Source organism: Pseudomonas sp. NPDC088890, assembly GCF_044900155.1.
In the GTDB taxonomy this organism is placed as follows: Bacteria; Pseudomonadota; Gammaproteobacteria; order Pseudomonadales; family Pseudomonadaceae; genus Aquipseudomonas; species Aquipseudomonas urmiensis.
Genome location: NZ_JBJDNG010000004.1, coordinates 197,910 through 253,606, shown reverse-complemented (window position 1 = coordinate 253,606; position 55,697 = coordinate 197,910). Strand labels below are relative to the sequence as shown.

Here is a 55,697-nt window from a genome sequence, read left to right as displayed (position 1 = left end):
ACGGCGCAAGCTCGACGACAAGAAGCACCCGCCGTTCTGGAACCGTCTGGTGCTGGTGATCTCGGCCATGGGCGTCAGCTTCGTGCACGGCTCCAACGATGGCCAGAAAGGCATCGGCCTGATCATGCTGGTGCTGATCGGGATCGTTCCGGCCAAGTTCGTCCTCGACCTGAACAGCACCACTTACCAGATCGAGCGCACCCGCGACGCTACCCTGCACCTGAGCCAGTTCTACCAGCGCAACGAAGCGACCCTGGGCGAGTACCTGGCCCTGGGCAAAGCCAAGTCCAGCGACCTGCCGGAGCAGTTCAGCTGCAACCCGCAGCAGACCGAGCCGACCATTGCCGCATTGCAGTCTTCGCTTAAAGGCGTCACCGACTACCGTGACCTGAACGCCGAGAAACGCGTGGAAGTGCGTCGTTACCTGTTGTGCCTGGACGACACGGCGAAAAAGGTTGGCAAACTGCCGGGCCTTGAGCCGCGTGAGAAGGCCGACCTGGAAAAACTGCGCAAAGACCTGACCGCCACCACCGAATATGCACCGTTCTGGGTAATCGTGGCCGTCGCCCTGGCCTTGGGCCTGGGTACCATGGTCGGCTGGAAGCGCGTGGTACTGACCGTTGGCGAGAAGATCGGCAAGCAAGGCATGACCTATGCCCAAGGCATGTCGGCGCAGATCACGGCGGCGTGCGCCATCGGCATGGCCAACGTGTTCAGCCTGCCGGTATCGACCACTCACGTGTTGTCGTCGGGTGTCGCCGGTACCATGGTGGCGAACAAGAGCGGCCTGCAAGGCGGCACCGTCAGGACCATTCTGCTGGCCTGGGTACTGACCCTGCCAGCCACCGTGGGCCTGTCTGCCGGGTTGTTCTGGCTGGCGACCAAGGCGATTAGCTGAATCGTTGTGCAGTAACGTGAAAAAGGCGCCTTCGGGCGCCTTTTTTCGTACTACCTGCCTGGCAAACGTGGGAGCGGGCTTGCCCCGCGATAGCCTCAGCAAGCCCCCCACGCTTGTACGAGCAGCACGCTGACATCGTCAGCGCCGCTTGCCACCCAGCAACGAGCCCATCAACCCTCGCACCAACTGCCGGCCCAGCTGATTCGCCGCCTGGCGCACCGCCGACTTGATCGCCTGCCCCGCCGCGCCCTGCAAGAACTCACCCGCCTTGTCGGCAAAGCTGTCTTGCTCGACTTTAGGTTGCGGCGCCGGCTCCACCGGCTCGCCCTTGCGCTGGGTGAGCATCTCGTACGCCGACTCGCGATCGATCGCTTTGTCATAGCGGCCAATCAACGACGAAGAGGCCACCAGCGCACTGCGCTCGGCCGCAGTCAACGGTCCGATGCGCGACTGCGGTGGCGCGATCAAGACGCGCTGGACCATCGCCGGCGTACCTTTGTCTTCGAGCGTGCCGACCAACGCCTCGCCAATCCCAAGTTCAGTGAGCACGGCCAGCGAATCGAACGCAGGGTTAGGCCGAAAGCCATCAGCCACAGCCTTGAGCGACTTCTGCTCCTTGGCGGTGAACGCCCGCAACCCATGCTGAATGCGCAAGCCCAACTGGGCCAGTACCGCATCGGGCAAATCACCTGGCGACTGGGTAACGAAGTACACCCCTACGCCTTTGGAGCGAATCAAGCGCACCACTTGCTCCAAGCGATCCTGCAGGGCCTTGGGGGTGTCGTTGAACAACAAATGCGCTTCATCAAAGAACAGCGCCAGCACCGGTTTGTCAGCATCGCCACGTTCTGGCAGTTGCTCGAACAATTCGGCCAGCAACCACAGCAAGAAGGTCGCGTAGACCTTCGGCGCTTCGTGCACCAAGCGGCTGGCATCGAGCAGGTGTATTCGCCCGCGCCCTTGAGCATCAGGCTGCAACAGGTCCTCAAGTTGCAGCGCCGGCTCACCGAACAGCGCTTCAGCGCCCTGCTGCTCCAGGGTCGCCAGACGCCGCAATAGCGCCTGGGTCGAGCCACTGGTCATCAACGCGCTGTCTTCGCCAAGCATCTGCGGGTTGTCTTTGAGATGGTTGAGCAGGGCCTTGAGGTCTTTCAGATCGAGCAGCAACAGGCCATCGCGATCGGCCACCTTGAACGCCGCGTACAGTGCAGCCTGTTGGCTGTCAGTCAGCTCGAGCAGGTTGCCCAGCAGCAACGGCCCCATCTCGCTCAGCGTAGTGCGCAATGGATGGCCCGACTGTCCGGCGATGTCCCACAAGGTCACCGGATACGCTTTGGGGGTATGGCCCAACCACGGCATGCCAGCGATTCGCTCGGCGACCTTGCCCTGCGGCGCGCCTGCCGCGCCCAAGCCGCACAAGTCGCCCTTTACATCGGCGGCAAAGACCGCCACCCCGGCATCACTGAACACCTCGGCCAGGTGCTGCAAGGTCACGGTCTTGCCGGTCCCCGTCGCGCCTGCCACCAAGCCATGACGGTTGGCCAGGCGCATGGCTTGGCTGACAGGCTGGCCATCAGGGCCTGCTCCTACAACTATTTGCGAAGAATCCGACATCTTGTTTCATCCTCTGCTCAAGCTTTGCCCGATAACGGCCGATATCTCTGGGTGATATTCACCCTTAAGACAGGAACATCCCAAAAAAGGACTAGCGGGACTTGTTGCACTGTTTACCAGCTCTTTGTGCGAACGACCCGATAAATACCTTAGCGGAACCGATTACGCCATGAACAAAAGCCTACGTTTCAGCCATAAGATCCTCTTGGCCGCCTCACTGATCGTGATGCTCGCCTTCAGCCTCTTCACTCTCTACAACGATTACCTCCAGCGTAATGCGATTCGCCAGGACCTGGAGAATTATCTGGCTGAAATGGGTAAGTCCACTTCGACCAACATCCGCAACCTGTTCGATGGTCGCATCAAGTTGGTCGAGAACCTGGCGCAGAACATCGCCCAGCAGCCGAGCAACGCTGAAACCCTGATGGGCCAGAACGCGCTGATCTCAAGCTTCCTCACTGTTTATCTGGGTAAGGTCGACGGTGGCTTCAGCGTCCGTCCGGACTCGCAGATGCCCGATGGCTACGATCCGCGCACCCGCCCCTGGTACAAGGACGGCATGAATGCCAGCGGTGCGATTCTTACCGAACCCTACATCGACCTGACCACCAACAAGATGGTCATCGGCATTCTCAGCAAGGTGTCCAACTCGGTTGGCGTGGTCGGTGGCGACCTGGCCCTCGACGGCCTGGTCGAAATCATCAACTCGCTGAACTTTGGCGGCATGGGCTACGCCTTCCTGGTCAATGACCAAGGCAAGATCCTGGTCCACCCGGACAAAGACCTGGTGATGAAATCGCTGGCCGACCAGTTCCCGCACAATACGCCGAAACTCTCCGGTGAGCTGACCGAAGTGCAAGCCGACGGCCAGACGCGCCTGTTGACCTTCACCCCGATCAAGGGCCTGCCTTCGGCCAACTGGTACATCGGCCTGTCGGTAGACAAAGACAAAGCCTTCTCGATGCTCAGTACCTTCCGCACCTCGGCGGTGATCGCCACGGTGGTGGCGGTGGTGATCATCATCGGCCTGCTGGGCCTGCTGATCCGGGTCTTGATGCAACCGCTGCTGACCATGACCCGCGCCATGGAAAACATCGCCCAAGGCGAAGGCGACCTGACCAAGCGCCTGACCATCCATAGCCAGGATGAATTCGGCATCCTCGGCAGCGCTTTCAACCGGTTCGTCGAGCGTATCCACGGCTCGATCCGCGAAGTGTCCTCGGCCACCGAGCAGGTCAACGAGGTGGCCTTGCGGGTGATCAGCGCCTCCAACTCGTCGATGAGCAACTCCGACGAGCAATCCAACCGCACCAACAGCGTCGCTGCGGCCATCAACGAGCTCGGCGCCGCCGCTCAGGAGATTGCCGGTAACGCCGCCCAGGCCTCGCAACACGCCAGCTCCGCGCGCTTGCTCGCCGAAGAAGGCCAGCAGGTCGTGGATCGCAACATCGAGGCGATGAATCGTCTGTCGGACCTGATCGTTACCTCCAGCGCCCATATCGAGACGCTCAACAGCAAGACGGTCAACATCGGCCAGATTCTGGAAGTGATCACCAGCATTTCGCAACAGACCAACCTGCTGGCGTTGAACGCCGCGATCGAAGCGGCGCGTGCTGGCGAGGCCGGTCGTGGTTTCGCGGTGGTCGCCGATGAGGTCCGTAACCTGGCCCACCGCACCCAGGAATCGGCGCAACAGGTACAGACCATGATCGAGGAGCTGCAAGTCGGCGCGCGGGAATCGGTCGAGACCATGGGCCAGAGCCAGCGTCACAGCCAGGACAGCATGCAGATCGCCAACCAGGCCGGCGAGCGCTTGGAAAGCGTCACCGTGCGCATTGGCGAAATCGACGGCATGAACCAGTCGGTGGCGACGGCGACCGAGGAGCAGACGGCGGTGGTCGAGTCGATCAACATGGACATCAGCGAGATCAACATGCTCAACCAGGAGGGCGTGGAGAACTTGCAGGCTACCCTGCGGGCATGTTCGGACCTGGAGCAGCAGGCGGGTCGACTGAAGCAGTTGGTAGGCAGTTTCCGTATCTAAATTGAGCTACCGCCTCGCCCGTTTCGCGGGCAAGCCCGCTCCTACAAGGACCGTACCGGCTTCACGGCCTGCGCAGTCTACATAGGAAGCGGGCCTGCCCGCGAAACGGGCGACTCTGTTTCCAGCACCTCCCTCCAAACCTCGATCGAACAAACTATTCTTCTGAGAGGTCAACCTTTAGGCGCGTCATCGCCGGCTGCTTCAGCCGGATGACAGACCCGAAGACGATCCCGGAGGGATGCTGATCGTGCACATTGCTGACATCACCATGTTCTACGCCCCGGCCAGCGGCGGCGTACGTACCTATCTTGATGCCAAACACCGCCGCCTCGATGCCATGCCCGGCGTACGCCACAGCCTGTTGATCCCCGGCGCCAGCGCCAGCCATACCGATGGCGTGTACCAAGTCCCCGCCCCGCCCCTGCCGTTTGGCAAAGGCTACCGCTTTCCGGTCCGCCTGGCGCCCTGGTGCAACGTACTGCGCGAACTGCAACCCGACTTGATTGAAGTGGGCGACCCCTATCTGACCGCTTGGGCGGCGCTGGAAGCGCGGCGCAAGCTTGAAGTGCCGGTGATCGGCTTCTACCACTCCGACCTGCCGCTGCTGGTCGGCAACCGCATGGGCAACTGGTTCACGCCCAATGTCGAAGCCTACGTCAGCAAGCTCTACGGCAACTTCGACCGGGTCCTGGCGCCAAGCCAGGTAATGGCCGACAAACTGCGCAGGCTCGGCGTCAAGGAGGTGCACGTACAGCGCCTGGGCGTCGACCTCACGACCTTCAACCCCGAGCATCGCGACAGTCGCCTGCGCGCTGAACTAGGCATCGCCGACACCACCCGGCTGTTGGTGTTCGCCGGGCGCGGGTCGCGCGAGAAGAACCTGCCGGTCCTGCTCGACTGCATGCGCCAGCTGGGCCGCCACTATCACCTGCTGCTGGTGGGCTCAGGGATGCCGGCCAACGTGCCGGACAACGTCAGTGTGATCAATCAGTTCTGCGCCCCACAGGAAGTCGCCCGGCTGATCGCCAGCGCCGACCTGCTGGTGCACGCCGGCGACCAGGAAACCTTCGGTCTGGTCATCCTTGAGGCCATGGCCAGCGCCACCCCAGTGGTGGCAGTGCGTGCCGGCGCGTTTAGCGAGATCGTCAACGAGCAATGTGGCCGCCTCTGCGCGCCGAACGACAGCCTGGCAATGGCGGCGACCGTACGCGAAGTCTTCGAAGACGGCGTGCGCAAACTGGGCCTGCAGGCGCGCCGGCATGTCGAGCAGCATTATTCCTGGGACAACGTGGTCAACGGCCTGCTGCAGCACTACCAGGCGGTTCTCGGCCACCAGCCACAGGTCCGCGCCCATGCCTGAACCGGCCAATCCAAGCCCACGCAGCCTGATGCTGGTGTTGCACGATGTTTCCCCCGAGACCTGGCCCGACTACCAGCCCTTCGTCGAGGCCGTCGACCAACTGGGCGATGTGCCCATGACGTGGCTGGTGGTCCCGGACTTTCATCGTCGCAACCCCCTGAGCCGTTCACCCAGCTTCTGCCAACTGCTCGAACGACGCTTGCGCCAAGGTGACGAGCTGGCCCTGCATGGCTATTACCATGCCGATGACGGCCCGCCGCCACGCAGCAGCTGCGACTATTTCATGCGCCGGATCTACACCCATGAAGGCGAGTTCTACGGGCTCGATCAAGCCCAGGCGATGCAACGCCTGCAAGCTGGGCTTGAGCTGTTCAATAACCAGGGCTGGCCGGTGGCAGGCTTCGTTGCCCCGGCCTGGTTGATGAGCGAAGGCACGCGCCAGGCGCTGCGCCAGTTGCCGTTGCGCTACACCAGCACACCACAGCACCTGTACCGCTTGCCTGAGTTCACCGCGATCGAAGCCCCTGGATTGGTCTGGAGCGCCCGCAGCGCCTGGCGCCGAGGCCTGTCACGGGTGGTTTGCGACTGGCAGCGGCGACGTTGGCATGAAGCGTCGACCGTGCGCCTGGGCCTGCATCCTGTCGACATGCGCCACCCCAGCTCTCGAAACTATTGGCTAAACGCACTGCAAACGCTGATGGCGCAAGGTCGCCAACCCTTGACCAAGTCGGCCTGGCTCGAACGCCAGATCGCAGCATGAATCGCCTCGGCTGGTTGGCCCTGGCGCTGCTGTTCGCCGTGCTGGTGCCAGCCCTGCTGGGGGGCAGCGAGTTGCTGCCAAGACTGAAAACCTTCGCCCCTGGGCTGATGCTGACGCTGCTGGGGATGATCCTGCTGTGCTGGATTATCAATGCCCTGCGCCTGCGCCTGCTACTCGGCCAGCAAGGCGCTCAATTAGGCCGGGTGCGCAGCCTTGGGGTAATCATGGCCACCGAGTTCGCCATCTGCACCACCCCCGCAGGCAGCGGCGGCCCCTTGACCTTGATGGCCCTGCTGGCACGTGAACGGATCGGCCCAGCGCGCAGTGGCGCGGTGTTCGCCATGGATCAGTTGAACGATTTGCTGTTCTTCTTCTGCGCCATGCTGGCCATCGCCGGTTATGCGCTGTTCCACAGCCTGGGACACAGTCAAGAAAGCATGCTGCTGGGCAGCGCGCTGATGCTGTGTATCGCCTTGGGGTGTGTGGTGGGCCTGCTGCGCTATCGGCGCGCCGTCATGCGCTTCAATGGCCGGCTTTTGCGGCGACTCGGCATGGCCGTGCATCGACGCCGGCGCTGGGCGCGCAAGGTGCTGCATTTCGTGCATGCCCTGGCCGAAACCTGGCGGCTACCCAAACGGACCTTGGCGCTGGTGTTCAGCCTGACCTGTGTGCATTGGAGCCTGCGCTACAGCGTGCTGTACCTGGTATTGCGCGGATTGGGCGTGGAGCTGTCGTGGATACCGAGCTTCCTGGTGCAGATGCTCTCGCTCAGCGCCGGCCAGTTCAGCCTGCTGCCAGGTGGCGCAGGTGCCGCCGAGCTGACCTCGGCGAGCCTGTTGACGCCGTTGGTGGGCAGCTCGACCGCGGCCGCCGCGATCCTGATCTGGCGCGCGGTTACCTACTACTTTTATCTGCTGGCGGGCGGCCCGGTGTTCGTTTGCCTGCTGGCGCGTCCGCTGCTGGAGCGCTGGCGGCGCCATCAGGCGGGTTGAGCTGGCGCCACAGGGCGGCGGCGCCGGGGAATTCGGTGCCATCCTCGGCGCTTAGCGCCTCGGGGTCGAAGCGGGCCAGGCAACCTTCGCCCAAGGTGGGTGGCGCCTTGGCGCCGGCCTTGTCGCGTGGATCAGCCATCGGCCCGCCCTCTTCCTTAATCGAACACCACGGTCTTGTTGCCATGCACCAGGACGCGGTCTTCCAGGTGATAACGCAGGCCGCGCGCCAACACCATCTTCTCGACGTCACGCCCGAAGCGGACCATGTCTTCGATGCTGTCGGCATGGTTAACGCGAACCACGTCCTGCTCGATGATCGGGCCGGCATCCAGCTCTTCGGTAACGTAGTGGCAAGTCGCGCCGATCAGCTTGACGCCACGCAGTGCCGCCTGGTGATAAGGCTTTGCGCCGACGAAGGACGGCAGGAAGCTGTGGTGGATGTTGATCACCCGCTCAGCAAACTGCTCGCACAACTGCGGCGGCAGGATTTGCATGTAACGCGCCAGCACCACCACATCGGCGCCATGCTCTTCGACCAGGCGCGACACTTCGGCGAACGCCGGCTGTTTATCCTTTGGATCGACTGGAACGTGGAAGAACGGAATACCGTGCCACTCGACCATGCTGCGCAGGTCATTGTGGTTGGAAATCACGCAGGGGATATCGCAATCCAACTCATCGGTGTGCCAGCGGTGCAACAGGTCCGCCAGGCAATGCGACTCGCGGCTGGCCATCAGCACCACGCGTTTTTTCTGCGCAGAGTCAGTCACTCGCCAGATCATCGAAAACTCTTCGGCGATTGGCGCAAAGGCTTCACGGAACGCCTCGATGCCGAATGGCAGCGACTCGGCACGGATCTCATGACGCATGAAGAACCAACCGCTCTGCTCGTCTGAGTGGTGGCTGGCTTCGTTGATCCAGCCATTGTACAAGGCCAGGAAATTACTGACTTTCGCCACGATGCCGACACGGTCGGGGCAGGCAATCACCAGTCGATAGGTGCGCATGAGGGAGACTCCAAGAACTTCGCAAAGGCGCATATTCTAACGAGCTGCCAGGAAAAACGCAGTAATCATCGGCGCCTACCCGGGCCGGGCCAACCCTCCGGCTGCCGCTGCGACAATTAGAGCTTAAGCACATCGGTTCTGATGAGACCGGCAAATCATATGTAAATTTTTCTTAACCAAAGAATCTTGTTATTGCCGAGCCGATTACAGTTTATTACCTGATTAATTGTTTACTTGCGAGTATCGCCTGTCTATTATTGGCCCACACTGTCTCTCTGAACATGCATTAAGGAACACGCCATGTCCCTGATCAACGAATACCGCGCTACCGAAGAAGCCATCAAAGAACTGCAAGCGCGCCTGGCCAACCTGTCGCAAGATGACAAGCTGAAAAAAGAGCTGGAATTCGAAGGCAAGCTGCGCACCCTGATGGGCGAATACTCCAAGTCGCTGCGTGACGTAATTGCCCTGCTCGACCCAGAAGCCAAACTGAGCAAAGCCCCACGTGGCGCCGCCAAGACCACCAGCACCAAGCGTGCGCGTAAGGTCAAGCAATACAAAAACCCGCACAATGGTGAAGTGATCGAAACCAAAGGCGGCAACCACAAAACCCTGAAAGAGTGGAAAGCCAAATGGGGTGGCGATGTGGTTGAAAGCTGGGCGACCCTGCTGGACTAATATGTCCGCGACCTGCTTTGCAAAAAACGCCGGCTGATGCCGGCGTTTTTATTTGCTCGATCACATTACAGCTGCAACTGCGTCTTCAAGTGTTGGACATGCACCTGCCAGGCCTCCAGCACACGGCGCCCCGCCTCGTCGGCCGTGGCCCAACTGCTCTGGCAAGCCTGCTCGAAGTCACCCAGGGTGTTGGGCGCGCCCCAGCGCGGATCGCTCAACCGTTGCTGGCAAAATAGCAGCCAGCGTTGCTGCTCCTGCTCATTCAATGTTTCAAAGAAGTTTCGCGCGCGGTAGCGGAACAACAACTCAGGTAGCCGCGGGTCATCGAACATCCACTGCGAACGACCCAGTTGCGCTGGGTCGACCACCCGCACCTGTTCGCACAGGCGCCGATCGCGCTCACCGATAAAGCCGTCATACAACTGTTGTTCGGGATCTTCGCACGGCGGGAATTCTTCCCCGCTGTAAATGTGTTCGAGCTTATCGTGCCAACTGCTCTGTTGACTGGCCAAGGCGTCACCACGCGATTGCAACATTGCCAGGTCGATACCCAGCCGCGCTTGATCGACCGGTCGCAACACCTTCAATGGCGCCAGTACTGGGCAGCGATTGATATGCACCAACTTCAGTGGCACCGGTAATTGCCCTGCGCTTAGATCATCGCGCCGGGTGTATAACCGCTCACGTAATGTTTCGGCGCTTTCCCGTATTAAAGGTAAGGTTTCCAAGTGCAGGTCGCACACAATCAGTGCATTGCGGTTGCGCGGGTGCCAGGCCAATGGCAAGACCACACCAATATAATTGCGCTCGGCGGAAAAGCGCCCCGAGATATGCACCAACGGCTGCAACAGGCGAATGTGCTCCATGACTTTGTGCTTGCTGCGCAACGCAAACAGCCAGTCATACAGCTTGGGCTGTTTGTCACGGATCAGTCGCGCCAACGCAATGGTTGCCCGCACGTCGGAAAGCGCCTCGTGCGCATGGCCGTGATCGATGCCATTGGCCTTGCTGAGCAATTCCAGGCGCAAGCTGGTGCGACCGTCCTGCTGCGGCCAGACAATCCCTTCAGGGCGCAGGGCATAGGCGGTGCGCACGATGTCGATCAGATCCCAGCGGCTGTTGCCGCCCTGCCATTCACGGGCATAGGGGTCGAAAAAGTTGCGGTAGAGGCTATAGCGGGTGACCTCGTCATCGAAACGCAAGGTGTTGTAGCCCGCGCCGCAGGTGCCCGGGCGCACCAGCTGCTCATGCACGCGGGTCATGAACTCCGCTTCGCACAGCCCTTTGCTGGCCAGTTCCGCCGGGGTGATACCGGTGACCAGGCACGCCGCCGGGTGCGGCAGGATATCGTCCGAGGGGCGGCAATAGAGGTTGACCGGCGCGTCGATTTCGTTGAGTTCAAAATCAGTGCGCACACCCGCCATCTGCAACGGGCGGTCGCAGCGCGGATTGATTCCGGTGGTTTCGTAGTCGTGCCAGAAGATGCTGGAGGTCACGGGGTCTTCCTGTAGCTAGGTCGACCGTGAGTCTAGCGGCCGACGCCGCTAAATCGAATCCCCAATCCTGGCACGATGTGTCCACAGGCCTCAGGCCGAGGCGTTGGCAGGGCGAAAACTGAAGAAGTCACGAAGAGAATGCACGAAGTCGTCGTACTCGCGCGGCGCCTGCAACAGCATGAAGCCCGAGTCGTAATGCCCTGGCGTCTGGTCTTCACGGCACCACAGGCAACTGGCGGTGAGATTGATGAACTGATGCCCACCGCCCGCCAACGGTACCCGCAGCTGCAATTCGAAGTCCGGCCCGACCAAGACCGGTAAAGAGCTGATCAACATCAGTCCGTCTTCCGAGGCATTGCCCAGGTAGCCGATCTCTTGATCGGTAAAGCGGTTGTACACCTTGAGCACACAGGGCAGCTGGTGACGTTGGATGTGGCGCTGAATGAACATGATCGCAATGGTTGTCCGTACCCGGGCCAGGAATACGAGGTACTGGCGGTTGCTGTTACATCTAAGAGACAGATTAGCCCAGCACGCAGTGCAAATCTCGTGAAATCAAGGACACATTGGTGTTAACGCCAAGGGCTAGTCCTGACCGGGTTGGCCACCGCCGCCTCGCCAATGCGGTAATGCCCCAGCTTTTCAAGGGTCTGCAAGCGTGCACGGGCACGGTAGGCGTACTCGTTTTGTGGGTAACGCTGGATCAGGTATTCATAGGTCTGGGCAGCATCGACGTAGAGCTTTTGCCGCTCAAGGCACTGCCCCCGCAGCAGCGATACTTCCGGGTGGATGAACGGCCGGGCGCGACTGGTGCGATCGACCTGGGACAGCTCCAGCATGACCCGCTGGCAGTCGCCGCGATCATAGGCACGGTAGGCATTGTTCAGATGATGGTCCATCGACCACCGGGTGCAGCCGACGACACTGGCCGCGACAGCTAAAACGATCAGGGCTCGCATGGGGAATCTCCTTTGCTAGGCAGTGTATCGGCCAGATACGGTAAATCTTCACAGGCATTTGCAAGGATGCCCCACCGTTCAAATGCCACCCGTGCAGGATGCAAGGTAGTGCAACGGAACAATGACTACAGCGCAATTGAGGAGTAGCCTTTCGCTGCGCTTCACTATAGGAGTCTGTGCATGACCATCCGCCGTACCAAAATCGTCGCCACCCTTGGCCCCGCCAGCAACTCGCCGGAAGTGATCGAGCAATTGATCCTGGCCGGCCTGGACGTGGCACGCCTGAACTTCTCCCACGGCACTCCGGACGAGCACAAGGCCCGCGCTCGCCTGATCCGCGAGATCGCTGCCAAGAATGGTCGCCATGTCGCACTGCTGGGCGACCTGCAGGGTCCGAAGATCCGCATCGCCAAGTTCAGCAACAAGCGCATTGAACTGAAGATCGGTGACACCTTCACCTTCTCCACCGTCCACCCGCTGACCGAAGGCAACCAGGACATCGTCGGTATCGACTATCCCGACCTGGTCAAGGACTGCGGCGTCGGTGACGAACTGCTGCTCGATGACGGCCGCGTGGTCATGCGCGTCGAGACCGCCACTGCCGATGCCCTGCACTGCGTGGTGATCGTCGGTGGCCCGCTGTCGGACCACAAAGGCATCAACCGCAAAGGTGGCGGCCTGACCGCACCGGCCCTGACCGAAAAAGACAAGGCCGACATCAAGCTGGCCGCAGAAATGGACCTGGACTACCTGGCCGTGTCCTTCCCGCGCGATGCCAAGGACATGGAATACGCCCGCAAGCTGCGTGACGAAGCCGGCGGCAGCGCCTGGCTGGTAGCCAAGATCGAGCGCGCCGAAGCCGTAGCCGACGACGAGACCCTCGACGCCCTGATCGCCGCCTCCGACGCCGTCATGGTCGCCCGGGGTGACCTGGGTGTGGAAATCGGCGACGCCGAACTGATCGGTATCCAGAAGAAGATCATCCAGCACGCCCGCCGCAACAACAAAGCAGTGATCGTCGCGACCCAGATGATGGAGTCGATGATCCAGAACCCGATGCCGACCCGCGCAGAAGTGTCCGACGTGGCCAACGCCGTGCTCGACAACACCGACGCGGTCATGCTCTCGGCCGAAAGCGCCGCCGGTGCTTACCCGATCGAAGCGGTCCAGGCCATGGCGCGGATCTGCCAGGGTGCCGAGAAGCACCCGACCAACCAGAAATCCAGCCACCGCCTGCACACCACCTTCGAGCGCTGCGACGAAAGCATCGCGCTGGCCGCGATGTACACCGCCAACCACTTCCCCGGCGTCAAGGCGATCATCGCCCTTACCGAAAGTGGCTACACCCCGCTGATCATGTCGCGCCTGCGTTCGCACGTACCGATCTTCGCCCTGTCGCCGCACCGCGCTACCCAAGCGCGCGCGTCGATGTTCCGCGGCGTCTACCCGATCGCGTTCGACCCGGCTTCGCTGCCGGCCGACAAGGTCAGCCAAGCGGCGGTCGATGAGCTGCTCAAGCGCGGTCTGGTCGAGCAAGGTGACTGGGTCATCCTGACCAAAGGCGACAGCTACCACACCATTGGTGGCACCAACGGCATGAAGATCCTGCATGTCGGTGATCCGCTGGTCGGTTGATAGCCTTCGAAGGGGCCGCTCTGCGGCCCTTTCGCGGGACCAGCCCGCTCCCACAGGCCCACTGAACTCAAGGGCAGCAGGTTTTCTGTGGGAGCGGGCTTGCCCCGCGAAGAGGCCAGCATGAACACCGCAAAAAATCAGGCATGCTCGACAAACACATCGGCAAACACCTGATTCCTCGGCACCCCCGCAATAAACAGCCGCCGCGCAAACCGCTCCACACTCCCCGGCGAGCCGCACACCAGCGCCACGGTCTGCCGTGACGACGGCCGCAATGCCGCCAGTGCTTCATCCAGCTGCTGCGCCAGCACCCGCTCGACAGCCACCCCTTCAATAGCCTCCAGCGTCTCGGCAAGGTAATGCCCTGCGTGGTCACGCGCCACATGCATCACCCTGATTTCACCCCGATGCCCCTGCCGCAAAGCCTCACGCAGGATGCCCCACAATGGCGCAAGCCCTGTACCCGCCGCCAGCAACCAGAGCGGTCGCGCCTGCCAATCGGGGTCGTAATGCAGCGCCCCGCCTCTGAGCTCGCCCAGGCGCAACACATTACCCACTTGCAGCCCACGGGCCTTGTCGCAAAAAGCCCCTGGCCGCTGGCAGTCGATATGAAACTCGAGAAAATCATCTTCACCCGGCAGGCTTGCCAGCGAATAAGGCCGCGCGACCGAACCGTTCCACAGCACCACATGCTGGCCGGCCTGGTAACGCAGCACCCGCTCGGGCCGCAGGCGCAAGCGCAACACATCACCTAACCAGTCCATCGCGCAGACCTGCGCGGGAATACCATCCTGCAGCGGGTCGAACACCGCCACGCGCAAGTAGCCCACTACTCGGCACTGGCAGGCCAGGCGCCAACCCTGTGCATGTTTTTCCAGTGCCAGGGCTTCGGGCAAGGCATCCGCCGGTTGCCCCTCCAGGCAATGCACCAGGCAAGCGTGACAACTGCCGGCGCGGCAGCTGTAGGGCACATTCAACCCCGCCTCGTTCAAGGCATCGAGCAGGTTGCTGCCAGAAGGCACCGTCCAGCGGCGCTCGCCGACACTGAGTTCAGCCATGGTCATCATTTCTCCGGGTCTACAGCGCCACTCTAAGGCAAGCGGGCAGCGCCAGCAAAAAGGGTGCCCGTCGCTTGCCGACCATGGTCCAGACCACCCGCAGGTGTTTCGCCCACCGATGCGCGCTATACTGCCGCGCCTTTTTTGCGTCGGCCTGACCTGCCGACGCCTTGCCAGGCGTTTCGACGCGCAGGTGTGCAGCGTCGGAAAGCCTTTACGAATGTTCCCGTCTTTAAGAGGAGCGCGCTGCATGACCGTGATCAAGCAAGACGACCTGATTCAGAGCGTTGCCGACGCCCTGCAATTCATCTCGTACTACCACCCCGTCGACTTCATCCAGGCGATGCACGAGGCCTACCTGCGTGAAGAGTCGCCTGCTGCGCGCGATTCGATCGCCCAGATCCTGATCAACTCGCGCATGTGCGCCACAGGCCACCGCCCGATCTGCCAGGACACCGGTATCGTCACCGTGTTCGTGCGCGTCGGCATGGACGTGCGTTGGGACGGCGCCACCCTGAGCGTCGACGACATGATCAACGAAGGTGTGCGTCGCGCCTACAACCTGCCTGAAAACGTCCTGCGCGCCTCGATCCTGGCCGACCCGGCCGGTGCTCGCAAGAACACCAAGGACAACACCCCGGCCGTCATCCACTACTCGATCGTCCCTGGCGACAAGGTCGAAGTCGATGTCGCAGCCAAAGGCGGCGGCTCGGAAAACAAGTCGAAAATGGCCATGCTCAACCCATCCGACTCGATCGTCGACTGGGTCCTGAAGACCGTGCCGACCATGGGCGCTGGCTGGTGCCCGCCTGGGATGCTCGGCATCGGCATCGGCGGCACCGCCGAGAAAGCCGCGGTCATGGCCAAGGAAGTGTTGATGGAATCCATCGACATCCATGAGCTCAAGGCCCGTGGCCCACAGAACCGCATCGAAGAGATCCGCCTGGAGCTGTTCGACAAGGTCAACCAACTGGGCATCGGCGCCCAGGGCCTGGGCGGCCTTACCACCGTGCTCGACGTCAAGATCATGGACTACCCAACCCACGCCGCCTCGTTGCCGGTGTGCATGATCCCTAACTGCGCCGCCACCCGTCACGCTCACTTCGTGCTCGACGGTTCTGGCCCTGCCGAGCTGGAAGCGCCGTCGCTGGACGCCTACCCGGAAATCGTCTGGGAAGCCGGTCCAAGCGCCCGCCGGGTCAACCTGGACAACATCACCCCAGAAGAAGTCGCCAGCTGGAAGCCGGGCGAGACCATCCTGCTCAACGGCAAGATGCTCACTGGCCGCGATGCGGCGCACAAGCGCATGGTCGAAATGCTCAACCGTGGCGAAGAGCTGCCGGTCGACCTGAAAGGCCGCTTCATCTACTACGTCGGCCCAGTCGATCCGGTCGGTGACGAAGTGGTTGGCCCAGCCGGCCCGACCACCGCAACGCGGATGGACAAGTTCACTCGCCAGATCCTTGAGCAAACTGGCCTGCTGGGCATGATCGGCAAGTCCGAGCGCGGCCCGACCGCGATCGAAGCGATCAAGGACAACAAGGCCGTGTACTTGATGGCCGTTGGCGGCGCTGCCTACCTGGTAGCTCAAGCGATCCGTAAATCGCAAGTGCTGGCCTTTGCCGAACTGGGCATGGAAGCGATCTACGAGTTCGAGGTCAAGGACATGCCGGTCACCGTCGCGGTGGACAGCAACGGTGAGTCGGTGCACATCACCGGTCCCGCACTGTGGCAGAGCAAGATCGCTGAAAGCCTGGCGGTAGAAGTTAAGTAACTCCACTTCGCTGGGTATAGAAGAACCGCCCTACATGGGCGGTTTTTTTTTGATCGCGATCTGCCGGCCAGTCAGGAAATCCTGGTCCCGAGCACCTTGAGAAACGCCGCCAACCAAGCAGGATGTGCCGGCCAGGCGGGCGCCGTAACCAGATTGCCCTCGACATGGGCCTGATCCACCGCGATATCGATGAACGTGCCGCCAGCCAATTTCACCTCAGGCGCGCAGGCAGGATAGGCACTGCACTCCCGGCCCTCCAGCACACCGGCAGCAGCTAGAAGCTGGGCACCGTGACAGACCGCTGCAATCGGTTTGTTAGCCTGATCGAACGCCTTGACCAAAGCCAGCACCTGTTCATTCAGCCGCAGGTACTCAGGCGCACGCCCACCGGGGATCACCACGGCATCGTAGCTTTCTGCTCGCACCTGAACGAAATCAAAGTTCAGGGCAAAGTTGTGCCCAGGTTTTTCGCTGTAGGTCTGCTCACCTTCAAAGTCATGGATCGCCGTGCGTACGGTCTGCCCGGCGATTTTTTCCGGGCAGACTGCGTGCACGGTATGGCCGACCATGGTCAGGGCCTGGAACGGCACCATTACCTCGTAATCCTCGACGTAGTCGCCCACCAGCATGAGAATTTTCTTTGCCGTCATTGCAAGCACCTCTCTGTTTGGGGTGTCTGTGCCGGCCTCATTGCGGGGCAAGCCCGCTCCCACAGGCCCCGCGAAGAGGCTGGTGCAGACACATTAAATAAGCCAGCAGGAACGCCAACGATAGCTGGTAAAACCGCGCTCAGCTGCGCCGATCGAGCAACAACACCACCAACCGATCCAGCCATCCCCACACCCGTTGCTTGACCCGGCGCCAGAGCGGGCGCGCATTCCAGTGATCCAGGTCGACCTCCTGGCTCAGGAGGAAATCCCGCTCGAAGCTGGCCGCCACCGCCGCCGTCAAGGGCGGGTCGAGCGCCTCGACATTGGCCTCCAGATTGAAGCGCAGGTTCCAATGGTCAAAGTTGCACGAGCCGACGCTGACCCAATCGTCGATCAGCACCATCTTCAGGTGCAAAAAGCACGGCTGATACTCAAAGATGCGCACCCCCGAGCGGAGCAAGCGCGGATAGTAGCGATGACCGGCATAGCGCACCGACGGGTGATCGGTGCGCGGGCCGGTCAGCAGCAGACGCACATCGATCCCGCGTGACGCCGCCCGGCGCAGGGAGCGACGCACGCTCCAGGTCGGCAGGAAATACGGCGTCGCCAGCCAGATCCGGCGCTGGCCGCTGTTCAGCGCACGTACCAGCGAATGGAGGATGTCGCGGTGCTGGCGGGCATCGGCGTAGGCCACCCGGCCCATGCCCTGACCCTGCGCCGGCACTTTCGGCAAGCGCGGCAGACCGAAGCCCTCAGGCGGGCGCCAGGCCGTGCGGCGGTTGTTGGCGTGCCATTGGCGATCGAACAACAGTTGCCAGTCACTGACGATCGGCCCCTGCATCTGCACCATCACTTCGTGCCATTCGCTGGCATCGGCGTCCGGGGTCCAGAACTCATCGGTGACCCCGGTCCCGCCCACCACCGCCCAGCGCTCATCGACCAGCAGTAGCTTGCGGTGGTCGCGATAAAGATTGCGAAAACCGCGACGCCAGTTCAGCCGGTTGTACCAGCGCAGCAGCACCCCAGCGCTGAGCAAGCGCTCGCGCAGTGCCGAGGTAAACGCCAATGAGCCATAGTCATCGAACAGGCAGCGCACCCGCACGCCTCGCCGTGCTGCCTGCTCCAGCGCGTCGACTACCGCCTCGGCACAGGCACCGGCCTCAACCAGGTACAACTCCAGGTCAACCTGGTGCTGGGCGCGCACGATCGCCGTGAGCATGCGCGGAAAAAACGCGGGGCCGTCGATCAGCAGTTCGAACTGGTTGCCATCGCGCCAGGGAAAGACCGGCCCCGGCATGTCAGCGGGCGGTGAAGATCAGCACCGCATTGACCGGCACCGACGGGTTGATCGAGTTGAGCTTGGCAAATTTGCGCAGGCTCTCAAGGCCCGGCAGCAGACCATAATCACTGGCGCGCAGGATCAGCGGTTCGAGGGTGACCACCTGGAAACGCCGCTCATCCAGACGGGTGGCCAGCAGCAGGGCGTTGTAGCTGTGCGACTGGCCGTGCAGGGTGACGGTGACCGGCAAGCGCAACTCGATCTGCGCACCGTCAGCCAGGTCGTTGATCGGGCGTAGATCGATCTGCGCCTTGACCGTGGCCTCGGGGAAGCGCTCGAACTCGAACAAGCCATCGCGCATACGCTCGTCGCGCAGTGGAATGCCGCTGCTCACCGAATCCATCTCGATGCTCAGCCCTGCCGTGCCCTTGCGGTCGACCTTGCCATGCAGCACCAGGAAGCGATGCACCTCGATGGTGTCGCCATTCTTGCCTGTGACAAATGACAAGCGCGACGACTCGCCGTCGAGGTGCCAGTTGGCGTGAGCGGGCAGGCACAAAGCCAGCAGCAGGGCAGGCAGGAGGCGGGCAAACTTGAACATGGAAAATCCTGTGAAACAAAGCGTTCAACCTTACTCGCCCGCCTTCACGGCAGCAAGCGGCAGCCCTCACGCGGGCCCTGCCAAGCGGCTTGATTGCTGCGGCCAAGGCCCTCGGCGATAACCAAACGGGTGGCGCCGTCCTCTTGCAGGCGAGTGAGCGGCAGGTACTGCTGCACATAAACTCGACAGTAGTGCTCGTCCAAGCCCATGACGAAGCGGCACGAGCAGTACTCCTTGGCCGAGTAGGCTGAGAGAATCCCCGGGAAGTCCGCTAGCGCTTGCCGCTCATGCCAGGCCCACGCCAGCAGCAGGGCAACTAACAGCCACAGCACGCGCCTCATCTACCCTCCCCAGTCACCGCCGCCAGGACCCGCTTGAGCAACGCGTTGTGGCTGTAGCTGCGATCGCGATCATCGCCATAGCGCACCACCACCAGTTTCTGGCTCGGCAGTACATACAGCGCCTGCCCCCAGTGGCCGAGCGCGGCGTACACATCTTGCGGGGCGTCTGGCCAGGGTGGCGGATGGCCCGGCACTGGTCGGTTGAGCCACCAGTGGCCGCCCGGGTTGGCCTCACCCTCGATAGCTTGCGCATGAGCAAACAGTGCTCGATTGAAGGCGACCCAATCGACGGGTAGCAATTGCCGATCTTGCCACCGACCTTCCCGGAGCATCAGCAAACCGATGCGTCCCAGGTCGCGGGCGCTCAGGTACAGATAGGAGGAGCCGACAAAGGTCCCGGCGCGATCGCGTTCCCACACGGCACTGTCGATGCCCAGCGGGATGAACAGCGCTTGCCAGGGATAACTGGCGTACTGCTGCGGGTCGAGCATCCCGCGCAAGGCAGCGGCCAGCAGGTTGCTGTCGCCGCTGGAATAGCGACTGCGTTGGCCTGGCGCCTGGTCAGCAGCCATTGCCGCCGTGTAGGCCGCCATATCCTGGCGACCGCGGGTATAGAGCATGGCCACCACCGAAGATTTCAGCGGGGCGTATTCGTAATCCTCCTGCCAGGCCAGGCCGCTTGCCCAGTGCAAAAGATCGACCAGGCGCAGCTCAGGGTGCTTGGCCAAAGGTGGGTAAAAGCGCGCTGCCTGATCTTCTAGCCGGAACCGCTGTTGGCCATAAGCTACGCCGAGCAGCGTGGCCAGCACGCTTTTGCTCACCGACCAAGTCAAGTGCGAGGTATTGGCTGCAGTCGGCGCGTAGTAGCGCTCATACAGGATGCGGCCATCACGAATGATCAGCAGTGCATCGCTACGCACGCCACTGCGCTCGGTCTCGTTGCGTTCGGGGAAGGCATAGTCGTCGACGGGCCGCCAGTCGATGGCAGTAGGTTGGCTTTGCCAGTCAGGTACAGGCCAGTCCTGCGCTGGCGCCGCACAGGCCAGCAGCGACAGCAGCCACAGCCCACCGCGAAACACGCGCATGCCCCGCCCTCTCATCTACGATCAGGCGAGCCTGGCAGCGTTTCATGACAGTCCGACGGCGGCCCAGGCCTTGGCCAAGCGCTTATCCCGTGCGGCAGTGGCCAGGGCCAGCACGCCCTGGTCGCGCTGCCACAACTGCGCCCACTGCTCAGGCCCTGCGGCCAAGGCTTGGTCGAGCTCGCCATGCAAGGCGTGGAACTGGGCGAACAGGCCGCCTAACAACAGATGGCAGCCCACACTGTCGGCGCACTGCCGGCTACCTTCAGCGCAGCCGCCGAGCAGGCCCAGCAGACGCAGTTGCAACGCCTGGGGCCAGGCACTTTCCTGGCCGACGCCATACAACCAGGCCACCAGGGCGGCCAGTACATACAGATCTTCCAGAGAACGGAACGGCTTGACGTAGGCGTCCCAGCCATCGCCCGCCAGCAGCTCGCAGGCGGCGTGCTGCAACGTCAGGCGAGCATGGCCGACTTCGGGCATCAGCGGCAGGGTCGGCAACGCCTCCAGGGTCACCCCCGGCTCACCTGGGTAAACCACCGCCAGCTTCAACTGAGCAGACTCGCCTGCAGCTTCGCAACGCGCCGCCACCAGCAGCCATTCAGCTTCGAGCCCGGCGGTGACGAAGTCCTTGCGCCCGGTCACACGCAAGCCCTCCAGGCGGCTGTGCATATCTGCCGGACGCACGCTGCGCCGCTCGGTGGCGCACAACGCGCCGAGCGCGGCCGGGGCGCTGGGCCAGAGCACGCGCAAGGCCGCCTGATAGCCGATCAGGAACGCCAGCCCCGGGGTGGCCATGGCCCGCCCGCCGAGCACCGCCAATTCGAACGGCGCAACGGTGCCCAGGCGTTCGATCTGCGCGGCATAGGTTTGCCCAAGGCTGGCGGCCAGGGGTTGGCGTAATGGGTCGTTAAGTCGTTGCAACCAGGCCATCAGACGCTCCTTAAAAGGCTGTCACGCAAGCATCACCAAAGATTCACCGAGGTGACACCAGGCGTACCTAGGCTGACTTTGCACAACAAAGCCGACCGGCCGCAACCCTTAATGGCTGGCTTATGGAGACTCGTAATGACTCGGATCGCTCGCTCTGGCGACAACAGCACTGAACGCCGTCTGCAAGCCGAACGCCTGGTCGGCGCTGCGGCCCTGCAGGAAGCACAAGCCCTGCGTTTCAAGGTGTTCAGCGCCGAATTCAAGGCCAAGCTCAAAGGCGCCGAACAGGGCCTGGACATGGATGACTACGATATCCACTGCCGCCACATTGGCGTACGCGACCTGACTACGGGCGAATTGGTCGCCACCACCCGCCTGCTCGACCACCAGGCCGCCAGCAGCCTGGGTCGCTTCTACAGCGAAGAAGAATTCAGCCTACATGGCCTGCTGCAGCTGCAAGGCCCGATTCTCGAACTGGGCCGCACCTGCGTCGCCGCCGAGTACCGCAACGGCGGCACCATTGCGGTACTCTGGGGCGAGCTGGCCGAAGTCCTCAACGAAGGCCATTACAGCTACCTGATGGGCTGCGCCAGCATTCCCATGCAGGACGGCGGCGTGCAGGCCCACGCCATCATGCAGCGCCTGCGTGAGCGCTACCTGTGCACCGAACACTTGCGCGCCGAGCCGAAGAAACCGCTGCCAAGCCTGGCCCTGCCGAACAATGTCATCGCCGAGATGCCGCCATTGCTCAAGGCCTACATGCGCCTGGGCGCGAAGATCTGCGGCGAGCCCTGCTGGGACGAAGACTTCCAAGTCGCCGACGTGTTCATCCTGCTCAAGCGCGACGATCTCTGCCCGCGCTACGCCCGCCACTTCAAGGCAGCGGTCTGATGCTGCGGCTGCGGGTGATCGCCCGCCTGGCCCGGTTGCTGATGGTGCTGTTGCTCGGCGCTGGCATGGCTAGCGTGGTGGCTGTACGCGAACGCCTGGGGCTGGAGATGTCGATCGAGCGACGCCAGCGCTGGAGCCGGTTTTTCATGCAACGGCTGGTCGCCGCCCTGCCCTTTGAGGTGCAGGTGATCGGCGAGTTACCGCAACGCCCCATGTTGTGGATCGGCAACCACGTGTCCTGGACTGACATTCCGCTGCTGGGCATGCTCACTCCGCTGTCATTTCTGTCCAAGGCCGAGGTGCGTCACTGGCCATTGGCGGGCTGGCTGGCAGAGAAAGCCGGGACGTTGTTCATCCGCCGCGGCGGTGGTGATGGCCAACGCCTGCGTGAGCAGATCAGCGCGCAATTGGCTGAGCAGCGGCCTTTACTGATTTTCCCCGAAGGCACCACCACCGATGGGCGCAGCTTGCGCACCTTCCATGGCCGCCTGCTGGCGGGTGCGATTGACCAGGGGACGCCGGTGCAGCCGGTGGCGATTCAGTACTTGCGTGAAGGTGAGGTCGACTCGATCGCGCCGTTCATTGGCGATGATGACCTGCTGTCGCACTTGATGCGTTTGCTTGCTCAGCCGCGTGGGCAGGTGCAGATTCACCTGTTGCCACCGATCGACAGCCTGGAAAAAGAACGTGCGGTCCTGGCCTTACAGGCGCAGCAGGCCATTCATATGGCGCTGTTCGGTGCTGAAGAAATCGAGGTGGCGCCTCGTCGACAGGCACGTGCGGCCTGATGGTCTGTTGAAATCAGTACCGGCCTCTTCGCGGCGGTTCGGCGCCCCGACAAGCCCGCTCCCACAGGGTCCTGCGGCGACCCCAGGAGCATCGCCGTACCTGTGGGCTCCAACAAGGACCGCTCTGAACCCGAGGGCAACGCCGTACCTGTGGGAGCGGGCTTGCCCGCGAAGAGGCGGGGTCTGCTGACACATCATCAACGGCCAGCCGCAAATGCCTGCAACTGCGGATAAAACTCACGAAAGTCCGCCAGTAACGGCTCATACAACTCGTCCAATTCGCCCATCACCCCCGCCATCCCCTCAGGCCGCGACAAGCGCCGGGCGATACCCTTGAACACCTGCTCCAGCGTCGCGAAATCCCCATACGCCCCCAGCCAATCATCCGCCGCCATCAACGGCGCAATCTGCGCCAAGCGCCCCGGCAGCTCAGGCTCGGCCAGCAACACCTGATAGAACCCGTGGGTGAACTGCGCCAATGGCTGCTCGGCATAGTCCTGCCAATGCCGCGCCAGGCAATGATCGAAAAACACATCCAGGACGATCCCGGCGTAACGCCGCCGCTCACGCGGAAAACGCGCCAGCGACGCCAGCACCAGCGGGTGGCTGTCGGTAAAACTGTCGATCTGCCGGTGCAGCCGAATCGCCGCCTCAAGCATCGGTGGAAAGCGCCCTTGCAAGCCGCCTTTGACGAAATCGCCATACAGGCTGCCGAGCAATTGCTGCGGCTGCTGGCCGCCCAGGTGCAAGTGTGCGAGGTAGTTCATGGCGCCCAGTCTAGCACTGGCCGCAGGCATATCGTTATAACGCGATATAGCGATTGGCGCTGAGCTCAGAACCTCTTCATATTTGTATATCGCTAAATACCGATTTATATTTCGCCCCATCGCGATATACCGCTACACATCCCGAGCCCCTCTCATGCCTCTCGATCTCGACGAAATAATAAAAGCCCTGTCCCACCCGGTACGGCGAGACATCCTTAGCTGGCTGAAAGACCCGGCGGCGCAATTCCCCGACCAGCACCACAGCACCGAACACGGTGTCTGTGCCGGGCAGATCGACCAACGCTGCGGCCTGTCGCAGTCGACCGTCTCTGCGCACCTGGCGACGTTGCAGCGTGCCGGCCTGATCAGCAGCCAGAAGATCGGTCAGTGGCACTTCTTCAAACGCAACGAGGACACCATCCAGGCGTTTCTCAAGCAAATGAGCCAAGAGCTCTGAAAAGGACCTTGCAATGCCGCTTCCTCTCTTGATCCTGGCGCTCAGCGCCTTCGCCATCGGCACCACCGAATTCGTCATCATGGGCCTGCTGCCCGAGGTCGCGCTGGATTTGGGTGTGTCGATCCCTGGTGCCGGCTGGCTGGTGACCGGCTACGCCCTGGGCGTGGCCATCGGCGCGCCGTTCATGGCCCTGGCCACCGCCCGCCTGCCGCGTAAAGCCGCACTGGTGACGCTGATGGGCGTGTTCATCGTCGGCAACCTGCTGTGTGCGGTGGCCAGCGACTACAACCTGCTGATGTTCGCCCGTGTGGTCACCGCGCTGTGTCACGGTGCGTTCTTCGGTATCGGCTCTGTGGTCGCCGCCAGCCTGGTGCCAGCCAATCGCCGCGCCTCGGCCGTGGCGTTGATGTTCACCGGCCTGACCTTGGCCAACGTGCTTGGTGTGCCGCTGGGCACGGCGCTGGGGCAGGTGGCGGGTTGGCGTTCGACCTTCTGGGCAGTCACCGGTATCGGCGTGATCGCGCTGATCGGCCTGGTGCGCTTCCTACCGCTGCAACGTCAGCAAGAAGCGGTGGACATGCGCGCTGAGCTTGCCGCCCTCAAGGGTATCGGCATCTGGCTGTCGCTGAGCATGACCGTGCTGTTCGCCGCCTCGATGTTCGCCCTGTTCACCTATGTCGCGCCGCTGCTCGGTGATGTCACCGGCGTCTCGCCACGCGGGGTGACCTGGACCCTGCTGCTGATCGGCCTGGGCCTGACCCTGGGCAACATCCTCGGTGGCAAGCTGGCTGACCGCCGCCTAGGCGCCACCCTGGTCGGCGTGTTCGCCGCCATGGCCGTGGTGTCCACCGCGCTGAGCTGGACCAGCAGCGCCCTGGTGCCGGCCGAGATCACCCTGTTCCTCTGGGCTACTGCCGCGTTTGCCGCAGTGCCGGCCTTGCAGGTCAACGTGGTCAGCTACGGCAAGGCCGCACCGAATCTGGTCTCGACCCTGAATATCGGCGCGTTCAACCTGGGCAATGCCTTGGGCGCCTGGGTCGGTGGCAGCGTCATCGCCCATGGCCTGGGCCTGACCCGCGTGCCGCTGGCCGCAGCGGCCCTGGCGCTGCTGGCGTTGATCGTCACCCTGATCGCTTTCAGCCAGCGCGGTGGCGACGCCGAACTGGCCACTGCTTCCCATTGATCCTTGCGAGGTAACACCGATGACCACGCTGTTCGATCCGTTGACCTTGGGCGAGCTGCAACTGCCCAACCGCATCATCATGGCGCCGCTGACCCGTTGCCGCGCCGACGCCGGCCGGGTGCCCAACGCCCTGATGGCCGAGTACTACGTACAGCGCGCCAGCGCCGGGCTGATCATCAGCGAGGCGACCTCTGTCACGCCAATGGGCGTCGGTTATCCGGACACCCCAGGGATCTGGTCCAACGACCAGGTGCGCGGCTGGAACAACGTGACCAAGGCGGTGCATGGGGCTGGCGGGCGAATCGTCCTGCAGCTGTGGCATGTTGGCCGCATCTCCCATCCCAGCTACCTCAATGGCGAATTACCGGTCGCACCGAGTGCGATCCAGCCCAAAGGCCATGTCAGCCTGGTCCGGCCGCTGGCCGAATACCCCACACCACGGGCCCTGGAAAGCGAAGAGATCGCCGATATCGTCGATGCCTATCGGGTTGGTGCGGAAAATGCCAAGGCGGCGGGTTTCGATGGCGTGGAGATTCATGGCGCCAACGGTTACCTGCTCGATCAGTTTTTGCAAAGCAGCACCAACCAGCGCAACGACAACTACGGTGGTTCGCTGGAGAACCGCGCACGACTGCTGCTGGAAGTGACCGATGCGGTGATCGAGGTATGGGGCGCGGGCCGCGTTGGCGTGCACCTGGCGCCGCGGGCCGATGCCCATGATATGGGCGATGCCGATCGGGTCGAGACCTTTACCTACGTTGCCCGCGAATTGGGCAAGCGTGGTATTGCGTTTATCTGCTCGCGGGAAAAACAGGCCGATGACAGCATTGGGCCGCTGATCAAGCAAGCCTTTGGCGGGCCGTATATCGTCAATGAGCGGTTCGACAAGGCCAGTGCCAATGCGGCGTTGGCCAGCGGTACGGCGGACGCGGTGGCGTTTGGTATTGCCTTTATCGCCAATCCGGACTTGCCGGCGCGGTTGGCTGCCGATGCGCCGCTCAATGAGCCGCGTCCGGAGACCTTCTATGGCAAGGGGGCGGTGGGGTATATCGATTATCCGCGGTTGTAAGTGACATCCCGGGGCCGCTGTGCGCCCCTTCGCGGGCAAGCCCGCTCCCACAGCGATAGCGTCAATCTTAGGTCCGGCGCGGTACCTGTGAGAGCGGGCTTGCCCGCGAAAGGCCGCAAAGCGGCCTCACGATCTCTAGGGCCGGGCGTTGATCTGCTGCTGCAAGTTCTGAATCTGGCTCTGCAGGGTGTTGATGCTGCGGGTGGTCTGCCCGCGGAACGCATCGAACTCCTGCACCGAAGCCCCACCAGCTGCGGCCGCTGGCTTGTTGTCGACCTGGCTCTTGAGCACCAGCACATCCTGCTCCAGGCTCTCGATCGCCGCGCTCGGATTGCCCTGCTTCTTCAACGCTGCAACTTCACTGCTCAAGCTCTTGAGCTCGCTGTCCAGCTTGCCACCGTCCAACTGCCCCGACTTGAGGGCCGCCAGCTCAGCGTTGACCGCTTTCAGTTGCGCCTGCAACTGGCTCTGCAACTCGGTCACCGCTTTTTGCTGCTCGCGGGTATCGGCCAGCACCTGCTCCAGGCGCTTGCCCAAATCCCCGGCTTGCCCCGCCACCCCCTGCTGCTGCTTGCCCTGTTCGGCCAAGCTTGCCTGCAACTGGCGAATCTGCAACTTCAACGCCTCGCTCCCGGTGCTGACGCTGGCATCGCTGGCATCGACCTTGCCGCTGATCGCCTGCAAGCGACCGGCAGCTTCTTCGCTGATGCGGGCGAAGCTTTCCTGGGTGGCCACCAGTTGCTGCTCCATCAGCGAGATCTGCTGAAAACTCCACCAGCCCAACCCGGCCAAGGCGATGAACGACGCGCCCAGCAGTGCCCACAGCGGGCCATTGCTGGCCGGCCGCGCGGCCTTCTGCCGCGTGCGTGCGACATGCGCAGGGAGCAGTTCATCATCATCGGGGGTGCCGGCGCGCAGGGTGGGCACGTCGTCGAAATCGTCTCGAGCATCGTTACGCATGGGTGGATTCAACCGCGGTGGTGGCAAAGAGGCATTTGGGTTTGTACGAAAAGTCGCCGAGCGGCGATCAGGCAAGGCGAAAACAGGCGAGGAACGGTCGGAGTCGCGCCCGACTTTACTGATTGTAAATGAGCATTCCGAGCCTGTTTTCAACGCAGCATGATCGTCGCGCAGGCACTTTTCGAACAAAGCCTAGTATAAACCGCGCAAACGGCGGCGCACTGATGACCATCATACCTGCGCCAGGTTCACTGGTTGCCTGGGACGTTCTTCCACCACGCGCAGAATTCATCCAGCGCGCTCCACAAGCTGACCTGCGGGCGGTAGTCCAGATACTGGCGAGCGCGGCTGATGTCGAGGGTGAAGTCCTTGCTCATCACCTGCATGCCTAAGCGCGACAAGGTCGGCTGCGGGCGACCGGGCCAGAGCATGCAGGCGGCTTCGTTCAGGGCCGCCATGCTGTAGGCCAGGCCGTAGGAGCGGTAGCGGGTGACCTGCGGCAGATGCATCTGGCGCATCACGTAGTTGACCACATCCCACAGCGGCAACGGCTGGCCATTGCTGATGTTGTAGGCCTGGCCCAAGGCCTGGTCATCGGCGAACAGCGCGCTGAGCAGCGCCTCGTTGAGGTTGTGCACACTGGTGAAGTCGACCTTGTTCAGGCCGTTGCCGATGATCGCCAGGCGACGTTTGCGCTGCATCTGCATCAGCCGGGGGAAAATGCTCGCGTCGCCTGCGCCGGTGACGAAACGCGGCCGCAATGCCAGCACCTCAAGACCAAACTCCTGGGCACCAAAGACCTTCTGCTCGGCGAGATACTTGGTGGTCGCGTAATGATCGTGCAAGCGCCGCGGCACCTGGTCTTCACGGATATCCAGGCGCGAGCGGCCATTGAAGTAGATCGACGGCGACGACAGGTGCACCAAGCGACGCACGTGCTCCTTGATGCAGCCTTCGACCACGTTCTCGGTGACCACCACGTTAGCCTGATGGAAATCCTGGTAGCGGCCCCAGTTACCCACCGCCCCAGCACAGTGCACCACCGCATCGACGCCCTGGCACAGGCGCCGGGCCAGTTCGGCATCGCCCAGATCGCCGGGGATGAACTGCGCGCCACGCTTGACCAGGTGCTCCACGCCTTCGGCACGCCGGCCATTGACGCGCACGTCCAGGCCCTGCTCCAGGGCAAAACGCGCAAAGCGCCCGCCAATGAAGCCGCTCGCGCCGGTGACCAGAATTCGCATGTAACACTCCGCCTTGCCAGATTTCAGATGCAGTTGACGTCGCCAGCCCCTACAAGGGCACCAGCCAGCCCGGCGCCATCTGGCGCAGGTGCTCGGTCAATTGCGCGAGCAGTTGCCCGCCGTTGCGCCAATGATGCCAGTACAGCGGCACATCGATAGGGGTATCGGCGCAGATTTCCACTAATTCACCTCCCTGCAGCTGCGCGGCGACCTGGCGCTCCGGCACCAGCCCCCAGCCCAGGCCTGCTTCGGTCAGGCGCAAAAAGCCTTCGGAAGACGGGCACAGGTGATGCAGGAAGCCTTCCTGAATGCCCAGTGAAGCCAGGTAACGATGCTGGAGAAAATCATCCGGGCCGAACACGATCGCCGGGGTGCGCGCCAGCCGCTTGGGGTCAAAGCCATGGGGGAAGTAGCGAGCCATGAACGCCGGGCTTGCCAGGGCTCGATAGCGCATCGCCCCCAGCAGCAGGCTGCGCGCCCCGGCCACCGGCCGTTCGCTGCCACACAGGCACGCCGCCACTTCGCCGGCGCGCATGCGTTTAAGGCCCACTTCCTGATCCTCCACCACCAGGTCCAGCAACACCTGCTGCTCGGCGCAGAAGGTGCCCACGGCGCCTGCCCACCAGGTCGCCAGGCTATCGGCGTTGAGGGCAATCCGCAGACGCTCGGGCATGCCCTCCTCGTCCAGCGCCGGCACTTGGCGCTGCAAGTCGCGCTCAAGTAAACGCACCTGCTGCACATGGTTGAGCAACTGCCGGCCGACTTCGGTAGGGCTGGGCGGGGTAGCCCGCACCAGCACCGGCTGGCCGACCCGCGCCTCGAGCAACTTGATGCGCTGAGAGATCGCCGACTGCGACAGCCCCAGGACCTGCGCCGCACGCTCGAAACCGCCCTGTTCGATCACCGCAGCGAGGGCGGCAAGCAGTTTGTAATCGAACATCGATTTTCCTAATGACTGATCAGCTTTATTTGTTTTTCTTATACAGCGGGATTATCCACAATGACAGCATTCAATCAGCAAAACAGCGTCGACCTGGCGGTCGGCGTCAGTGGAGTGTTCGCGCTATGTGGCAAAGCTATCTAAACGGCATGTTGGTCGCCTTTGGCCTGATCATGGCCATCGGCACGCAGAACGCCTTTGTCCTGGCCCAGAGCCTGCGCCGCGAGCACCACCTGCCGGTGGCCTTGTTGTGCATCGTGTGTGACGCCATTCTGGTCGCTGCCGGGGTGTTTGGCCTGGCCACGGTACTGGCGCATAACCCGATGCTGCTGGCGGCAGCGCGCTGGGGCGGCGCGGTGTTTCTCATCTGGTATGGCGCCAAGGCGCTGCAACGGGCGTGCTCCAAGCAGAGCCTGCAACAACAGGAAGGCCAGGGCATGCGCTCACGTCGCGCGGTACTGCTCAGCGCCTTGGCCGTGACCTTGCTCAACCCGCACGTGTATCTCGATACGGTGCTGCTGATCGGCTCGCTGGGCGCCCAGCAAAGCGTACCCGGAGCCTATGTGGCGGGGGCTGCCAGCGCCTCGCTGGTGTGGTTCTTCACCCTCGCCCTGGGCGCCGCTTGGCTGGCCCCGTGGCTGGCGCGACCCACCACCTGGCGCCTGCTCGACCTGATGGTGGCAGTGATGATGTTCGCCGTGGCTGCGCAGTTGATCTTCAATTGACGGCCATAGGTCAGCGGCCATGTAACCGCTCTGGAACCTCTATTCCCTATAGTTGTTGCGTGGTTATGCGCCGGGGCTGGTGATATGATCCAGAGCTTGCGTCGCAAAGAGTACAAACTCGCCGACGTTTACCGGGCCGCCCGTGATCGGCCTTGCGCAAACCGCGAACTAGACCTGAATCAGGAGATCCACCATGGCTTTTGAATTGCCGCCGCTGCCCTACGCCCACGATGCCCTGCAGCCGCACATCTCCAAGGAAACCCTGGAGTATCACCACGACAAGCACCACAACACCTACGTCGTGAACCTGAACAACCTGGTCCCAGGCACTGAATTCGAAGGCAAGACCCTGGAAGAGATCGTCAAGACCTCTTCGGGCGGCATCTTCAACAACGCCGCTCAGGTCTGGAACCACACCTTCTACTGGAACTGCCTGGCGCCAAACGCTGGCGGTCAGCCGACCGGTGCTCTGGCCGACGCCATCAACAGCGCTTTCGGTTCCTTCGACAAGTTCAAGGAAGAGTTCACCAAGACTTCGGTTGGCACTTTCGGTTCCGGCTGGGGCTGGCTGGTGAAGAAGGCTGACGGTTCCCTGGCGCTGGCCAGCACCATCGGCGCTGGCAACCCGCTGACCAACGGCGACACCCCGCTGCTGACCTGCGACGTCTGGGAGCACGCCTACTACATCGACTACCGCAACGTCCGTCCGAAGTACGTCGAGGCGTTCTGGAACCTGGTCAACTGGAAGTTCGTTGCCGAGCAGTTCGAAGGCAAGACCTTCACTGCCTGAGTGGCTTCTGGCTTGTAGAAAAAACCCGGCACTTGCCGGGTTTTTTTGTGGCTGCGCTATGGCTTGGCGCTAGAGAAGCCTGGGGCATGCACAGCGAGGCCAAGGGCAGCCCCGATCAGTGCCAGCCACTACAATTTTTCACCGTCTGGCGCCCTTCTCCCTCTTGCTCCCCTGGCATAGCGCGCTAACATCAAACGTCTGGAAAGTTGACGCAACGCACTCAAGTCGCAGGGGCGCGCAACCGATACAGTACCGAAGGCAGCAAGGTCGATAGTCTATTGCCGAAGCTAATGGCAAAATAGTGGCATGCGCATGGATTAAGGAAACCCCATTGAAGCTGGAATTTCGCAACAGCTTATCGGTCAAGTTGCTCAGGGTCGTGCTGCTTTGCGCACTGGCGGTCGGCGTGGTTCTGAGCTGTGCGCAGATCGTCTACGACACCTACAAGACCCGCCAGGCCGTGAACAATGATGCCCAGCGCATCCTCGACATGTTCCGCGACCCGTCGACCCAGGCTGTGTATAGCCTCGACCGGGAAATGGGCATGCAGGTCATGGAAGGCCTGTTCCAGGACGAGTCGGTGCGCATGGCCTCTATCGGCCACCCCAACGAAACCATGCTGGCGGAAAAATCCCGGCCGCTGCAGGACATGTCCATGCGCTGGCTGACCGACCTGTTTCTCGGCCAGGAACGCACCTACACCACTCAACTGGTCGGCCGCGGCCCCTATAGCGAATACTACGGCGACCTGAGCATTACCCTCGACACCGCCGCCTATGGCGAAGATTTTCTGATCAACGCAGTGATCATCTTCATCTCCGGGGTGCTGCGCGCGCTGGCCATGGGCCTGGTGCTGTACCTGGTCTATCACTGGCTGCTGACCAAGCCGTTGTCGAAAATCATCGAACACCTCACCCAGATCAACCCCGACCGCCCCAGCCAGCATCAGATTCCATTGATCAAGGGTCATGAACGCAACGAACTGGGGCTGTGGGTCAATACTGCCAACCAGCTGCTGGCGTCGATCGAACGCAACACGCATCTGCGCCACGAAGCCGAAAACAGCCTGCAACGCATGGCCCAGTACGACTTCCTCACCGGTCTGCCCAACCGCCAGCAGTTGCAACAGCAGCTCGACCAGATCCTCGTCGATGGCGGCCGCCTGCAACGGCGCGTGGCGGTACTGTGCGTGGGCCTGGACGACTTCAAAAGCATCAACGAGCAATTCAACTACCAGGTCGGCGACCAGTTGCTGCTGGCCCTGGCCGACCGTCTGCGCGCCCACAGCGGCCGCCTTGGCGCCCTGGCGCGCTTGGGTGGCGATCAATTCGCCCTGGTCCAGGCCAATATCGAGCAGCCCTATGAAGCGGCCGAGCTGGCCCAGAGCATCCTCGATGATCTGGAAGCGCCGTTCGCCGTCGACCTGCAGGAAATCCGCCTGCGCGCGACCATCGGCATCACCCTGTTCCCGGAAGACGGTGACAGCACCGAGAAGCTGCTGCAAAAAGCCGAGCAGACCATGACCCTGGCCAAGGCCCGCTCGCGCAACCGCTACCAGTTCTACATCGCCAGCGTCGACAGCGAGATGCGTCGGCGCCGCGAGCTGGAAAAAGACCTGCGTGAAGCGCTGCCGCGCAACCAGCTGTACCTGGTCTACCAGCCGCAGATCAGCTATCGCGATCATCGCGTGGTCGGCGTCGAAGCGCTGCTGCGCTGGCAGCACCCGGAACTGGGCATGGTCCCGCCGGATCAGTTCATCCCACTGGCCGAGCAGAACGGCAACATCATCAGCATCGGCGAATGGGTGCTCGACCAAGCCTGCCGGCAGCTGCGTGAATGGCACGACCTGGGCTTCAGCGAATTGCGCATGGCGGTCAACCTGTCGACCGTGCAGCTGCACCACAATGAGCTGCCGCGGGTGGTCAACAACCTGCTGCAGGCCTACCGCCTGCCACCGCGCAGCCTGGAGCTGGAAGTCACCGAGACCGGCCTGATGGAAGACATCAGCACCGCCGCCCAGCACCTGCTGAGCCTGCGCCGCTCCGGCGCGCTGATCGCCATCGACGACTTCGGTACGGGTTATTCCTCGCTCAGCTATTTGAAATCGCTGCCGCTGGACAAGATCAAGATCGACAAGAGCTTCGTCCAGGACCTGCTCGATGACGATGACGACGCGACCATCGTTCGCGCCATCATCCAGCTGGGCAAGAGCCTGGGCATGCAGGTGATCGCCGAAGGCGTGGAGACCGCCGAACAAGAGACCTACATCATTGCCCAGGGTTGTCATGAAGGTCAGGGCTATCACTACAGCAAACCGTTGTCGGCCCGGGAGCTCACCGCCTTCCTGCGCCAGGCGCAACGCAATCAGGTGTCGGCGCTGTAACCCTTGCCACTGCTGAGAATGCCCTGGCAACGGGCATTTGCATGAATTGCGTGCCCACCCCTTTACAGCAAATGCAAATCTTTCGCATGATGTTGCGGTTTCGCGTGCCACGCCGCGCAGTCCAACCACACGACGCAGGGAAACCAATAATGATTCGAATGCCTCTGGCCTCCGCCAGTCTGCTGGCCATCGCCATCGCTCTCGCCGGTTGCGGCGAAGGCAAGGACGACAAGGCTGCCGCACCGCAAGCCCAGGCACCTGCTGCCGCCAGCACCGCTGCTGCGGCGCCTGGGGCGATCGACGAAGCCGCCGGCAAGGCCGTGGTCAAGCACTACGCCGAGCTGGTCCATGCCGTGTACAGCGACTCGCTGAGCACCGCCAAGACCCTGCATAGCGCCATCGACGCGTTCCTGGCCAAGCCTAACGATGAAACCCTGAAAGCGGCCAAAGACGCCTGGGCCGCCTCGCGCGTGCCTTACCTGCAGAGCGAGGCGTTCCGCTTTGGCAACACCATCATCGACGACTGGGAAGGCCAAGTTAACGCCTGGCCGCTGGACGAAGGCCTGATCGACTACGTCGACAAGAGCTACGAGCACGCCCTGGGTAACCCAGCCGCCAGCGCCAACATCATCGCCAACACCGAGATCCAGGTCGGCGAAGACAAGATCGACGTCAAGGACATCACCCCCGAGAAGCTCGCCAGCCTCAATGAGCTGGGCGGTTCGGAAGCCAACGTCGCCACCGGCTACCACGCCATCGAATTCCTGCTCTGGGGCCAGGATCTCAACGGCACCGGCCCAGGCGCGGGCAACCGCCCAGCGACCGACTACCTGGAAGGCAAAGGCGCCACTGGCGGTCACAACGAGCGTCGCCGTGCCTACCTCAAAGCGGTCACCGACCTGCTGGTCAAAGACCTCGAAGAGATGGTTGGCAACTGGGCACCGAACGTCGCCGACAACTACCGCGCCAAGCTTGAAGCCGAGCCGGTCAACGACGGCGTGCGCAAGATGCTGTTCGGCATGGGCAGCCTGTCGCTGGGTGAACTGGCCGGCGAGCGCATGAAGGTCTCCCTGGAAGCCAACTCGCCTGAAGACGAGCACGACTGCTTCAGCGACAACACCCACTACTCGCACTTCTACGACGCCAAGGGTATCCGCAACGTCTACCTGGGCGAGTACACCCGAGTCGATGGCAGCAAGCTGACCGGCCCGAGCCTGTCGTCGCTGGTGGCCAAGGTCGACCCGGCCGCTGACGCCACCCTCAAGGCTGACCTGGAGGCCACCGAGGCCAAGATCCAGGTCATCGTTGACCACGCGCTCAAGGGCGAGCACTACGATCAGCTGATCGCCGCCGACAACGCTGCCGGCAACCAGATCGTGCGTGACGCCATCGCCTCGCTGGTCAAGCAGACCGGCGCGATCGAGCAGGCTGCCGGCAAGCTGGGCATTGCCAACCTGAACCCGGATACCGCTGATCACGAATTCTGATCGGCTGATCCTGGCTCATCAAAATGGCGGCCTTCGGGCCGACCAGTCAATTAAGAATCGGGGCTGCTTTGCAGCCCTTCGCGGGCAAGCCCGCTCCCACAGAGGAAGCGTTTACCTGAAGGTCGACGCAATCCCTGTGGGAGCGGGCTTGCCCGCGAAGGGCCGCAAAGCGGCCCCAATTCGTATATACCGGGCGTTGTCGTTTGGTGGCCCTAGCGCATCCCGTTGTAGGGATCGACAATGCTGTCAGCCATCTCCGCCACGGCATCGTCGATCGCCTCGCGGGTTGCAGCTGAAATCCGCTGCTTATCGAGCCCCAGAAGAAATTCCCACCCCCCCCCAAGCCCAGTCGAGACACTATCGACAACAGGTTCTCGGTGATCTCAAGATCATCCCGCCAGCGACTGATGAGCAACTGTTCCAGCCGCCCCTTCAGCGCCTCATCGAGCAAGCTGTAGGTATGCCATTGCCGATCAGCCAGCTCGTATAGCGCCTCGGTAAGTGGCAGTGTGGCCATGTCATCCGGCGCCAGCAGGATGGCTTCGAACTCATCACGAATACTCTGCGGCGGCTGGCTTTCCAAGGCATCGATCGCCTTGGAGCCCATGTCGATCTCGGCCCGGATCGCCGCGCAAGTCCTTCGCGAATTTAAGAACCGTCCCACAAACCGGCGCGGTAACTGACAACGATTTCATCCAGTAGTTGCAAATTGCTCTTATTCAAACACCCCTAGCCTGCTAAGCTTGCACGCCGGTTTTTTGCCCAAGCCCAGGATCGTTGATGTCCTTGCTCCGCCTAAGCCCCCTGCTACTGGCTACTGCCCTGGCCGCCTGTGACGACGCCCCGCGTTTCACCCAGGCCGAGCCCGGTGAGGCCCTGTCTGGCGGCAAGGCGACGGTCCTGCGCAGCGACCGCAATGCCTTTTCCCTGCCTTCGGCCAACCTCTCGCCGGAGCGTCGGCTGGACTTTGCCGTTGGCAACAGTTTTTTCCGTAACCCCTGGGTGATCGCCCCCGCCACCACCACCGCGCGTGATGGCCTCGGCCCGCTGTTCAATACCAACGCCTGCCAGAACTGCCATGTGCGTGACGGACGCGGACATCCGCCCGAGCCGGGTGCCAGCAATGCGGTGTCGATGCTGGTGCGTTTGTCGATTCCTGACCAACCTGCCTACGCCCAGGAAATCCAGCGCCTGGGCGTGGTGCCGGAGCCGACCTACGGCACTCAACTGCAAGACATGGCCATCCCCGGCGTGACCCCGGAAGGCAAGGTGCGCGTGACCTACAGCAGCGAGACGGTCCGCTTTGCCGATGGCTACAGCGTCGAGCTACGCCGGCCGCAGTTGCAAATCAGCCAACTCGGTTATGGGCCGATGCATGCCGATACCCGCTTCTCCGCCCGCGTAGCACCGCCGATGATCGGCCTGGGCCTGCTCGAAGCCATCCCGGAGGCGGCCATCCTGGCTAACGCCGACCCGGACGATCGCAATGGCGACGGCATTCGCGGGCGGGCCAATCAGGTCTGGGATGATGCCCAAGGCAAGACCGTGCTCGGCCGATTCGGCTGGAAGGCCGGCCAGCCCAACGTCAACCAGCAGAACGTTCACGCCTTTGCCGGTGACATGGGCCTGACCACTACCCTGCTGCCGCACGATGACTGCACACCTGCCCAACTCGACTGCCTGGCCGCGCCGAATGGCGATGGTGCCGACGGCGAGAAGGAAGTCAGCGACAACATCCTGCGCCTGGTCACCTTCTATACCCGTAACCTCGGCGTGCCAGCGCGGCGCGACGTGGCTGCGCCGCCGGTGCTGGCCGGCAAGAACCTGTTCTTCCAGGCGGGCTGCCAAAGCTGCCACACGCCGCAGTTCACCACCGCCGCCGATGCCGCCGAGCCTGAACTGGCCAACCAGCTGATCCGCCCCTACAGCGACCTGTTGCTGCACGACATGGGCCCGGGGCTGGCCGACGACCGCAGCGAATTCGCCGCTGGCGGCCAAGACTGGCGCACCCCACCGCTGTGGGGCGTTGGCCTGACCGCAGCGGTCAGCGGCCACAGCCAATTGCTGCACGATGGCCGTGCCCGCAACCTGCTCGAAGCAGTGCTCTGGCACGGCGGCGAAGCGCAGGCGGCGCGCGACCAGGTCCTGACCTTCAATGCCGAGCAGCGCGCCGCGCTGCTGGCGTTCCTGAATTCTCTTTAAAACGCGCAAGGAGCCGGGCATGTTCCGACCCAAACTGTTGTTCACCAGCCTCGCCGCACTCGCCTTGGGTGCTTGCTCGCCGCAAGACCCACAAGCGGTGACCTCCGCTGCCATCGCCAAGCAGGTGATCCTGCCGACCTACAGCCGCTGGGTCGAAGCCGACCGCCAGTTGGCCGCCAGTGCCCTGGCCTACTGCGAAGGCAAAACCTCGCTGGACGCCGCCCGCGCCGATTTCCTCAACGCGCAGAAAGCCTGGGCCGAGCTGCAACCGCTGCTGGTCGGCCCACTGGCCGAGGGTAACCGCCCCTGGCAGGTGCAGTTCTGGCCCGACAAGAAAAACCTGGTCGGCCGTCAGGTCGAGCAGCTGGTCAACGCCGACAAGCCAATCGACGCCCAGAGCCTGGGCAAGGCCAGCGTAGTGGTACGCGGTCTGTCGGCCTACGAGTACATCCTCTTCGACAGCAAGCCAGACGTCGCCACGCCTGAGCAGAAGGCCCGCTACTGCCCGCTGCTGGTGGCCATTGGCGAGCACCAGAAGGCCCTGGCCGAAGAGATCCTCAAGGGCTGGAACAGCACCGACGGCATGCTCTCGCAGATGACCAAGTTCCCTAACCAACGCTACGCTGACTCGCACGAAGCGATCGCCGATCTGCTGCGCGCCCAGGTCACCGCCCTGGATACCCTGAAGAAGAAGCTCGGCGCACCCATGGGCCGCCAGAGCAAGGGCATCGCCCAGCCGCTGCAAGCCGAAGCCTGGCGTAGCCACTCTTCGCTGAAAAGCCTGGAAGCCAGCCTCAAAGCCGCCCAAGCGGTGTGGGTCGGGGTCGACAATCAAGGCCTGCGCGGCCTGCTTGGCAAAGACCAGAGCGCCCTGGCGCAGAAGATCGACGACGCCTACGCAAGCTCGGTCAAACTGCTGGCCGACAACCACAAGACCCTGGGCGAGCTGCTGGCCGACGATGCCGGCAAACAGACGCTCAACCAGATCTACGACAGCCTCAACGTGGTGCACCGCCTGCATGAAGGCGAGCTGGCCAAGGCGTTGAACATCCAGCTGGGCTTCAATGCCAACGATGGTGACTGATCATGCTGCGACGCCAGGCCCTCAAACTCGGTAGCCTCCTGCTCAGCGCCCTGACCTTGGGCGGTTGGAGCCTGTTGCGCAACAAAGGCAGCGAACCGCTGCTGCTGTCGGCGCGTGACGACGCTGACGGCAAGCACTATGCCGTCGGCTACCGGCTGGACGGCAGCCAAGTGTTCGCCACCGAAGTGGGCCAGCGTTGCCACGCCATCATCAACCACCCCGAGCTGCCGATCGCCCTGTTCGTCGCCCGCCGCCCAGGTACCGAAAGCTACCTGGTCGACCTGCGTGACGGGCGCCTGCTGCAAACCATCCGCTCGCAACCGAACCGCCACTTCTATGGCCACGCGGTGATCCATAACAGCGGCGAGTGGTTGTATGCCACCGAGAACGACACCACAGACCCAGGACGTGGCGTGCTTGGCGTCTATCGCTTCGAAGGTGAACGGCTGGTGCATACGGGCGAGATCCCCACTCACGGAATCGGCCCGCATGAGCTGGCCTGGCTACCCGACGGCGAAACCCTGGTGGTGGCCAATGGCGGAATCCGCACCGAGGCCGAAAGCCGGGTAGAAATGAACCTCAACGCGATGGAGCCGAGTCTGGTCCTGATGCAGCGCGACGGCACCCTGCTGAGCAAGGAAACCCTTGCCCAGCAGATGAACAGCGTGCGTCACCTGGCCATTGCGGACGATGGTACGGTGGTCGCCTGCCAGCAGTTCATGGGCGATGCCGATGAAACTGCCGAACTGCTGGCGATCAAGCGCCCGGGTGAGCCGTTCAAGGCCTTCCCGGTGCCCGAGCGGCAGTTGCAGGCCATGGCCCAGTACACCGCCAGCGTGGCCATCCACAATGATTTACGCCTGGTGGCGCTGACTGCGCCGCGTGCCAACCGCTTGTTTATCTGGGATCTGGACAGTGCCCAGGTCAGGCTTGATGCACCGATGCCCGATTGTGCTGGGGTGGGGGCGGTAAAAGATGGTTTTGTCGTCACCTCCGGGCAGGGGCGCTGCCGCTTCTATGACTGTCGCAAGCAAGACTTGATCGGCCAGCCGATGGAACTGCCTTCGGGGTTCTGGGATAACCACCTGCATCTGGCCTGATCTCTTTTGTGTGCTAAGCACTGAGATAGTGGGGCCGCTTTGCGGCCCTTCGCGGGCAAGCCCGCTCCCACAGGTTCAGAGAGGCGCGGCCTCTGTGGGAGCGGGCTTGCCCGCGAAGGGCTGCAAAGCAGCCCCACTTCAGGTCTTGAAAACCTACCCAGCCACCTGTCTCTTCCCCCCCCCTTTCCCACTTTTCTGAAAACAGGCAATACTCTTCCCATCCGCACGTGGGCAGGATCGCCCGTGGTCGTGCCATACCTATAACAACCACGCATCCAAGGAACCGGACTTATGCTGCGCCGCCGCATGCTGATCATGTTGGCCGTCGTGCTGCTGATTGTATTGATCCTGGGGGGCATCAAGGCCTTCTCGATCTACAACCAGATCCAGGTATTCACCGCGCCCAAGCCACCGATCAGCGTGGCCGCCGCGACCGCCGAGCAGCGCCAGTGGCAACAGCGACTGCCCGCTGTCGGCAGTCTCAAGGCCTTGCAGGGCGTCGACCTGAGCCTGGAAGTGGCTGGCACGGTCAAGTCGCTGCACTTCGACTCCGGCCAACAGGTCAAGGCCGGGCAATTGCTGCTGCAACTGGACAGCGACGCCGAAACCGCGCTGCTGGGCACCGCCCAGGCTGACCTGGGGCTGGCCAAGGTGGACTTCGGCCGCGGCAGCCAACTGGTCGGCGACCAGGCCATCTCCCGCGGTGAGTTCGACCGCTTGACTGCGCAGTATCGACGCAACCAGGCCGTGGTCGACCAGCTCAAGGCATCGCTGGCGAAAAAGAGCATCAAGGCGCCGTTCAGCGGCACCATCGGCATTCGCCAGGTGGATGTCGGCGACTTCCTCGCCAGCGGCACGGTGATCGCCACCTTGCAAGATGTATCCAGCCTCTACGTCGACTTCAACGTGCCCGAACAAGCCCTGCCGCAGCTGAGCCTCGGCCAGCAGGTACTGGTACAGGTGGGCGCCTTCCCCGGACAGACCTTCCCAGCCAGCCTCAGCGCGATCAACCCCAAGGTCGAGGAAAGCACGCGCAACCTGCTGGTGCGCGCCACCCTGGCCAACCCCGAGCGCAAGCTGCTGCCGGGGATGTTCGCCAATCTGCTGATCCTGCTGCCTGATCCACGCCCGCAAGTGGTGGTGCCGGAAAGCGCGATTACCTACACGCTGTATGGCAATTCGGTGTACGTCGTTAGCGCCAAGAAGGACAAGGACGGCCAGCCAGAAACCAACGCAGAAGGCCAACCCGTGCTGATCGCCGAGCAGCGCACGGTACAAACCGGCGAGCGCCGCGACGGCGTGGTGGTGATCAGCCAAGGACTCAAGGCGGGCGATCAGGTGGTCAGTGCCGGGCAACTGAAACTGACCTCGGGCGCGTCGATCCGGATTGCCCCCGACCACGCCCTGCAGCGGCAAAACTCACCCAACGCGCAGCGCGCGGACTGAGGAGGCTGGCATGGCGTTCACCGATCCGTTCATCCGCCGCCCGGTGTTGGCCAGCGTGGTCAGCTTGCTGATCCTGCTGCTGGGTTTCCAGGCCTGGAGCAAGCTGCAGATCCGCCAGTACCCGCAGATGGAAAACGCCCTGATCACGGTGACCACCGCCTACCCCGGAGCCAACGCCGAAACCATCCAGGGCTACATCACCCAGCCGCTGCAGCAGAGCCTGGCCAGCGCCGAAGGCATCGACTACATGACCTCGGTGAGCCGCCAGAACTTCTCGATCATCTCCATCTACGCGCGTATTGGCGCCAACAGCGACCGGCTGTTCACCGAGCTGTTGGCCAAGGCCAACGAAGTGCGCAACAAGCTGCCGCAAGAATCCGAAGACCCGGTGCTGAGCAAAGAAGCCGCCGACGCTTCGGCGCTGATGTACATCAGCTTCTACAGCGAGCAGATGAGCAACCCGCAAATCACCGATTATCTGTCGCGGGTGATCCAGCCCAAGCTGGCCACCCTGCCAGGCATGGCTGAAGCCGAGATCCTCGGCAACCAGGTGTTCGCCATGCGCATCTGGATCGACCCGGTCAAGCTGGCAGGCTTCGGCCTCTCGGCCAACGATGTGACCGCGGCGGTGCGCCGCTACAACTTCCTTTCCGCTGCCGGTGAGGTCAAAGGCGAATACGTGGTGACCAGCATCAACGCCACCACCGAACTGAAATCGCCGGAAGCCTTCGCCGCCCTGCCGCTCAAGACCGAGGGCGATACCCGGGTGTTGCTGGGCGACGTCGCGCGCGTCGAAATGGGCGCGGAAAACTACGACACGGTCAGCTCGTTCGATGGCACGCCATCGGTGTACATCGGCATCAAGGCCACGCCTGCGGCCAACCCGCTGGAGGTGATCAAGGAAGTGCGGCGGATCATGCCAGAGCTGGAGAGCCAGTTGCCGGCAAGCCTGAAGGTGTCCATCGCCTATGACGCCACGCTGTTCATCCAGGCCTCGATCGATGAAGTGATCAAGACCCTTGGCGAGGCGGTGCTGATCGTCATCGTCGTGGTGTTCCTGTTCCTCGGCGCGCTGCGTTCGGTGTTGATCCCGGTCATCACCATTCCGCTGTCGATGATCGGCGTATTGTTTTTCATGCAGATGATGGGCTATTCGCTGAATTTGCTCACGCTGCTGGCGATGGTGCTGGCCATCGGCCTGGTGGTGGACGATGCCATCGTCGTGGTGGAAAACATCCACCGCCATATCGAAGAGGGCAAGTCGCCCTTCGATGCAGCCCTGGAGGGCGCCCGCGAAATCGCCATGCCGGTGGTGTCGATGACCATCACCCTGGCCGCCGTGTATGCGCCGATTGGCTTTCTGCAAGGACTGACCGGCGCCCTGTTCAAGGAGTTCGCCCTGACCCTGGCGGGTGCGGTAATCATCTCCGGCGTTGTCGCCCTGACCCTGTCGCCGATGATGTGCGCACTGTTGCTGCGTCACGAGCAGAACCCCAGCGGCCTGGCCCATCGCCTGGATGTGCTGTTCGAAGGGCTCAAGGTTCGCTACCAGCGTCTGCTGCACGGCACCCTCAACAGCCGGCCGGTGGTGCTGGTGTTCGCCGTGATCATCCTGTGCCTGATCCCGGTCCTGCTGAAATTCACCCAGAGTGAACTGGCGCCCAACGAAGACCAGGGGGTTATCTTCATGATGAGCAGCTCGCCGCAGCCGGCCAACCTGGATTACCTGAACGCCTACACCGACGAATTCACCACGATCTTCAAGAGCTTCCCCGAGTATTACTCCTCGTTCCAGATCAACGGTTTCAATGGGGTACAGAGCGGCATCGGCGGCTTTTTGCTCAAGCCGTGGAATGAGCGCGAACGCAGCCAGATGGAGTTACTGCCGCTGGTCCAAGCCAAGCTCGAAGAGATCGGCGGCCTGCAGATCTTTGGCTTCAACCTGCCCTCGCTGCCGGGCACCGGCGAGGGTCTGCCGTTCCAATTCGTGATCAACAGCGCTGGCGATTACCCCGCCCTGCTGGAAGTCGCCCAGCGGGTCAAGGAACGTGCCCAGGCCTCGGGCAAGTTCGCCTTCCTCGATATCGACCTGGCATTCGACAAGCCTGAAGTGGTGGTCGACATCGACCGGGCCAAAGCGGCGCAGATGGGCGTATCGATGGACGTGCTCGGCGGTACCCTGGCGACCCTGCTGGGCGAAGCCGAGATCAACCGCTTTACCCTGGAAGGGCGCAGCTACAAGGTTATCGCCCAGGTCGAGCGGCCGTACCGCGATAACCCAGGCTGGCTGAACAACTACTACGTGAAGAACGACCAGGGCCAACTACTGCCGCTGTCGACCCTGATCACCCTCAGCGACCGCGCCCGCCCGCGCCAGCTCAACCAGTTCCAGCAGCTGAACTCGGCGATGATCCAGGGCGTGCCGATGGTCAGCATGGGAGAGGCGCTGGCAACCGTGCAGCAGATCGCCCGCGAAGAGGCGCCGGAAGGCTTCTCTTTCGACTATGCCGGAGTTGCGCGGCAGTTCGTCCAGGAAGGCACCGCGCTGTGGGTAACCTTTGGCCTGGCGCTGGCGATCATCTTCCTGGTGCTGGCGGCGCAGTTCGAGAGTTTCCGCGATCCGCTGGTGATCCTGGTGACCGTGCCGCTGTCGATCTGCGGGGCGTTGCTACCGTTGTTTTTGGGGGTGTCGAGCATGAACATCTACACCCAGGTGGGTTTGGTGACGCTGATCGGGTTGATCACCAAGCACGGCATTTTGATCGTCGAATTCGCCAATCAATTGCGTGAAGAAAAGGGCCTGGACAGGCGCGAGGCGATTGAAGAGGCGGCAGCGATTCGCTTGCGCCCGGTGCTGATGACCACCGCCGCGATGGTATTTGGCATGGTGCCACTGATTCTTGCGACAGGCGCCGGGGCGGTGAGCCGCTTCGATATCGGCATGGTGATCGCAACCGGGATGTCGATCGGGACACTGTTTACCCTGTTTGTGTTGCCCTGCATCTATACCTTGCTGGCGCACAAGACGATTGCAGGGGAACAGCAGACGGTGATCGAGAGGTAGTCGTGGAGACTGGCGAAGCCCTCGCTAGCGGATTGGGGCTGCCATGCAGCCCGTCGCAGGCTTCGCCAGCTCTTACAGGGAATGAATGACTCGGATATTGTCAGCCGAACGGCCGCAACCCTTGACGCAAGCCGAACAGGAACAGCAGCAGATCATTGTCTGGCTGCGCCACGGCTTGCTGTTTTGCCACACGCGGCAGAGCGCACTGCCCTGCCTGATCAGCTTTGCTGAATACCGTTGGGCCCGGTTCGTCCCAGGCAGCCGCGGCTGCCGTCGTCACCACCAATGCGCCCACCAGAAACAAAGCTCGAGCTATTTCTAGTTTCATTGCTCTAACCCTTTGACAGCGCTGCCAAACGCCATCTGGTAAAAATAGAGCAGTGTTTGCCACTCTGCCTCGTTGAGTGACGAATGGCGGCGTAGCTGACCCAGGTCATTCAGCGCTGCACGCTGGCGACTGATGCGCCGCCGGCACTTCTCCAAATCGAGCAACGCGACTTCAGCGCGGGCTTGCTCGCCCTCGCCACTGATCTTGATGAATACATGCTTGCCGTACAGGCAGCCATGCTGCCAATGGCCCAGGTGCATGCGCGCCAGATTGTCGGCCAAATCCTTGAGCATGCGTTCGTGCACCACCTGCGGATAGCGCTGCCGCGCGCCCTCGGCATGCCAGGTATCCAGATCGACAAAGCCATCCAGCGCTTCGCTGACCAACAGCGCACGCCACTGGTGATCGCCATCGCGTTGAGCACCGCAGTAGACGATGCGCGGCACGCGTACACCCAGTTGTTCGAAGCTGTGCAAGGCGTCCTGCTCGCGCAGCACCGTTGGCCGACCAAACGGATGCAGCAGGCTGCGATAGAGGTGCCCGACCTGGCGCTTGGCGTACAGCAACTGCCCGCTTGCGTCGTTCAGCCGCTGCACGCCGCTTTCGCCGCCGCGCCGCTGATTGGGTTCCTCGACCCACTCACCCTGCTGTTGCCAGTAGTAATCGAACTGCGAACCGCGACCCTGGGCTACCGCCATGAATACCTACCCCTTGCGTAATACGTAAACTCGCCACATGGCGTAGAACGGCAGGAAGTCCAGACGTTCCTGAATTCTAAAGCCGGCAGCCAAAAATTCTTGCTCGACTGTGTCAGCGGGTAACACGAAGCGGTTTTGGTAACTGCCCTGCTCCGCTTTGGCGCTACGACGCTGCTCGAGCTTTTTGCGCCGCCAGGCTTTGAAGTTGCCATCAACCCACAGCGACAGGATTACGCTGTCGCGGCTAACCCGATGAAACTCCGAGAGAATGGTCTGGCGATGGGCCGCTTCGCCGATGTGGTGGAACAGGCGCATGCAGAAGATGCTGTCCACGGCGTTGTCCGGCAGATCGATGGCAAAGGCTGAAGTCTGCAAGGGCCGTACCCGCGCCACCACCTCTGGCGGTTGCGCGGCACAGGCTGTCTCGATCATCGCTTCGGAGTTGTCGGCGCCAATGATTACCCGATTGGCCTTTTCCGCCAGCAGCGGCCAGAAGCGGCCAGCGCCGCAGGGCAGGTCGAGCACCAGGCCAGGGTCGCCCGCCAGTGCCAGGGCGCGCCGCGCCAATTGCTCATCACGCTGGTGAGACAGGCGACGAGCCAAGCCATCCTGGTGCTTGAGGAAGTAGTCACGGGCGTGTTGCTGGTCGTACTTCTCGGAAAATTCGAGTTTGATGGGGCTACGCATTGGGCATCTCCAGACTCCAGTGCGCTCACCTTAGGTAAGCGCGCGTTGGAATCAGGTCATGCCAATGTGAAAAATCTGTCGGACTTTTCCACAAGTTTTGCAAGAAGTTACTAATTACTTGGTAGAGGGCTCTTGGCCGATCAGCGTGCCCGCTTCCGGCGCTGGCGCGCCCTGACTGAGGTCGACCTGGAAGCGACACCCGTGTGGCAAGGTCGCGCTCAGGGTGACCCGCCAGCCCTGGTCGTCACAGATCCGCTGCACCAGTGACAGGCCCAGGCCCAGACCCTCGCCGCGGCGCTCATCGCCACGCACGAAGGGGCGGAACATCGCTTCGCGCTGCTCTTCCGGGATACCCACACCGCTGTCCTCGACACTGAAACCGTTAGCCTCCAGGCTCAGGCGGATGTAGCCACTGTCGGTGTAGTGCGCCGCGTTGCGCAGCAGGTTGCCCATCACCGATTGCAGGAAGGTGGCGTTGTACAGCACCGGGCTGGCGCTGACCCGGCCGTCGTAGTACAGGGTCAGGCCCTTTTGCTCGACGGTATCGCGCCAGACGCCGATCAGATCGTCGGCCACCTCACGCAAAGTCGCCTTGGAGGCGACCGCGCCTTCATCGCGCTGGGCGCGGGCGAGCATCAGGAAGGTCTTGACCAGCTCACGCATCTCCTCGGTGGCGCGGGCGATGCGCTCCACCTGGTTACGCGCGCGGCTGTCCAGGCCGGGGTTTTCCATCAGCAGCTCGCAAGAAGTGGCCAGCACCATCAGTGGCGTGCGCAACTCATGGCTGACGTCACTGGTGAATAGCCGCTCGCGGGTCAACGCATCGCGCAACCGGCCCAGGGTGTCATCGAAGGCCACCGCCAACTGGCCAACCTCGTCCGCGGCATAGTCCGGGGCCAAAGGCGGCGCCAGGCCGAGCAACTGATCGCGATGGCGAACCTGGCGCGCCAGGCGGATTACCGGGGCCATCACGCGCCGGGCCAGCAGCCAGCCGAGGATCACCGCCAGCACCAGGCTGAGCACGAAACCCACTACCACCACCGCGAACAGCACCCGCTCGCGCTCTTCGAAATCACTCTGGTCCTGCAACAGCACGTAGTGACGACCGTCCACTACCTCGACCATGGCGTGGTAAGACAACTGATCGCGGAACACTTCATGGAAACCAGCGTTGAGGTGGCGCAAGTCCTTGGGCAACTCGAAATCGTCGCGCCCGCCACTGAAGTAGAACAGCTGGTCCGGGCGTGGCCGGTGGCTCCAGTCACTGACGCTGTCCATGCGCAGCAGGCGCTGCAGGTCACCGCCGAGCACGGCAGAGATCAGCCGTTCTTCGACCAGGTGCACGGTGGCGACGATACCGAAGGCGAAGGCCCCGGCCACCAGGGCGCTCATCAAGGCAAAGGCGATGATGATGCGCTGGGCAAGGCTTTGCTTAAACTCCATCGCGACCCTCGGCGAGGCGATAGCCGACGCCGTGGACGGTATGCAGCAACGGTTTGTCGAAAGGTTTGTCGATCACTTGGCGCAGCTGGTGGACATGGCTGCGCAGGCTGTCACTGTCGGGGCAGTCATCGCCCCACAGGGCTTCTTCCAGCACTTCGCGGCGCAGCACGTGCGGGCTCTTCTGCATCAGTACCGCGAGCAGCTTGAGGCCCACCGGGTTGAGTTTGAGCAAGCGGCCCTGGCGGGTGACTTCGAGGGTGTCCAGGTCATAGCTGAGGTCGGCGACCTGCAACGTGCGGCGCCCTCCCCCTTGGCTGCGGCGCAGCACCGCTTCGATGCGCGCGGCCAGCTCCGACAACGCGAACGGCTTGAGCAGGTAGTCGTCGGCACCGGAGCGAAAGCCCTGCAGGCGGTCATCCAGTTGATCGCGAGCGGTGAGCATGATCACCGGCGTGTCGCGACGGGCATCCTCGCGCAGGCGCTTGCACAGGGTGTAGCCATCGATGCCGGGCAGCATGATGTCGAGCACGATCAGGTCGTAGTGCTCGGTCGCGGCCAGGTGCAGGCCAGACAAACCATCCTGGGCACAATCGACGGTGTAGCCCTTCATGCCGAGGTAATCGGCCAGATTGGCAAGAATATCGCGGTTGTCTTCAACCAAAAGAATGCGCATCGGGGTCTCCTGTGCGGCGCTTTCGCAGTGCGCGGCAGGCGCAGCTTACGGCCATCAATGGCCGGGCGCCAGCCTTGCGGGGATATCGTCGATGCCGACGCTTTTTTCACCGAACCTTCACCCGCTCAAGATAGCGGTGAGCAGACAATGGCCGATCTCTTTCGCTCCTGGAGCCACCATGCATTCAGCCGCTCGACCTCGCCCGCTCAATCTTTGGCTGTACCTGGGCATCCCGCTGGCCATCGCTGCGGGCCTGTTGCTGCTTGAATTGACCTCATTGGACATGGACCTGGCCACACTGGCCTTCGACCCGGGCGCGGGGCAGTTCATCGGCCGCCATAGCTATTGGCTGGAAACCATCCTGCACGATCGGGTCAAGCAGGCGGTGATCGGCTTGGGCTTGCTGGCGGTGCTCGCCTTCATCGCCAGCTTGGTCTGGCCGCGCCTGTTTGCCTGGCGCCGTGAGCTCGGCTGCCTGGTGCTGTCGCTGGCGCTTTCGACCAGTTTCGTCACCCCGCTCAAGCAGCTGACGGCGGTGCAGTGCCCATGGAGCCTGAGCCAGTTTGGCGGTAAGGAAACCTACAGCAAGCTGCTGGAGGCACGCCCTGCGACCGACAAACCGGGGATGTGCTGGCCGGGTGGGCATGCGGCGACTGGGTTCAGCTTGTTTGCGCTGTTCTTCGTGCTGCGTGACCGGCGCCCGCGCATGGCGCGAGCGGCGTTGCTGGTGGCGACCACGACCGGCGTGGTGTTGTCATTGGGGCGGATGTTGCAGGGGGCGCATTTTTTCTCGCACAACGTGTGGACGGCGGTGTTCTGCTGGCTAATTGGTTTGGGCTGTTATTACTTGGTGTTGTATCGCCGGGGAGTGGCTTGCGTGCCGGTCGGGCAGAATAGCGTCGCCTGAGCAGGTTTGGGGCCGCTTTGCGGCCCATCGCAGGCGAGCCAGCGCCTACAGGGACAGGCTGTCTGTAGAAGACGGCTCGTCGCAGCGCCGAACCGCTGCGATGGGCGCAAAGCGGCCTTGATATCTCGACACAAAAAACAAAAAGCCCCGCACTAGGCGGGGCTTCTCGTTACAGCGAGGGGGTAAGGCTGACTTACATCATGCCGCCCATGCCGCCCATGCCACCCATGCCGCCCATGTCAGGCATGCCGCCAGCAGCAGCTTCCTGAGGAGCATCGGCAACCATCGCCTCGGTGGTGATCATCAGACCGCCGATCGAAGCTGCAGCTTGCAGCGCCGAGCGAGTGACCTTGGCTGGGTCAAGGATGCCCATCTCGATCATGTCGCCGTATTCGCCGGTAGCGGCGTTGTAACCGAAGTTACCCGAACCTTGCTTGACCTTGTCAGCGACAACGCTTGGCTCGTCGCCGGCGTTGGCAGTGATCTGGCGCAGCGGCGATTCAACAGCGCGGCGCAGCAGGGCGATACCGACGTTCTGGTCTTCGTTGTCGCCTTTGAGGTCGACAATGGCTGCCAGGGCACGTACCAGGGCAACACCACCGCCAGGCACCACGCCTTCTTCAACGGCTGCACGGGTAGCGTGCAGGGCGTCTTCAACGCGGGCTTTCTTCTCTTTCATTTCAACTTCGGTGCCAGCACCGACCTTGATCACGGCAACACCGCCAGCCAGCTTGGCCAGACGCTCTTGCAGCTTCTCACGGTCGTAGTCGGAGGAAGTCTCTTCGATCTGGGCACGGATCTGCTTGACGCGTGCTTCGATGTCAGCATCGACACCAGCGCCGTCGATGATGGTGGTATTTTCCTTGGACAGGATGACGCGCTTGGCGTTACCCAGGTGCTCCAGGGTAGCCGACTCCAGGGACAGACCAATCTCTTCGGAGATGACGGTACCGCCAGTCAGAACGGCGATGTCTTGCAGCATGGCCTTGCGGCGATCGCCGAAGCCAGGAGCCTTGACCGCAGCAACCTTGACGATGCCGCGCATGTTGTTGACTACCAGGGTAGCCAGCGCTTCGCCTTCAACGTCTTCAGCAACGATCAGCAGCGGACGGCCGGCCTTGGCAACGGCTTCCAGAACTGGCAGCAGCTCACGGATGTTGGAGATCTTCTTGTCGACCAGCAGCAGCAGCGGGCCTTCGAGCTCGGCAACCATGGTGTCTGGCTTGTTGACGAAGTAAGGCGACAGGTAGCCGCGGTCGAACTGCATGCCTTCTACGACAGACAGTTCGTTTTCCAGGCCCGAGCCTTCTTCAACGGTGATCACGCCTTCTTTACCGACTTTTTCCATGGCTTCGGCGATGATTTCACCGATGGAGGTGTCGGAGTTGGCGGAGATGGTGCCTACCTGAGCGATGGCCTTGGAGTCGGCGCATGGCTTGGACAGGTTCTTCAGCTCGGCGACAACAGCGGCGGTGGCCTTGTCGATACCGCGCTTCAGATCCATCGGGTTCATGCCGGCAGCGACGGCCTTGAGGCCTTCGTTGACGATGGCCTGAGCCAGAACGGTAGCGGTGGTGGTGCCGTCACCGGCAGCATCGTTGGCCTTGGAAGCAACTTCCTTGACCAGCTGGGCGCCCATGTTTTCAAAGGCGTCTTTCAGTTCGATTTCCTTGGCAACCGAAACACCGTCTTTGGTGATGGTTGGCGCGCCGAAGCTCTTGGCCAGAACAACGTTACGGCCTTTCGGGCCGAGGGTCGCTTTAACAGCGTCAGCCAGAACGTTGACACCAACGAGCATTTTCTTACGGGCGGAATCGCCGAATTTTACGTCTTTAGCAGCCATGATCGTTTAATCCTTGGAATTCTTTGGAGTAACGGGAAATCGGGGAAATCAGCCTTCGATAACGGCGAGAATCTCGTTCTCAGCCATTACCAGCAGGTCTTCGCCATCGACTTTCACGGTGTTGCTGCCCGAGTAAGGGCCGAAAACCACTTTGTCACCCACTTTCACGGCCAGCGCGCGAACTTCGCCGTTGTCCAGGATGCGACCGGTGCCGACGGCAACAACTTCACCGCGGTTTGGTTTTTCAGCGGCCGAACCCGGCAGGACGATACCGCCAGCGGTTTTCGATTCTTCTTCGCTGCGACGGATGACTACGCGGTCATGCAGAGGACGAAGCTTCATTGTCGATCTCTCCCAAATTGTGGTTTTCATCGGCCGGTATCGACACCGGCGGGTTGAGGCATTCCGGCGTTGCCGGGAGGGGCCTGCATCAGGCAAACCCCTGAGTCTTGTCTGGCGTTTCCACCAGAAACCTTGCGGTGACCACATACATGAGGTCGCTGGAAACAATTACAAGGCTTGCCCTGGAAAATATTTCATAGGCTTATCGCAAAACGCACAACGGCCCCTTTCGGGGCCGTTGGGTAAAGGCTTGCAACAATTACTTGTCGCGCCGCTCGTACTCGCCTTCGATGACGTTAGGACGGTGGGCGCCTTCTGGCGGACGGGCATTGAACGGATCGTCCTGGAAGGCTCGCTGGCGCATGGCCTGGGCCTCGGCACGCTGACGCAGCTTGCGCGCCGCCAGGTGACGGGTGAACGGCAGCAGGCAGATCAGGCCGAGCACGTCGCTGATGAAACCTGGGATGAGCAACAGGCCACCACCGACCGCCAGCATCATGCCCTGGAACATGTCCTCGGCGGGCAGCTCGCCGCGCTGCAGGCTCTCACGGGCACGCAGGGCGGTGGCCAAGCCGGCCACACGCATCACCAGCACACCCAGGGCGGAACCGGCGATGATCAGCAGCAGCGCCGGGAAGAAACCGATGGCGGCGCTGACTTTGACGAAGACGAACAGCTCCAGCACCGGAAAAATCAGAAACAGCAGTAGGAAAACACGCATCAAGGGTTCCTCGACGGAAGACAACCTTCCAGTAAGACCTCAAATGGATGCGTGTGCTCGCTTTTTCAACCCTCGACGTGTGTCGCAGATGGCCAGTTGTCGGCGCGCGCCAGCAAAACCAGGGCTTCGCGAACTTGTGTCGGCGTATTGCAAGTGCTTGGGAATGGCAGCCAGTAAACCGCCTGGCCGATGCGCAGGTGCATCCCCTCGCTGTCGATACCGACCATGTGCGCCGCTGGCGTGCGTGGCAAGTCGCTCAGTTCGACGTAGTGGGCGATGGCGTTGGCATGGTCGCTGTTCATGTGCTCGATCATGCTCGCTTCGGCCTTGCCGGCGAAGGTGTTGGCCAGGGTGACCTGGTCGAGCCAGTGGATCGCACCGAAGCCGCCGATGTAGCGGTGGCGCACCGGCTGCAGCACCCAGAAATCGAAGTCATGGGCCTTGTGGTAGTTGGCGGCTTCCGGGAAGTAGCGGTAGTAACGCTCGGCCGCCGCGTCGATGGCCGCTTCATCGGTGAGCTTGTGCGCCTCGGCCATGACCGTCAGGCGGCCAACGGCCTGCACATCCTCGGCGTCGCGCTCACCGACCAGCAGCGAGCACTTGGGGTCTTTTTGCAGGTTGTGGGTGTGTTGGGCGATGCGGCTGATGAGGATCAGCGGATGGCCTTCGGCGTCCAGGCAGTACGGCACGACGGAACCGAACGGGTAGCCGGGCATGGACTTGGAATGGGTCGAGAGCACGCCGCGGTATTCCTTGAGCAGCAGTTCCCGGGCGGGGCGAAGGGCGTTGGTACTCACGAAAGAGGCTCCTGAAGAAAATCAGCTGCAAGCTATAAGCTACAAGCGGCAAGAAAAAGCAAGCCAGCGACGCCGGTTAAAGGTCCGTACGTCCGCTCTGCTTGCCGCTTGTAGCTTACCGCTAGCAACTGCTTTTACCAGGTAACGCCAAAGCCTGCGGTATAGCGGGTTTTGTCCAGATCGCTGTCACGGGTACCCTGGATCATGTCCTTCTCGGCCTTGAGGTTCAGCGAGGCCCACTCGGTAACCTTGTAGCGCAGGCCGATCTCGGCATCCAGCGAGTAGTCGGCGACCCCACCCAGCGGCTTGCCCAGCTCGCCATTGGTGAACAGCTGGACGTTCTTGCCGATCAGGTAGCGGGTGTAGTCCCACTTGACTGCCGCCGAATAGAAGTTGTCCTTGCCGCCATCACGGTATTGGTAGTCCGTGCGGTTGATCAGCGAGCCGAGCGAGAACGCGCCCAGCTCGTCATCCCAGAACTGGTAACCCGGGCCGGTACCCACGGTACGCTGGCGGGCCAGGTCTTCGATGTGGTCACGCTTGTATTCCAGACGGCCCTGCCAGAACCATTTCTCGGTGAGGAAACGATCCAGCGCGTACTCGGCGCTCCAATTGTTGGTGGTGGTGACGTCGTCCTTGGTTTCGCGGTTGTACTCGCCTTCGGCGTTGTGCCGCCAGCGGCCGTGGCGGGCGGTAGTCTTGAAGCTGACGTCGTAGTCGTCGGTGTCGTTCTCGGCGCGCTTGTAGTCCATGGCCAGGTCAACATTGCCCTTCCACAGGAAGTCTTCGACCAAAGGTCGCGGCTTCATGATCTGCTCGATGCTGGCCAGATCGACGGTCTTGGGCGCATCGCCGTTGGCCAGGGTGACCTTGCCTGGCTCGGCGGCCTTGAGCGACTTGGCTTTCTCGCCCGTGTAGGCGTCCTGCTTGACTAGCATCTCCTGATCGCTCTCCAGCGTCTGCACCTGTTTCCAGTCCAGGGCGATGGAGCCACCATACGGCGTCTCGAGCAGCAGCTTGCCGCCGTCGAAGACCTTGATCTTGCCACTGAGCTTGTCACCGTTCTTCATCCAGACGGTGTCGGCCAACACAGGGGTACACAGGGATGCGGCGATAAGGCAGAGCAAGGTTCTAGAATACATAAGCTGACTACGGGCTCGGTTTGACGAAAAAAGCCGGGCATTATCCAGATGCACACGACTAGAGCAAGGACAGACCCAGCCCATGCCGTTGAGTTCAACTCTCATTTACCAGGCCTACACGCCGTTTGGCCTGCCACACCCGGCGCTCGCCTGATGTCAGGGGTTTCGCGCCTTTCGGCGGAAGATGCCGATGCCCGACGAATGGCACTGTATTCCGTGCTGGGCCAGATTCCCTCGGGCAAGGTCGTCAGCTATGGCCAGCTGGCCGAGTTGGCAGGGTTAGGGCGAGCAGCGCGTTGGGTCGGGCGTACCCTTGGGCAGTTGCCTGCGGACACCCGTTTGCCCTGGCACCGGGTGCTCGGCGCCGGAGGGCGCCTGAGCTTGGCACTGGGCACCCCGTCGGGCGACGAACAGCGTGCCCGGCTGCGCGCGGAAGGGGTCAATGTAACCAATAATCGTGTGGATATGACGCGCCATGGCTGGCGTCCAATGGAGCACAGCGGTTAGAGTGCGCGCTTTGTTTTCGTAAACTTGAGGCAGATGTTGGCCCATGCCCCGTAAAACCTGGCGCGCTGCGCTCGCTGCCTATGCCAGCCCGTCAACCCTGGTGCTCTTGCTGCTTGGCTTTGCCGCCGGCCTGCCGTACATGCTGGTGTTCTCAACGCTTTCGGTGTGGTTGCGCGAAGCCGGTGTGGCGCGCGAAACCATCGGCTATGCCAGCCTGATCGGCCTTGCCTACGCCTTCAAATGGGTCTGGTCGCCACTGCTCGACCAATGGCGCCTGCCACTGCTCGGCGGCCTTGGCCGGCGTCGCTCGTGGCTGCTGCTATCGCAGGTGCTGGTGGTGATCGGCCTGGTCGGCATGGGCTTGTGCGACCCACAAAAGCATCTGTCGTGGCTGATTGCCTTGGCGGTGCTGGTGGCCTTCGCTTCAGCTACCCAGGACATCGCCGTCGACGCCTATCGCCTGGAAATCGCCGATGACCAGCGCCAAGCCGCCCTCGCCGCCAGCTACATGGCCGGTTACCGGGTCGCCGCGCTGTTGGCCACGGCCGGTGCGTTGTTCTTCGCCGAGTGGTTTGGCTCCACTGGCTTCAGCTACCTGCACCAGGCCTGGACCGGCACCTACGTGCTGTTTGGCGTGATCATGCTGCCGGCGGTGTTCACTACCCTGGTGATGCGTGAACCACCGGTTCCGCTGCGCACTCAACTGTCTGCCGCACGTTATGGCCTGGGCCACCAGCTGGCTTCGGTGTTCGTGCTGATCATCCTGCTGGTATCGGTCCCAGCCAGCTTCACCCAGCTGTTCAATACCGACTGGGCCAGCGTAGTGTTCGGCGACTCGACCGTACTCGACCTGTTCCTCGAAGACCGCGCCTTCCTGCGTTTGCTGCTGTACGTGCTGCTGACCTGGGCCTGCCTGTCTTCCCTGGGCCGCCGCGGCCTGGCACCGGTGCTGACGCCGGTCAACGACTTCATCGCGCGTTATCGCTGGCAGGCGCTGCTGCTGTTGGGTCTGATCGCCACCTATCGCATGTCCGATACGGTGATGGGCGTGATGGCCAACGTGTTCTACATCGACATGGGCTTCACCAAGGACCAGATCGCCAGCGTCAGCAAGATCTTCGGCCTGATCATGACTCTGCTCGGCGCCGGTGCTGGCGGGCTGCTGATCGTGCGTTTCGGCATCATGCCGATCCTGTTCATCGGCGGCGTGGCATCGGCGGCGACCAACATCCTGTTCCTGATGCTGGCCGATATGGGGCCGAACCTGGAAATGCTGGTGGTGACTATTTCGCTGGATAACTTCAGCTCCGGCATGGCCACTTCGGCGTTCGTCGCCTACCTGTCCAGCCTGACCAATTTGAAGTTCTCGGCGACCCAGTACGCGCTGCTCAGCTCGATCATGCTGCTGTTGCCGCGCTTGATTGGTGGTTACTCAGGGGTGATGGTGGAGAAGTTCGGCTATCACGACTTCTTCCTGATCACTGCACTGCTGGGGGTGCCGACCTTGATCCTGATCGCCCTGCAGTGGCGTCAGGAGGCTGGGCGCGGCAAGCCGGCCCCTGTCGAGAACACCGCTACCGAGCAGCCTTGAGTTCAGCGCTGGTAGTTCTGGCCTCTTCGCGGGCAAGCCCGCTCACACAGGCACAGCGCAAAGCTTGAGGGCTGCGCAGGTAGTTCGGGCCTCTTCGCGGGCAAGCCCGCTCCCACAGGCACAGCGCAAAGCTTGAGGGCTGCGCTGGTAGTTCGGGCCTCTTCGCGGGCAAGCCCGCTCACACAGGCACAGCGCAAAGCTTGAGGGCTGCGCTGGTAGTTCGGGCCTCTTCGCGGGCAAGCCCGCTCCCACAGGCACAGCGCAAAGCTTGAGGGCT

Annotated in this window: 53 protein-coding genes and 1 pseudogene (1 of these 54 only partly in view); 26 read left to right on the top strand and 28 right to left on the bottom strand. The window is 62.5% G+C overall.

Annotation, left to right across the window (positions count from 1 at the left end):
• Nucleotides 1-898, top strand: partial view of an inorganic phosphate transporter gene (locus tag ACI2JX_RS11435; protein ID WP_186553937.1) — the 3' portion only. 575 nt of this gene lie to the left of the window's left edge; the window shows 898 of its 1,473 coding nt (coding positions 576-1,473); its start codon lies beyond the left edge, outside the window; it ends in the stop codon at nt 896-898.
• Nucleotides 899-1,036: 138 nt separating this feature from the next.
• Here ACI2JX_RS11435 and ACI2JX_RS11430 read toward each other — a convergent pair whose 3' ends face one another.
• Nucleotides 1,037-2,512 (bottom strand): helicase HerA-like domain-containing protein, encoded by a 1,476-nt coding sequence (locus ACI2JX_RS11430; RefSeq protein WP_404690098.1) that lies wholly within the window; start codon nt 2,510-2,512, stop codon nt 1,037-1,039.
• 169 nt (nt 2,513-2,681) lie between these two features.
• On the opposite strand from ACI2JX_RS11430, the pseudogene ACI2JX_RS11425 reads away from it, so the two are divergent.
• From ACI2JX_RS11425 to ACI2JX_RS11405, 5 genes and pseudogenes are all read left to right on the top strand, one after another.
• A pseudogene (locus ACI2JX_RS11425) lies at nt 2,682-3,698 on the top strand (cache domain-containing protein); the annotation flags it as partial.
• A 93-nt stretch (nt 3,699-3,791) separates the two neighbouring features.
• A complete protein-coding gene (locus ACI2JX_RS11420; RefSeq protein WP_372353340.1) occupies nt 3,792-4,556 on the top strand; it encodes a methyl-accepting chemotaxis protein in 765 nt (254 codons plus the stop codon).
• 238 nt (nt 4,557-4,794) lie between these two features.
• Nucleotides 4,795-5,916 carry a glycosyltransferase family 1 protein gene (locus tag ACI2JX_RS11415; RefSeq protein WP_264236546.1) on the top strand — a complete coding sequence of 374 codons (1,122 nt, stop codon included), beginning with the start codon at nt 4,795-4,797 and terminating at the stop codon, nt 5,914-5,916.
• A complete protein-coding gene (locus ACI2JX_RS11410; protein ID WP_404690097.1) occupies nt 5,909-6,676 on the top strand; it encodes a DUF2334 domain-containing protein in 768 nt (255 codons plus the stop codon). The genes ACI2JX_RS11415 and ACI2JX_RS11410 overlap by 8 nt, the downstream gene beginning before the upstream one ends.
• The gene (locus ACI2JX_RS11405) at nt 6,673-7,668 is read left to right on the top strand and encodes a lysylphosphatidylglycerol synthase transmembrane domain-containing protein (RefSeq protein ID WP_368972825.1); all 996 of its coding nucleotides are present in this window, start codon (nt 6,673-6,675) and stop codon (nt 7,666-7,668) included. The genes ACI2JX_RS11410 and ACI2JX_RS11405 overlap by 4 nt, the downstream gene beginning before the upstream one ends.
• Here ACI2JX_RS11405 and ACI2JX_RS11400 read toward each other — a convergent pair.
• Nucleotides 7,571-7,807 carry a hypothetical protein gene (locus tag ACI2JX_RS11400; protein WP_372353339.1) on the bottom strand — a complete coding sequence of 79 codons (237 nt, stop codon included), beginning with the start codon at nt 7,805-7,807 and terminating at the stop codon, nt 7,571-7,573. The genes ACI2JX_RS11405 and ACI2JX_RS11400 overlap by 98 nt on opposite strands.
• A gap of 16 nt (nt 7,808-7,823) precedes the next feature.
• Nucleotides 7,824-8,675: a formyltetrahydrofolate deformylase gene (purU, locus tag ACI2JX_RS11395; RefSeq protein ID WP_186553931.1), complete on the bottom strand. Its 852-nt coding sequence runs from the start codon at nt 8,673-8,675 to the stop codon at nt 7,824-7,826.
• Nucleotides 8,676-8,975: 300 nt separating this feature from the next.
• On the opposite strand from purU, the gene mvaT reads away from it, so the two are divergent.
• Nucleotides 8,976-9,353, top strand: coding sequence for a histone-like nucleoid-structuring protein MvaT (gene mvaT / locus ACI2JX_RS11390; RefSeq protein ID WP_186553930.1), 378 nt, complete (start codon nt 8,976-8,978; stop codon nt 9,351-9,353).
• Nucleotides 9,354-9,418: 65 nt separating this feature from the next.
• Here the strand turns inward: mvaT and sbcB are convergent, their stop codons facing one another.
• The 3 genes from sbcB to ACI2JX_RS11375 form a co-directional block, all read right to left on the bottom strand.
• A complete protein-coding gene (sbcB, locus tag ACI2JX_RS11385) occupies nt 9,419-10,849 on the bottom strand; it encodes an exodeoxyribonuclease I (RefSeq protein ID WP_404690096.1) in 1,431 nt (476 codons plus the stop codon).
• Nucleotides 10,850-10,939: 90 nt separating this feature from the next.
• Nucleotides 10,940-11,299 (bottom strand): PilZ domain-containing protein, encoded by a 360-nt coding sequence (locus ACI2JX_RS11380; protein ID WP_264236541.1) that lies wholly within the window; start codon nt 11,297-11,299, stop codon nt 10,940-10,942.
• Nucleotides 11,300-11,421: 122 nt separating this feature from the next.
• Nucleotides 11,422-11,808: a tetratricopeptide repeat protein gene (locus ACI2JX_RS11375; RefSeq protein WP_264236540.1), complete on the bottom strand. Its 387-nt coding sequence runs from the start codon at nt 11,806-11,808 to the stop codon at nt 11,422-11,424.
• Nucleotides 11,809-11,988: 180 nt separating this feature from the next.
• Between ACI2JX_RS11375 and pyk the strand changes: the two genes are divergently transcribed.
• Entirely contained in the window at nt 11,989-13,443 is a 1,455-nt protein-coding gene (gene pyk / locus ACI2JX_RS11370; protein ID WP_186553926.1) for a pyruvate kinase, read from the top strand.
• A gap of 137 nt (nt 13,444-13,580) precedes the next feature.
• Here the strand turns inward: pyk and ACI2JX_RS11365 are convergent, their stop codons facing one another.
• The gene (locus tag ACI2JX_RS11365) at nt 13,581-14,501 is read right to left on the bottom strand and encodes an iron-sulfur-binding ferredoxin reductase (RefSeq protein WP_404690095.1); all 921 of its coding nucleotides are present in this window, start codon (nt 14,499-14,501) and stop codon (nt 13,581-13,583) included.
• 250 nt (nt 14,502-14,751) lie between these two features.
• On the opposite strand from ACI2JX_RS11365, the gene ACI2JX_RS11360 reads away from it, so the two are divergent.
• On the top strand, nt 14,752-16,275 hold the full coding sequence (locus ACI2JX_RS11360; protein ID WP_264236538.1) for a fumarate hydratase: 1,524 nt from the start codon (nt 14,752-14,754) through the stop codon (nt 16,273-16,275).
• 71 nt (nt 16,276-16,346) lie between these two features.
• Here the strand turns inward: ACI2JX_RS11360 and ACI2JX_RS11355 are convergent, their stop codons facing one another.
• The 6 genes from ACI2JX_RS11355 to ACI2JX_RS11330 form a co-directional block, all read right to left on the bottom strand.
• Entirely contained in the window at nt 16,347-16,925 is a 579-nt protein-coding gene (locus ACI2JX_RS11355; protein ID WP_404690094.1) for a DJ-1/PfpI family protein, read from the bottom strand.
• Nucleotides 16,926-17,064: 139 nt separating this feature from the next.
• Complete coding sequence (locus tag ACI2JX_RS11350) at nt 17,065-18,222, bottom strand: phosphatidylserine/phosphatidylglycerophosphate/cardiolipin synthase family protein (protein WP_368972822.1); 1,158 nt, start codon at nt 18,220-18,222, stop codon at nt 17,065-17,067.
• Nucleotide 18,223: 1 nt separating this feature from the next.
• Nucleotides 18,224-18,805, bottom strand: coding sequence for a YceI family protein (locus ACI2JX_RS11345; RefSeq protein ID WP_264236535.1), 582 nt, complete (start codon nt 18,803-18,805; stop codon nt 18,224-18,226).
• A gap of 44 nt (nt 18,806-18,849) precedes the next feature.
• Entirely contained in the window at nt 18,850-19,146 is a 297-nt protein-coding gene (locus ACI2JX_RS11340; protein WP_404690093.1) for an amidase, read from the bottom strand.
• Complete coding sequence (locus tag ACI2JX_RS11335) at nt 19,143-20,231, bottom strand: serine hydrolase domain-containing protein (protein ID WP_404690092.1); 1,089 nt, start codon at nt 20,229-20,231, stop codon at nt 19,143-19,145. Before ACI2JX_RS11335 ends, ACI2JX_RS11340 begins: the two co-directional genes overlap by 4 nt.
• A 42-nt stretch (nt 20,232-20,273) precedes the next feature.
• Nucleotides 20,274-21,161, bottom strand: coding sequence for an acyl-CoA dehydrogenase (locus ACI2JX_RS11330; protein WP_404690091.1), 888 nt, complete (start codon nt 21,159-21,161; stop codon nt 20,274-20,276).
• A 135-nt stretch (nt 21,162-21,296) separates the two neighbouring features.
• On the opposite strand from ACI2JX_RS11330, the gene olsB reads away from it, so the two are divergent.
• Together olsB and ACI2JX_RS11320 are read left to right on the top strand one after the other, a co-directional pair.
• The gene (gene olsB / locus ACI2JX_RS11325) at nt 21,297-22,052 is read left to right on the top strand and encodes an L-ornithine N(alpha)-acyltransferase (protein ID WP_186553917.1); all 756 of its coding nucleotides are present in this window, start codon (nt 21,297-21,299) and stop codon (nt 22,050-22,052) included.
• Nucleotides 22,052-22,840, top strand: a complete 789-nt coding sequence (locus ACI2JX_RS11320) for a lysophospholipid acyltransferase family protein (protein WP_404690090.1) — start codon at nt 22,052-22,054, stop codon at nt 22,838-22,840. The genes olsB and ACI2JX_RS11320 overlap by 1 nt, the downstream gene beginning before the upstream one ends.
• A 197-nt stretch (nt 22,841-23,037) precedes the next feature.
• Here ACI2JX_RS11320 and ACI2JX_RS11315 read toward each other — a convergent pair whose 3' ends face one another.
• On the bottom strand, nt 23,038-23,607 hold the full coding sequence (locus ACI2JX_RS11315; protein ID WP_264236528.1) for an ACP phosphodiesterase: 570 nt from the start codon (nt 23,605-23,607) through the stop codon (nt 23,038-23,040).
• A 154-nt stretch (nt 23,608-23,761) separates the two neighbouring features.
• Between ACI2JX_RS11315 and ACI2JX_RS11310 the strand changes: the two genes are divergently transcribed.
• From ACI2JX_RS11310 to ACI2JX_RS11300, 3 genes are read left to right on the top strand one after another with little or no spacing between them, the layout of a single operon-like run.
• Complete coding sequence (locus ACI2JX_RS11310; protein WP_264236527.1) at nt 23,762-24,064, top strand: helix-turn-helix transcriptional regulator; 303 nt, start codon at nt 23,762-23,764, stop codon at nt 24,062-24,064.
• 13 nt (nt 24,065-24,077) lie between these two features.
• Nucleotides 24,078-25,247 carry an MFS transporter gene (locus tag ACI2JX_RS11305; protein WP_264236526.1) on the top strand — a complete coding sequence of 390 codons (1,170 nt, stop codon included), beginning with the start codon at nt 24,078-24,080 and terminating at the stop codon, nt 25,245-25,247.
• A gap of 19 nt (nt 25,248-25,266) precedes the next feature.
• Entirely contained in the window at nt 25,267-26,316 is a 1,050-nt protein-coding gene (locus ACI2JX_RS11300) for an alkene reductase (protein WP_264236525.1), read from the top strand.
• A 135-nt stretch (nt 26,317-26,451) separates the two neighbouring features.
• On the opposite strand, the gene ACI2JX_RS11295 is transcribed toward ACI2JX_RS11300, so the two are convergent.
• The 3 genes from ACI2JX_RS11295 to ACI2JX_RS11285 form a co-directional block, all read right to left on the bottom strand.
• Entirely contained in the window at nt 26,452-27,276 is an 825-nt protein-coding gene (locus ACI2JX_RS11295) for an ATPase (protein WP_264236524.1), read from the bottom strand.
• A gap of 248 nt (nt 27,277-27,524) precedes the next feature.
• The gene (locus ACI2JX_RS11290; RefSeq protein WP_186553910.1) at nt 27,525-28,520 is read right to left on the bottom strand and encodes an NAD(P)-dependent oxidoreductase; all 996 of its coding nucleotides are present in this window, start codon (nt 28,518-28,520) and stop codon (nt 27,525-27,527) included.
• A gap of 49 nt (nt 28,521-28,569) precedes the next feature.
• A complete protein-coding gene (locus ACI2JX_RS11285) occupies nt 28,570-29,460 on the bottom strand; it encodes a LysR family transcriptional regulator ArgP (RefSeq protein WP_368972814.1) in 891 nt (296 codons plus the stop codon).
• Nucleotides 29,461-29,585: 125 nt separating this feature from the next.
• Here ACI2JX_RS11285 and ACI2JX_RS11280 point away from each other — a divergent pair, with 125 nt between their 5' ends.
• The 4 genes from ACI2JX_RS11280 to ACI2JX_RS11265 all read left to right on the top strand — a co-directional run bounded on the left by ACI2JX_RS11280 (nt 29,586) and on the right by ACI2JX_RS11265 (nt 34,845).
• The gene (locus ACI2JX_RS11280) at nt 29,586-30,185 is read left to right on the top strand and encodes a LysE/ArgO family amino acid transporter (protein ID WP_186553908.1); all 600 of its coding nucleotides are present in this window, start codon (nt 29,586-29,588) and stop codon (nt 30,183-30,185) included.
• Nucleotides 30,186-30,378: 193 nt separating this feature from the next.
• Nucleotides 30,379-30,975, top strand: a complete 597-nt coding sequence (locus ACI2JX_RS11275) for a superoxide dismutase (protein ID WP_186553907.1) — start codon at nt 30,379-30,381, stop codon at nt 30,973-30,975.
• 331 nt (nt 30,976-31,306) lie between these two features.
• A complete protein-coding gene (locus ACI2JX_RS11270; protein WP_186553906.1) occupies nt 31,307-33,358 on the top strand; it encodes a bifunctional diguanylate cyclase/phosphodiesterase in 2,052 nt (683 codons plus the stop codon).
• A gap of 149 nt (nt 33,359-33,507) precedes the next feature.
• Nucleotides 33,508-34,845: an imelysin family protein gene (locus tag ACI2JX_RS11265; protein WP_404690089.1), complete on the top strand. Its 1,338-nt coding sequence runs from the start codon at nt 33,508-33,510 to the stop codon at nt 34,843-34,845.
• Nucleotides 34,846-34,891: 46 nt separating this feature from the next.
• Here ACI2JX_RS11265 and ACI2JX_RS11260 read toward each other — a convergent pair whose 3' ends face one another.
• On the bottom strand, nt 34,892-35,452 hold the full coding sequence (locus tag ACI2JX_RS11260) for a hypothetical protein (RefSeq protein ID WP_404690088.1): 561 nt from the start codon (nt 35,450-35,452) through the stop codon (nt 34,892-34,894).
• Between the two features lie 173 nt (nt 35,453-35,625).
• Here ACI2JX_RS11260 and ACI2JX_RS11255 point away from each other — a divergent pair, with 173 nt between their 5' ends.
• From ACI2JX_RS11255 to ACI2JX_RS11235, 5 genes are all read left to right on the top strand, one after another.
• Nucleotides 35,626-37,047, top strand: a complete 1,422-nt coding sequence (locus tag ACI2JX_RS11255; RefSeq protein ID WP_404690087.1) for a di-heme oxidoredictase family protein — start codon at nt 35,626-35,628, stop codon at nt 37,045-37,047.
• 19 nt (nt 37,048-37,066) lie between these two features.
• Nucleotides 37,067-38,131, top strand: coding sequence for an imelysin family protein (locus ACI2JX_RS11250; RefSeq protein ID WP_264236517.1), 1,065 nt, complete (start codon nt 37,067-37,069; stop codon nt 38,129-38,131).
• Nucleotides 38,132-38,133: 2 nt separating this feature from the next.
• The gene (locus tag ACI2JX_RS11245) at nt 38,134-39,231 is read left to right on the top strand and encodes a DUF1513 domain-containing protein (RefSeq protein WP_264236516.1); all 1,098 of its coding nucleotides are present in this window, start codon (nt 38,134-38,136) and stop codon (nt 39,229-39,231) included.
• A gap of 291 nt (nt 39,232-39,522) precedes the next feature.
• A complete protein-coding gene (locus tag ACI2JX_RS11240; protein WP_404690086.1) occupies nt 39,523-40,677 on the top strand; it encodes an efflux RND transporter periplasmic adaptor subunit in 1,155 nt (384 codons plus the stop codon).
• Between the two features lie 10 nt (nt 40,678-40,687).
• Entirely contained in the window at nt 40,688-43,741 is a 3,054-nt protein-coding gene (locus ACI2JX_RS11235; RefSeq protein ID WP_264236514.1) for a multidrug efflux RND transporter permease subunit, read from the top strand.
• A 100-nt stretch (nt 43,742-43,841) separates the two neighbouring features.
• On the opposite strand, the gene ACI2JX_RS11230 is transcribed toward ACI2JX_RS11235, so the two are convergent.
• From ACI2JX_RS11230 to colR, 5 genes are all read right to left on the bottom strand, one after another.
• On the bottom strand, nt 43,842-44,069 hold the full coding sequence (locus ACI2JX_RS11230) for a hypothetical protein (protein WP_186553897.1): 228 nt from the start codon (nt 44,067-44,069) through the stop codon (nt 43,842-43,844).
• Complete coding sequence (locus ACI2JX_RS11225) at nt 44,066-44,767, bottom strand: lipopolysaccharide kinase InaA family protein (protein WP_368973545.1); 702 nt, start codon at nt 44,765-44,767, stop codon at nt 44,066-44,068. Before ACI2JX_RS11225 ends, ACI2JX_RS11230 begins: the two co-directional genes overlap by 4 nt.
• Nucleotides 44,768-44,773: 6 nt before the next feature.
• The gene (locus ACI2JX_RS11220) at nt 44,774-45,454 is read right to left on the bottom strand and encodes a class I SAM-dependent methyltransferase (protein WP_368973544.1); all 681 of its coding nucleotides are present in this window, start codon (nt 45,452-45,454) and stop codon (nt 44,774-44,776) included.
• Nucleotides 45,455-45,568: 114 nt separating this feature from the next.
• A complete protein-coding gene (locus tag ACI2JX_RS11215) occupies nt 45,569-46,897 on the bottom strand; it encodes a HAMP domain-containing sensor histidine kinase (protein ID WP_264236511.1) in 1,329 nt (442 codons plus the stop codon).
• A complete protein-coding gene (gene colR, locus ACI2JX_RS11210) occupies nt 46,887-47,570 on the bottom strand; it encodes a two-component system response regulator ColR (protein WP_186553893.1) in 684 nt (227 codons plus the stop codon). The genes ACI2JX_RS11215 and colR overlap by 11 nt, the downstream gene beginning before the upstream one ends.
• 178 nt (nt 47,571-47,748) lie before the next feature.
• Here colR and ACI2JX_RS11205 point away from each other — a divergent pair, with 178 nt between their 5' ends.
• Nucleotides 47,749-48,477 (top strand): phosphatase PAP2 family protein, encoded by a 729-nt coding sequence (locus ACI2JX_RS11205; RefSeq protein WP_404690085.1) that lies wholly within the window; start codon nt 47,749-47,751, stop codon nt 48,475-48,477.
• 193 nt (nt 48,478-48,670) lie between these two features.
• Here the strand turns inward: ACI2JX_RS11205 and groL are convergent, their stop codons facing one another.
• From groL to ACI2JX_RS11180, 5 genes are all read right to left on the bottom strand, one after another.
• Entirely contained in the window at nt 48,671-50,320 is a 1,650-nt protein-coding gene (gene groL / locus ACI2JX_RS11200; protein ID WP_404690084.1) for a chaperonin GroEL, read from the bottom strand.
• Between the two features lie 48 nt (nt 50,321-50,368).
• A complete protein-coding gene (locus tag ACI2JX_RS11195) occupies nt 50,369-50,662 on the bottom strand; it encodes a co-chaperone GroES (RefSeq protein WP_003260750.1) in 294 nt (97 codons plus the stop codon).
• A gap of 259 nt (nt 50,663-50,921) precedes the next feature.
• Nucleotides 50,922-51,383, bottom strand: a complete 462-nt coding sequence (locus ACI2JX_RS11190) for an FxsA family protein (RefSeq protein ID WP_186553891.1) — start codon at nt 51,381-51,383, stop codon at nt 50,922-50,924.
• 65 nt (nt 51,384-51,448) lie between these two features.
• Complete coding sequence (locus ACI2JX_RS11185) at nt 51,449-52,180, bottom strand: HugZ family protein (RefSeq protein WP_404690083.1); 732 nt, start codon at nt 52,178-52,180, stop codon at nt 51,449-51,451.
• 134 nt (nt 52,181-52,314) lie between these two features.
• A complete protein-coding gene (locus tag ACI2JX_RS11180) occupies nt 52,315-53,322 on the bottom strand; it encodes a DUF481 domain-containing protein (RefSeq protein WP_186553889.1) in 1,008 nt (335 codons plus the stop codon).
• A gap of 153 nt (nt 53,323-53,475) precedes the next feature.
• Between ACI2JX_RS11180 and ACI2JX_RS11175 the strand changes: the two genes are divergently transcribed.
• Together ACI2JX_RS11175 and ACI2JX_RS11170 are read left to right on the top strand one after the other, a co-directional pair.
• Entirely contained in the window at nt 53,476-53,829 is a 354-nt protein-coding gene (locus ACI2JX_RS11175) for an MGMT family protein (RefSeq protein ID WP_312152139.1), read from the top strand.
• 43 nt (nt 53,830-53,872) lie between these two features.
• Nucleotides 53,873-55,420, top strand: a complete 1,548-nt coding sequence (locus ACI2JX_RS11170) for an AmpG family muropeptide MFS transporter (RefSeq protein ID WP_264236505.1) — start codon at nt 53,873-53,875, stop codon at nt 55,418-55,420.
• The last annotated feature ends 277 nt before the right edge of the window (nt 55,421-55,697 follow it).

Coding starts and splice junctions, on each gene's coding strand:
- ACI2JX_RS11400 (WP_372353339.1), bottom strand. CDS start 7,807: ATGGCTGATCCACGCGACAAGGCCGGCGCCAAGGCGCCACCCACCTTG.
- ACI2JX_RS11420 (WP_372353340.1), top strand. CDS start 3,792: ATGAGCAACTCCGACGAGCAATCCAACCGCACCAACAGCGTCGCTGCG.
- ACI2JX_RS11265 (WP_404690089.1), top strand. CDS start 33,508: ATGATTCGAATGCCTCTGGCCTCCGCCAGTCTGCTGGCCATCGCCATC.
- ACI2JX_RS11205 (WP_404690085.1), top strand. CDS start 47,749: ATGCATTCAGCCGCTCGACCTCGCCCGCTCAATCTTTGGCTGTACCTG.
- ACI2JX_RS11250 (WP_264236517.1), top strand. CDS start 37,067: ATGTTCCGACCCAAACTGTTGTTCACCAGCCTCGCCGCACTCGCCTTG.
- ACI2JX_RS11310 (WP_264236527.1), top strand. CDS start 23,762: ATGCCTCTCGATCTCGACGAAATAATAAAAGCCCTGTCCCACCCGGTA.
- ACI2JX_RS11340 (WP_404690093.1), bottom strand. CDS start 19,146: ATGAGGCGCGTGCTGTGGCTGTTAGTTGCCCTGCTGCTGGCGTGGGCC.
- ACI2JX_RS11255 (WP_404690087.1), top strand. CDS start 35,626: ATGTCCTTGCTCCGCCTAAGCCCCCTGCTACTGGCTACTGCCCTGGCC.
- purU (WP_186553931.1), bottom strand. CDS start 8,675: ATGCGCACCTATCGACTGGTGATTGCCTGCCCCGACCGTGTCGGCATC.
- pyk (WP_186553926.1), top strand. CDS start 11,989: ATGACCATCCGCCGTACCAAAATCGTCGCCACCCTTGGCCCCGCCAGC.
- ACI2JX_RS11280 (WP_186553908.1), top strand. CDS start 29,586: ATGTGGCAAAGCTATCTAAACGGCATGTTGGTCGCCTTTGGCCTGATC.
- ACI2JX_RS11180 (WP_186553889.1), bottom strand. CDS start 53,322: ATGTATTCTAGAACCTTGCTCTGCCTTATCGCCGCATCCCTGTGTACC.
- ACI2JX_RS11285 (WP_368972814.1), bottom strand. CDS start 29,460: ATGTTCGATTACAAACTGCTTGCCGCCCTCGCTGCGGTGATCGAACAG.
- ACI2JX_RS11335 (WP_404690092.1), bottom strand. CDS start 20,231: ATGCGCGTGTTTCGCGGTGGGCTGTGGCTGCTGTCGCTGCTGGCCTGT.
- ACI2JX_RS11225 (WP_368973545.1), bottom strand. CDS start 44,767: ATGGCGGTAGCCCAGGGTCGCGGTTCGCAGTTCGATTACTACTGGCAA.
- ACI2JX_RS11350 (WP_368972822.1), bottom strand. CDS start 18,222: ATGCCGGGGCCGGTCTTTCCCTGGCGCGATGGCAACCAGTTCGAACTG.
- ACI2JX_RS11295 (WP_264236524.1), bottom strand. CDS start 27,276: ATGCGTAACGATGCTCGAGACGATTTCGACGACGTGCCCACCCTGCGC.
- mvaT (WP_186553930.1), top strand. CDS start 8,976: ATGTCCCTGATCAACGAATACCGCGCTACCGAAGAAGCCATCAAAGAA.
- ACI2JX_RS11330 (WP_404690091.1), bottom strand. CDS start 21,161: ATGGCCTGGTTGCAACGACTTAACGACCCATTACGCCAACCCCTGGCC.
- ACI2JX_RS11235 (WP_264236514.1), top strand. CDS start 40,688: ATGGCGTTCACCGATCCGTTCATCCGCCGCCCGGTGTTGGCCAGCGTG.
- olsB (WP_186553917.1), top strand. CDS start 21,297: ATGACTCGGATCGCTCGCTCTGGCGACAACAGCACTGAACGCCGTCTG.
- ACI2JX_RS11230 (WP_186553897.1), bottom strand. CDS start 44,069: ATGAAACTAGAAATAGCTCGAGCTTTGTTTCTGGTGGGCGCATTGGTG.
- ACI2JX_RS11305 (WP_264236526.1), top strand. CDS start 24,078: ATGCCGCTTCCTCTCTTGATCCTGGCGCTCAGCGCCTTCGCCATCGGC.
- ACI2JX_RS11380 (WP_264236541.1), bottom strand. CDS start 11,299: ATGTTCATTCAGCGCCACATCCAACGTCACCAGCTGCCCTGTGTGCTC.
- ACI2JX_RS11245 (WP_264236516.1), top strand. CDS start 38,134: ATGCTGCGACGCCAGGCCCTCAAACTCGGTAGCCTCCTGCTCAGCGCC.
- groL (WP_404690084.1), bottom strand. CDS start 50,320: ATGGCTGCTAAAGACGTAAAATTCGGCGATTCCGCCCGTAAGAAAATG.
- ACI2JX_RS11415 (WP_264236546.1), top strand. CDS start 4,795: ATGCTGATCGTGCACATTGCTGACATCACCATGTTCTACGCCCCGGCC.
- colR (WP_186553893.1), bottom strand. CDS start 47,570: ATGCGCATTCTTTTGGTTGAAGACAACCGCGATATTCTTGCCAATCTG.
- ACI2JX_RS11405 (WP_368972825.1), top strand. CDS start 6,673: ATGAATCGCCTCGGCTGGTTGGCCCTGGCGCTGCTGTTCGCCGTGCTG.
- ACI2JX_RS11215 (WP_264236511.1), bottom strand. CDS start 46,897: ATGGAGTTTAAGCAAAGCCTTGCCCAGCGCATCATCATCGCCTTTGCC.
- ACI2JX_RS11220 (WP_368973544.1), bottom strand. CDS start 45,454: ATGCGTAGCCCCATCAAACTCGAATTTTCCGAGAAGTACGACCAGCAA.
- ACI2JX_RS11195 (WP_003260750.1), bottom strand. CDS start 50,662: ATGAAGCTTCGTCCTCTGCATGACCGCGTAGTCATCCGTCGCAGCGAA.
- ACI2JX_RS11275 (WP_186553907.1), top strand. CDS start 30,379: ATGGCTTTTGAATTGCCGCCGCTGCCCTACGCCCACGATGCCCTGCAG.
- ACI2JX_RS11320 (WP_404690090.1), top strand. CDS start 22,052: ATGCTGCGGCTGCGGGTGATCGCCCGCCTGGCCCGGTTGCTGATGGTG.
- ACI2JX_RS11375 (WP_264236540.1), bottom strand. CDS start 11,808: ATGCGAGCCCTGATCGTTTTAGCTGTCGCGGCCAGTGTCGTCGGCTGC.
- ACI2JX_RS11170 (WP_264236505.1), top strand. CDS start 53,873: ATGCCCCGTAAAACCTGGCGCGCTGCGCTCGCTGCCTATGCCAGCCCG.
- ACI2JX_RS11360 (WP_264236538.1), top strand. CDS start 14,752: ATGACCGTGATCAAGCAAGACGACCTGATTCAGAGCGTTGCCGACGCC.
- ACI2JX_RS11365 (WP_404690095.1), bottom strand. CDS start 14,501: ATGGCTGAACTCAGTGTCGGCGAGCGCCGCTGGACGGTGCCTTCTGGC.
- ACI2JX_RS11300 (WP_264236525.1), top strand. CDS start 25,267: ATGACCACGCTGTTCGATCCGTTGACCTTGGGCGAGCTGCAACTGCCC.
- ACI2JX_RS11345 (WP_264236535.1), bottom strand. CDS start 18,805: ATGTTCAAGTTTGCCCGCCTCCTGCCTGCCCTGCTGCTGGCTTTGTGC.
- ACI2JX_RS11240 (WP_404690086.1), top strand. CDS start 39,523: ATGCTGCGCCGCCGCATGCTGATCATGTTGGCCGTCGTGCTGCTGATT.
- ACI2JX_RS11430 (WP_404690098.1), bottom strand. CDS start 2,512: ATGTCGGATTCTTCGCAAATAGTTGTAGGAGCAGGCCCTGATGGCCAG.
- ACI2JX_RS11410 (WP_404690097.1), top strand. CDS start 5,909: ATGCCTGAACCGGCCAATCCAAGCCCACGCAGCCTGATGCTGGTGTTG.
- ACI2JX_RS11260 (WP_404690088.1), bottom strand. CDS start 35,452: ATGGGCTCCAAGGCGATCGATGCCTTGGAAAGCCAGCCGCCGCAGAGT.
- ACI2JX_RS11175 (WP_312152139.1), top strand. CDS start 53,476: ATGTCAGGGGTTTCGCGCCTTTCGGCGGAAGATGCCGATGCCCGACGA.
- ACI2JX_RS11355 (WP_404690094.1), bottom strand. CDS start 16,925: ATGACGGCAAAGAAAATTCTCATGCTGGTGGGCGACTACGTCGAGGAT.
- ACI2JX_RS11290 (WP_186553910.1), bottom strand. CDS start 28,520: ATGCGAATTCTGGTCACCGGCGCGAGCGGCTTCATTGGCGGGCGCTTT.
- ACI2JX_RS11190 (WP_186553891.1), bottom strand. CDS start 51,383: ATGCGTGTTTTCCTACTGCTGTTTCTGATTTTTCCGGTGCTGGAGCTG.
- ACI2JX_RS11315 (WP_264236528.1), bottom strand. CDS start 23,607: ATGAACTACCTCGCACACTTGCACCTGGGCGGCCAGCAGCCGCAGCAA.